The sequence below is a fragment of the Rhodoglobus galactosidasius genome, from assembly GCF_054957775.1.
Genome location: NZ_JBQIAV010000001.1, coordinates 452569 through 497754, shown reverse-complemented (window position 1 = coordinate 497754; position 45186 = coordinate 452569). Strand labels below are relative to the sequence as shown.

Genomic DNA, 45186 nt, shown 5'->3' with positions numbered 1-45186 from the left:
AGGAAGAAGCCGAGCCGAGCTACTACGACACCAACACAACAGCCGAAGAAGGCCTCTGGGCCAGATCAGGATGGACCGGCCGGGCATGACACGCCCAAAGCCATCCACACGTTTTGGCCTATAAGCCCGAAGCGCGGCCTAAAGTCAGAGCATGCATCATCCATCCACCCTCCTTGACGAAGCGGCGGATGCAGCAGATCGCCTCGACCAGCGCACTGCGGTGATTGTGTCCCTGTTGGCCCTCGCAGGCGTGACGATTATTGGCATCATGGTCATCCTGAGCGAAACTGTCCTCTAGCACTGCGCAGCACATGGGTATTCTGTAGGAGTGACCGACGCCAAGCAGCAGCTCATTGACTACATTTCCGCCGATGCCGTATTCCACGGCGACTTCACGCTGACCAGTGGCAAGCAGGCGAGCTACTACGTCGATTTGCGCCGGGTGAGTCTCGATCACCGCGTCGCCCCGCTGATCGGCCAGGTGATGCTTGATCTCATCGCCGACATTCCCGACATTGCCGCGGTCGGTGGGATGACGATGGGTGCTGATCCTGTTGCCGCCGCGATCCTGCACCAGGGTGCCGCACGCGGCGCAAGCTATGACGCTTTCGTTGTGCGCAAGGAGCCCAAGGATCACGGCCGCGGTCGTCAGGTCGAGGGCCCTGAGCTCGAAGGCAAGCGAGTGATTGTGCTCGAAGACACATCGACTACGGGTGGATCGCCGCTTGCTGCGATCGAAGCCTTGGAGAAGGTCGGCGCGATCATCGCCGGCGTTGCGGTGGTCGTCGACCGCGACACAGGAGCGAAAGAGCGCATCGAGGCGGCCGGGTACCCATACTTTTCTGCGATCGGGCTTGGTGATCTGGGGTTGAGTTCGTGACTCCTGGCGATAACTCCTCGGGTGCTGACGACGAGCAGCAGCCTCACGAGCCACCGTTCAATTGGGGGCTGACTCCGACCGAGCCTGAGCCGCCTGAACTGCCCGAGCTCGTGCTTCCCGACTCTGAGCCTCCCGGGCTAACCGAGCCGCCGCCCACCGAGGCACTGAATGCGGCCGATCTGCCGACCGAAGCAATTAACTCCGCCGATCTTCCAACGGCGGCGATCAACTCTGCCGACCTTCCGACCGCCGCAATGGATCTGCCGACGCGACGCCAGCTCCGGATGCCCGCAGCGGTGGATTCCGCGCTGGAGGGCGCAACAGAGGTTATTGGTGCGCATCCGGTTTCGGCTGCAGGGCCAGAGGACGAGTCCGTCGAGCATGATGCGGTAGGCGCGCTTTTCGGCGACGAACAATTTGTTGAGTACGAAGAGCTGCCGCGGGGTGCTCTGGTTCCCGCAATGATCAGCCGGCCGCGTGCACCTCAAGCACCTCGGCCGCCGATCCCGCGCGGGCAGCTATTTGCGATCTCGATTGCCGCCGGGCTTGTTGCCGCGCTTGCCCTAGCCACGCTGTTCTTGGCTGGGACTCGGATTGGCGACTCGATTGCGCCAGCCGCGGTCGCCACGCCAACACCGACCGACACTGCGAGCGTCGCGCCGACAGTGGGGCCGCTTCCGGTCGGAACGTACGCGTGGAATGAACTTCTTGGCGGCGAATGCCTCGAGCCGTTCGACACAGCGTGGCAAGACGAGTACACGGTTATCGAGTGTGCGCAGCCGCACGCGGCCCAACTCTTGACGGTAGGCCGCTTTGATGATGCCGTCTCCGCCCCGTACCCCGAGGTCGACGATCTCGTGGCGCGAACGAGCTCGTCGTGCTCGACCGACGCGGTCATCAATTTTGCTGCCGCAAAGTCTTTCACCGACCTTGAGCTGGTGGCGAGTTTCGCGCCAAACGCTAGCGACTGGGATGCCGGTCAGCGCGACTATTACTGCTTCGCGACCCGAAGCGGCGACGAAGCGCTCACCGAGTCAGTCGCGCAACCGGAGTGACGGCTCTACTTGTTGAGCAGGTCTGCCACGCTGTCGAGTACCTCATGCGGGCGAAACGGGTAGCGGTCAATCTCTTTCTGATCGCTAATTCCGGTCAGCACGAGCACTGTGTGGAGCCCGGCCTCGATACCGGCGACAATGTCGGTGTCCATACGGTCGCCGATCATTCCCGTTGTCTCGCTGTGCGCGCCGATCTTGTTGAGTGCTGAGCGGAACATCATCGGGTTTGGCTTGCCGACGATGTACGGTTCCCGGCCGGTGGCTTTCGTGATGAGAGCTGCTACCGCACCAGTTGCGGGCAGAGGGCCGTCTGCGCTGGGGCCGGTGGCATCCGGGTTAGTTGCAATAAACCGGCTGCCATTGCCGATCAGGCGAATCGCTTTAGTGATTGACTCGAAAGAGTAGTTGCGGGTCTCACCGATCACAACGTAGTCGGGGTCGGTCTCCGTCATGATGAAGCCGGCTTCGTGCAGCGCGGTTGTGATGCCGGCCTCGCCGATTACGAAGGCGCTACCGCCCGGGATCTGTTCCTTCAAGAAGTCTGCTGTTGCCAATGCGGAGGTCCAGATGGCGGATTCCGGAACGTCGAGTCCTGAGGACTTGAGTCGTGCGCTCAGGTCGCGGGGCGTGAAAATCGAGTTGTTGGTGAGCACTAAGTAGGGCTTATCTTCGTCTCGCCACTGCTGCAGGAGTTCTGCTGCGCCGGGCACCGGGTGGTTCTCATGAACGAGAACGCCATCCATATCGGTGAGCCAGCATTCGATTTCGCCGCGATTGATCATGCGCTCATATTAGCGAACACGGTCTCGCTTGAGAGACGACGGGTAATAATTTCGATCGCGGCGGGATTCTGCTCGACCAGCACCACGCGCCGTTTTAGCGCTTGAGCGACGGCGCCGGTTGTGCCGCTGCCGGCAAAGAAGTCGAGTACCCAATCGCCAGGTTGGCTGGATGCCTGAATAATTCGACGCAGGATGCCTTCCGGTTTCTGGGTGGCATAGCCGGTTTTCTCTTTGCCGGTCGGCGAGACGATGGTGTGCCACCAGACATCAGTAGGCAGCTTGCCGCGCGCCGCCTTCTCTGGTGTGACAAGCCCCGGAGCCATGTAGGGCTCACGGTCTACTTGCTCATTGTTGAAGTAGTAGTCCTTGGGGTTCTTGACGTAGACGAGGATCGTGTCGTGCTTCGAGGGCCATTTCCTGGTCGCGCGGGCACCGTAGTCATAGGCCCAAATGATTTCGTTGAGAAAGCTTTCTCGGCCAAATAGTGCATCGAGGGCGACCTTGGCGTAGTGCACCTCTCGAAAGTCGAGGTGCAGGTACAGGGTGCCGCGGTCGTCGAGCAGGCGCCACGCTTCCTGAAGTCGTGGTTCGAGAAACTCCCAATAGTCGGCGAACCTGTCGTCATAGGAGTAGAGGGCGCCTTTGACTGTCTCGTAGGTGTTGCCCCCGAACCCGACCCTGGCACCATCTGTCGATCGCTTGGTCGCTATGGCTTGCCGCGATTGGGTGCGGCCTGTGTTGAATGGCGGATCAATGTAGATCAACCGAAAGCTCTCATCGGGCAGGGCAGCGATCGCGGCGAGATTGTCGCCGTGCACTACAAGATCGGGGCCAGTGGGCTGCCAAGGCGGTTGCATTATCTGAGATTAACAGTCGTTTGCGTCCGCGGCGAGCTGAGTGCTGCATGATGCGCGTCGAGCGGTACGAAAGCCGGAGCCGCGACGACTATCGTGGAACGGTGACTGAACCGAACCCCAGCGTCGAGCTGTCGACCAACGGGGTGGGGCCGTGGCAGGGCGAATTGCCCACCGATCCCCACTTTGACCCTGCGCTGCTCGAACGTGGCGATAGCCGCAATGTGATCGACCGGTACCGCTACTGGACGATGGAAGCAATCGTTGCCGATCTTGACGTGACGCGGCATCCGTTCCATGTTGCTATCGAGAACTGGCAGCACGACATGAACATCGGCTCCATCGTGCGCAGCGCCAACGCGTTCGGTGCCGACACGGTGCACATCATCGGGCGTCGGCGTTGGAATAAACGCGGCGCCATGGTCACTGACCGCTACCAGCACGTGCTCCATCATCCGGATGTCGCAGCCTTCGTGGAGTGGACCGCAGCCAACGACCTGCCGATCATCGCGATCGATAATGTGCCCGGCAGCGTCATCATCGAGACCTTCGACCTGCCCAATCGTTGCGTGCTGCTGTTTGGACAGGAGGGCCCTGGGCTGTCGCCCGAAGCGATCGACGCGGCGACGGATGTTGTGGAGATCAGCCAGTTCGGTTCGACCCGTTCCATCAACGCTTCAGCCGCGGCCGCCGTAGCGATGCACAACTGGATCACTCAGCACGTCAGCTTCTCGGGCTAACCCCGAACCGGTTACTTGACGCTGCCCGCTGTCAGTCCGCCAATGAGGCGCTTCTCGATGAGCATGAAGAGAATCACTACCGGAACGATTGCGACGATGGAGACGCCGAAGACGTACTGCCACGAAGTTTCGTACTGCCCAACGAACTTGGTCAGTGCGACAGAGAGCGGTTGGTTGCCGGCTGTCGAGAGAATTACCAGTGATGCTGCGAACTCGTTCCAGCAGGCGACGAAGGTGAACACAATGGCCGTGACGATGCCCGGCCAGACCAGGGGCAGGTTAATCGTGAACAGAACGGTCAATCGTCCAGCTCCGTCGAGTTGAGCTGCCTCGTCGACTTCCTTCGGTATTCCCGCGAAGAAGGCGTGCATAATCCAGGTCGCGAAGGAGAGGTTGAAGGCAGCGTTGATCAAGATCATGGCGAGCCAAGTGTCGATCAAACCCAGCCCGACAAACTGCCGGAATAGACCAGACGTGAGCACAGCGGGCTGAAGCATCTGCGTCACGATGACGAGAAACAGGAAAACCATGCGACCCGGAAAAATCGTTCGTGCGGTGTAGTAGGCGGCCGGCATCGCAACTAACAACACGATCAGCGTCGCAAAGACGGAGATGATGATGGTCGAAATGAGGTTCTGACCCACCGGCGTTTCGGGGGTGGACCACATCGTGATGTAGTTTTCCCAATGCCATTCGGTGGGGAAGTAAGTGGGTTCTACCGACCTGATCTGCGACTTGGTTTTCACCGAACCAAAGAACATTATCGAATAAGGCAGGATGAACACGAGGAGCACGGCTAGTCCCGCAGACATCCGCAGTATGACCCGGCTGAGCGGGACCTGATCTTCGGTGTAGCGACGTTTGCGAAGACGTGGCGTCGTTGACGTTGCAGACATCCTTAGATTTCCTTCATTGGCTTGACGACTCTGATGTAGATCGCGACGATCATGATCACGATCAGGAACGCGACGACCGAGAGTGCGCTCGCGACATCAACTTTGTGCTGATTTTGGATGTATTTAAAGATCATTGTCATGATCGTGTCGGCGTCGTAGCCAGGAATTGACCCGGTCATCACCTTCAGAATCGGCAATGAGTTGAAAACATTGATGATGTTGATGAGCACTGCTACCGCGAGCGCGCCGCGAAGTTGCGGAAGTACGACTCCAAAGTAGGTGCGCGCCGGCCCCGCACCATCCATCTTGGCGGCCTCGAGAACGTCACGAGGAACGGTCTGCAAGCCCGCCAGGATTGTGTAGGTAGTAAAGGGGAGCGAGACGAAGATGGCAATGGCAATCGACCACGCAAAAGCGGTCTCTGGGTTTCTTGTCCAGCCAAACCCTTCCGCGCTGGTGACCAGCCCGACATCGACTAAGAATTTGTTGACGATGCCAAAGTATGGTTCGAGCCCGTAGTAGACAACCATCGTGGTCATGACGACGGATGCTGCCCACGGAATGATGACTGCGAGTCGAACGATTCGCCGACCAGGGAAAGCCTTGTTGAGTAGTTGTGCGAGTCCGAGCGAGATGAGCACGCTCGCTGCCACGACAGACACGACCCAGACGATCGTGCGGAAGAAGATGGGCCAAAAGTAGGTGAAGGTGAAGACTTCAACGTAGTTGTCGAAGCCGACCGAACCCTTGTCGAGGCCAGAGATCGAGATGTCTCGCGTCGAGTTGTAGAACATTACGATGGCGGGAAAGAGCACTACGCCGAAGATGAGGACGAGTGCTGGACCTATCCAGGGAAGCGCGGAGACGGTGTCTCTCCAGCCTGACCGGCTACTCCCCGAGCCTGTGGTTGAGTCGGTGGGGGTGCGGCTGTTGGTTGCCGCACCCTCACCAGTCGGTGGCCTATCAGTGGTTGTGCTCATGATTCGGTCACACCGATCTCTTAGTTGATTTGCTACGGAAGAGTGAGCCTAGCCAGCGTCTACTCGGGCCTGGATTTCGGCGAGTACATCTGCTGCGGGCTTGCTTTGTAGCTGGCCGAAGAGAGCCTTGAATGCGCCGTCAGCAGCAGACCACTTGGGGTTGTTGCTGGGGTAGAACTTCGCGTCCGGCAGCACCTCAAGGAACGGCTGGAGAGCTTCTTCGCTGTTGAGTACTTCTGCGCCTGATTTGGTCGTCGGCAGGAACCCTTCGGCCTGTACCCACGGTACGTAAACGTCGGCGGTGTAGAAGTAGTCAAAGAACGCAGTGATCGCTTCTTGCTTAGCTCCGTCATTCGTGAACGCCATCAGGCGGTCGGCGACACCCAGGGTCAGCCCGCTGCCGTCCTTGGTGGGAATCGGAACGATGGAGTAGTCAAGATCGGGGTTGCCCTCGGCAATTTGACCAACTGTCGGTGGAAGCCCGACCTGCATACCAATTTTTCCCTGAACAAAGATGTCCATGAGCGGCGAACGGTTCGTCGATCCGGCATCTGCTTGAGTCGCACCGGCATCGATCATTTTCTTGATCTGCTCGGCACCGACCAGGTTTGCCGCGGTATCGATCGTCAGTTCGGAGTCGTCACCAAACGTTCCACCGGCACCCCACATCCAAATTGCGGCTTCTGCTTGCGCTTCTTCGGAGCCGAGTGGCATACCGTAACCGGCAACTCCGCCTCCGAGCTCTGAGATTTTGGTTGCGGAGTCGAGGAGCTCGTCCCACGTTGTCGGTGCTGAGACGCCAGCTTCTGCGAGCAACGCATTGTTCACGAAGAGGGCGCGGGCGGAAGCGATGAAGGGCAACGCGAACGTTGTTCCGTCAATCTGTTCGTTCTTGATGAACGAGGTCTGGAAGTCGCCGAAAGTGTCGGGCGACGTTACTTCTTCTACGTCGTAGAGGAGGTCGTCTGCGGCAAAACCGGCGGAAGGCCCTCCGTTATAGATGTCCGGTGCTTCTCCGCCCTGGATCTTGGTAGCGATAACGCTCTCCAAGTTGTCCCACGACTGGACCTCCAGGTTGACCTTGATGTCAGGGTTCGCGGCTTCGAAGCCGTCAATGACGTCTTCCCACAATCCCTGGGTGCTATCGGAATAGCTGGGAACGAGAAGGTCGAGTGTTGTAGCCCCGGATGCGTCGCCGCCTCCGGTGCCGAAACCACACGCTGACAGCGCCAGTGTGGTAGTTGCCGCAACAGCGATTGCTGAAGCTAGGCGCGAAGACTTGTTCATTGGTGCTTCCTCACTTAGTGAATGGCGCATCGTCGCGTCAAACAGCCTCGCGCGACTTTGCGTGTACGGCAACAACACTCCGAGTGTTACCCGGTGGTGATTGCTGAGTGTTTCATCGATTAACCGATCAAAATAGTTCACTCGACGCAAGGAATCTATGCGGATAAGAGCGGTTCGTCAAGGGGTAAAGTGGGAATTCTGGACAAAATTTCCTGAAAACCCTTGATTTTGCGGGGATTCGCCGTGATTGCGAAGAATGATTGATAGACACCTATTGCAATCATCTGCAATCATTGAAATAGTCGCACTTGTCGACCGACGACAGCGTTTCTCGCTACTTGGAGCCAATTATGAGTGAACTTTCCGCGGGCCACACCAGTCATATGGGGGCCGAACTGGCGTCTCAGCCAGAAGCGTGGGCGCGCGCACAGGACCTGCGCGATGCACGGGCGTTGCTGCCCAGCGACGGTCAGCGGGTTGCGGTCGTCGGCTGCGGAACGTCCTGGTTCATGGCGCAGTCGTACGCAACACTGCGCGAAGCAGGAGGGCACGGCGAAACGGATGCCTTTACTGCGTCCGAGGCATTTGTCGACCGCGGCTATGATGCCGTCATTGCCTTGACGCGATCAGGTACGACCACCGAAGTTCTTGACCTCCTTGACGGTCTTTCGTCGAAGGTTCCCACCATCGGAGTCGTTGGAGACGACAGCTCACCACTCGTCGACGCTGTCGACTCAGTAATCTCGCTATCATTCGCGGACGAGAAGTCGGTGGTACAGACACGATTCGCTACTACGGCGCTGGCTCTCTTTCGTGCCTCGCTAGGTCACGACCTCACGTCAACGATCGCTGACGCAGAAAAAGCATTAGCCGAAGAGCTGGCACCGAGCCTGGTCGACGCAGACCAGTACAGTTTTCTTGGCACCGGTTGGTCCGTAGGGCTCGCACATGAAGCAGCGCTCAAGATGCGAGAAGCATCACAGTCCTGGACCGAGTCGTACGTGGCGATGGAATATCGCCACGGCCCGATCTCAATCGCCGCACCCGGTCGGGTTGTCTGGACGTTGGGAGAATCACCTGTTGGCCTCGATGAACAGGTTGCAGCCACCGGAGCTCACTTTGAACGAGGTACCCTCGACCCCATGGCAGAACTGGTGCGGGCACAGCGAGTGGCTTTGGCTCGAGCAGTAGCTCTCGGCCTTAACCCGGATGAGCCGAGAAACCTTACGAGGTCTGTCGTACTCGACCCCAAATGAGTGAGTCGCGTCGGGGTTCGCCGTTGCAGCTTGGCGTAGGGGCTCCAGTGCTTGCTTTTGACGTGGGGGGAACTGACACAAAGTCCGCGCTGATCGATCACGACGGTCGCGTTTTAGGGTTGAAAAGGACTCGCACGGCAATAGGCGACGATCCAGCCCAAGCCGTTGCGCACTCCCTCGGGGAACTTGCGAGAGGATTGCGCGCAGAGTTTCCGACGGTCCACCCCCAGAGCGCCGGAGTCGGCGTTCCCGGGCTCGTTAATGAAGCGGCCGGGATAGGGGTGTTTGCTTCGAATCTGCGCTGGCGAGATGCCCCCATCCGCGATCTCGCAGCTGACGCGATCGGGCTTCCCGTTGCTTTCTGCCATGATGTGCGCGCTGCAGGCCATGCCGAACTAATGCTTGGCGCTGCACGCGGCTTTCGCAGCGTAGTCGTGCTGACGATCGGCACAGGAATCGCCGGCGCCATAATCGTCGACGGCAAGCCTTACGCGGGTGACGGTTTTGCCGGGGAGTTCGGGCACTCGCTCAGCGATCCCAACGGCGAGCGGTGCTCCTGTGGGGCAATCGGTTGTCTCGAGACTGTTGCCTCTGCTGGCGCAATTGCTCGCCGCTACACGGCCGCAACCGGCGTCACCGTGGCTGGCGCAAAAGAGGTACTGGCTGCTGCCGAGAGCGGAGACCCTGCCGCGCGATCGGTGTGGGATAACGGTGTCGACGCGCTTGCCGATGAGTTGGCGCGCATCGCTGCGATGCTGGCACCCGAAGCGATCGTGATCGGGGGCGGGCTCTCTCGAGCAGGCTCAATCTACCTTTCCGCGCTCGCGGAACGAATGGACAGTCGATTGAGTTTTCACCGCAGACCGCAGTTGCTGCAAGCCACTCTTGGCGACGACGGTGGATTATTTGGAACAGCACTTGCCGCCCGCGAAATGACCGACGCAGCGTCGTCGCACCCACGCGATGGCGGTGCCGCATGATCATCACCGTCACCCCCAATCCGGCACTTGACCTCACCTGGACGGTCGATCGTCTTGTGCCGGGGAGCAGTCACCGCGTACCAGCAGGTTCCGTCCGGGCGGGAGGTAAAGGTCTCAACGTGGCCAGAGTCCTCCACAGTGTCGACATTCCAGTGCTTGCCTTCACCACGGCAGGGGGGCCCACGGGCGATGAGTTTCTGACAAAGCTGCGAGCAAGTGGTGTTCCGCACGAAGTCTTGCCTGTCTCCGCCGAAACACGTCGCAGCATCGCAATAGTTGATCACGCCACGGGGCACGCAACTTTGCTCAATGAGGTTGGCCGTCGCCTCAGCGATCGTGAGCAAGAACTCTTTGACGCTGCGGTAATACGGCTCAGTTCGTCAGGTGACGTCGTCGTGATCAGCGGCAGCTTGCCCGCTGGATTCGCACCCCAAGGTTTGTCACGATTGATCGCCAGCCGAATAGCAGCAGGATGCAGGGTCATCGTTGACACCGGCGGCGCAGGTCTCATTGCTGCCGCGCGAGCGGGAGCCCACGCGCTTAAACCCAACCGCGAAGAACTGGCAGACGCAACAGGCTTCCGAGACCCGTTAGACGGAGCTCGATCGCTGATCGCACTGGGCGCGCGACTTGTGCTGGTGTCGCTCGGCGAGGAGGGGCTCACCATCGTGACCTCGTCGTCAAGCGCTGACGACATCAGTGCACGGCTTCCGGAGCCGGTGCAAGGAAACGCGACAGGCGCCGGGGATGCTGTCGTTGCGGCACTCGCGCAGGCGTGGTCCGAGCATCCTGAGCTCGATCATCCGGAGCAGATTGATGCTCGAATCACCCTTGCTCGTCGAGCCACTGCCTGGTCGGCATCCGCAGTGCTCATGCCTCTCGCCGGTGAGCTCTCGCCACGGCACCACGAACTTGAAGATGTCGTTGCTGTATCGCCGCCGCACAAGGAGACCCGATGAGCCTGACCCCGACCCAAGCGCTTCTTGATGCAGCCGTTCGCCGGCAGCGAGGAGTGGGTGCCTTCAACGTCATTCACCTAGAAACTGCGGAGGCGATCGTCTCCGCCGCCGAAACAAGCGGGCTGCCCGTGATTCTCCAGCTCTCCCAAAATTGTGTGAAATATCACGGCAACTTCACGCCGATCGCTCGCGCGATGTTGGCGATCGCCGAAGAATCAACGGCAATGGTCGCAGTGCATCTCGACCACGCCGAAGACCCGGACCTTGCGTACCGTGCCATTGATAGTGGGTTTGGGTCGGTCATGTATGACGGTTCAGCGCTGTCCTACGCGCAGAACGTCGAGACAACGCGTCGTGTGGTCGAATACGCACGCGCCACAGAGACTCTCGTTGAAGCTGAACTCGGCGAAGTCGGCGGCAAGAACAAGCCGCACGACCCCGGAGTGAGAACAGACCCAATCGAGGCACGCGAATTTGTGGCCGAGACGGGGGTGGGGTCGCTCGCGGTAGCGGTCGGCTCGTCACATGCGATGACCGAGAGAGTTGCCGCGATCGACCTCGACCTCATCGCGAGCTTGAGCGCTTCGGTCCCGGTACCGCTTGTTTTGCACGGTTCATCCGGGGTGAGCGACGAACAGTTAGTATTGGGCATTCGTGCCGGGCTGACGAAGATCAACGTTTCGACTCACCTTAACGCGGTCTTCTCCGGAGAGGTGCGTCGGTACCTCGCCGAGAATCCCGAGGTAGTTGATTCGCGTCGCTACATCGCTGCGGGGAGAAGTTCTCTTTCCGCAGAGGCGCAGCGCCTACTTGAGTTGTTTGAGAGGACAGGCCAATAGATGGTTGCCGATCAGTCTCGTGCCGATCGCTTTGATGCGATTCTTTCGCTCCTCGCAGAAGACGGCAGAATCGACGTTGACCGTATCGTTCACACGCTTGAGGTGTCGCCGGCGACGGCGCGACGAGACTTGGATGCCCTAGCATCGCAACAACTACTGAGCCGCACTCGAGGTGGTGCGGTTGCACACTCGGTGGCCTACGACCTGCCCATCCGGTACCGGAACCTGCAGAACAAAGAAGCAAAGGCCGCTATTGCTCGGGTAGCCAGTGAGATGGTTCCGAAGGGCGCAGTCGTAGGGCTCTGTGGTGGCACGACCGCCACCGCGATTGCCGATGCATTAATGTCGCGCAGTGACATCATGGAGTCGTCAACGGCTCCCAACTTGACCGTGATCACCAACGCCGTCAACATCGCGGTTCAACTAGCCGTTCGCCCCCAGATCAAAACAGTGGTCACCGGCGGTGTCCTGAACACCCGAACCTATGAAATGGTCGGCAGCTATGCCGAAGCGGTCATGCGTGGCGTCACTCTGGACTTTGCTTTCGTTGGCGTCAACGGGCTCTCCGCTCTGTTCGGCCCCACCTCTCATGATGAGCGCGAAGCCGCGATCAATGCGCTCATGGCGAGCAGGGCCGAGCGTCCTGTAATCGTTGCGGATTCATCGAAACTCGACAAACGAACATTCGCCTCAATCGGGCCGCGAGACCTTTTCGCGACAGTGATCACAGACTCGGGTGCCAGCAGCGCCCAGCGACAAGGCCTCAGCGACTATGGTTACGACGTGGTGATCGCTCAGTGACGACTCAATCCCCTGCCCGAGTAGTAATCGTGGGTGCCGGAATGGTCGGGCTCTGCACGGCCTGGTTTCTGCAGGAACGTGGCGTTGAGGTCACTATTCTTGACCGCACGGGTGTTGCTGCCGGATCGTCATGGGGCAATGCAGGCTGGATCGCTCCGGCACTGACGCTTCCCCTTCCTGAGCCGTCGATTTTCCGCTTCGGAGTGAAAGCTATTGTCAGCCCTTCGTCGCCGGTCTATGTGCCGCTCGCCGCCAACGCGACTCTGCTGCGCTTTCTTGCCGGCTTCGCTCGCCACTCGCTGCCGGGTGCGTGGCGCAAGAACATGACGACGTTCGCCGAGATCAACAAGTGGGGTCTCGACTCCTTTGATCGCCTGGAGGATGGCGGAGTCGCATCCTCTCTCACCAAGGCGGACCCATTCCTCGCGGCGTTCGTCAACGAACGCGACCGGCAAACAATCGTGCACGAGTTTGATGAGGTTGCCGCGCGCGGCGGTCACGTCAGCTTCACGAAAATCACGGGCGACGAGCTGCGCGAGATTGAGCCGAGCGTCTCGGGCATGGTGACCCACGGGCTGCGCATAGAAGGCCAACGCTTCATCAACCCTCCCGCGTTTATGGAAGTGCTTGCGGCATCCGTTCGCGCACGGGGTGCCCGCATCATTGACGGCGCAAACGTCACCGGTGTGCGCGATCTCGGTACCGATGGCATCGCTGTTGATGTTGACGGTCAGGATGCTGTGCACAGTGACCAGGTTGTCATTGCCACCGGAACGTGGCTTTCTGGGCTCGCTCGCCAGTTTGGTGTGCGGCAGGTTGTGCAGGCCGGTCGCGGCTACAGCTTCAGTGTGAAGCCGCCCGTGATTCCCACGCACCCGATCTACTTGGCTGCCCAACGCGTAGCCTGCACGCCCCTCGGCGATCGGCTGCGAGTGGGAGGCATGATGGAGTTCCGTCGGGCTGATGCACCCGCCGACCCCCGCCGCATCCAGACCATCGTCAATGCTGCGAGCCCCATGTTCGACGGCGTCGACTGGGAAGCGCGCGAAGAAGAATGGGTCGGGTCACGCCCCTGCACCGCCGACGGACTGCCGTTGGTTGGCCGCACACGCTCACCGCGAGTGCACGTTGCCGGCGGTCACGGCATGTGGGGAATCGCCCTCGGTCCATTGACGGGGCGGATGCTCGCAGACTCCATCACCGGTGGCGACAAGCACCCCCTGCTCGACGCCTTCGACCCGCTGCGCTAGTAACTTCCCCGTGTTGGGTTAGCGCTCGCCGTCTAGTTCGTCTGTTGCCTCTTCGGAGACTGGCTCGGTGGTGTCTGGGCTCTCAGCGCCACCGGGGCGTTTCTGGGCATCGCGCACTCGGTCGACGAGTTCACGCCACGGTCCGACGAGCTCTTGTTCGGGGATGACCGCTTCGTGTGGTTCGCAGTGGATTTCGTAGATGTAGCGATCGGGCATCGTGATTGTTGCCGGGCGCTCGTCCCAGGGTAGTTCGGCAATGAGTATGTACCACTGTTCGGGGTCGGGTTGTTCATCGACGACAACATCCCACTCGACGCGTCGACCGAGTAGCCCGCCACTGCGCCACACCTGTACCTTCACACGTGCATGCTATCCGGTCGCCTTGGTTATCCCTTGGTAGTGACTATCCGGCGGTGGTGATGCCGACTAGGGACCAACCTTTGACGACGGCCTCGTGCTCGGAGGAGCCGGAGCCGAATCGCGCCACGGCGGACTCGACTGTTGCGGCGGCGAATCTGGAGAAGTCGCTGCGGGGCGGCAGCAAGCTCCCGGTGAGGGTGTCGTACCAGATCATCCCGGCGCGTTCCCAGGCGTAGCCGCCGAGGGTATCGGCGACGCTCCAGAATGCGCGGTTGGGGATGCCCGAGTTCAGGTGCACGCCGCCGTTATCGTCTAGGGTCTCAACGTACCCGTCCAGATGGTCGGGCTGTGGGTCTTTTCCGAGTACGTCGTCGTCATACGCGGTTCCCGGTGCCTTCAGCGAACGCAACGCGTTGCCTTCCACCTCATCGGTGAAGATGCCCTCGCCGATGAGCCACGACGCATCCGCCGCGCTCTGCCCCAGAGTGTATTGCTCCACGAGGGCCCCGAACACGTCGGAGACGTGTTCATTGAGTGCGCCGCTCTGACCGTGATAAATCAGACCAGCGGTGTACTCGGTCACCCCGTGGGCGAGTTCGTGGCCGATCACACTGAGCGAGCGGGTAAACCCGTCGAAAATTTCGCCGTCTCCGTCGCCAAACACCATCCGCTGTCCGTCCCAGAACGCGTTGTCGTACAGCGTGCCGTAGTGCACCGTGGCGTCAAGCGGGGCGGAGCGGTCGTTGATCGAGTCGCGCCCGAACACCTGCCAAAACAGCGCAAAGGTACTGCCCAAGCCGTCGTAGGCTTCGGACACCGAAACATCGCCTGTGTCCGGTGCTCCCTCGGCTCGCACTAGAGTGCCGGGCAGGGCCTCAGTGCCTTGGGCGTCGTAGATTGACCGGCTGATCGTTCCGCGAACCGCCGGCCGATCATGGCGCAGTGATCTCGGCGGCAGCACGCGTTCGCTGCGACCATGGTCAAGGTGGTCGTGGCCGACGTCGAATAACGACCGTCGGGCGGCTTGCGCAGCCCGCTCGAAACGTGGATCCTCCAGCGTCGCGATTCGCGCTAACAAAAATGGGGGCACGATCGAGCAGAACGGTCGAGGAGGTGCGGTGGGCGAGACCTGTCGATGAGGTATCTGAGACATGCTTCATGCTGACACGCACCACCGACGCTGGCGGTAGTGGGTCGCGATTCCCACGGAGTCTTCAGGAACGCTCGCCACGCAAGAAATCGCCAGCGACAAGCGAAACACCGCTCTCGGGTAGACTGAGGTGTAATCCCCCCACTTCTTCGAAGGGATCCACTATGCCAGCAATCGTGATCATCGGCGCCCAATGGGGCGACGAGGGCAAGGGAAAAGCAACCGACCTCCTCGGTAGCCGCATCGACTACGTCGTGAAGTTCAATGGCGGTAATAACGCCGGACACACCGTCGTTATCGGCAGCGAGAAGTATGCGCTGCACCTTCTGCCGTCGGGCATCCTCACCGAAGGCGTTACCCCGATCATCTCCAACGGCGTCGTCGTTGATGTCGAGGTTCTCTTTGACGAGCTCGACGCTCTCATCGCCCGTGGCGTTGACGTCTCGAAGCTGCTGGTAAGCGCCAACGCGCACGTCATCACCAACTACCACCGCACCCTCGACAAGGTGACCGAACGCTTCCTTGGCAAGCGTCAGATCGGCACCACCGGTCGCGGAATTGGTCCGGCCTATGCCGACAAGATCAACCGTGTTGGCATCCGCATTCAAGACATTTTTGACGAGAACATTCTTCGCCAAAAGGTTGAGGGTGCTCTCGACCAGAAGAACCACCTGCTCGTCAAGGTCTACAACCGCCGCGCGATCGAAATCGAAGAGATCGTCACCGAACTGCTGAGCTATGCCGACCGTCTGCGCCCCATGGTCGCTGACACCGGACTGCTGCTCAACCAGGCTCTCGACAAGGGTGAAGTTGTGCTCTTTGAGGGCGGCCAGGCCACGATGTTGGATGTCGACCACGGCACATACCCGTTTGTCACGTCATCCAACTCCACCTCTGGTGGCGCGGCTACCGGATCTGGCGTTGCCCCCAATCGCATCGAGCGCGTCATTGGAATCGTCAAGGCATACACGACGCGTGTTGGTGCCGGACCGTTCCCGACGGAGCTCGAAGACGAGTCGGGCGACTTCCTGCGCGAGAACGGCTTTGAGTTCGGAACCACTACCGGGCGCCCGCGTCGCTGTGGTTGGTACGACGCCCCCATCGCTCGCTACTCGGCGCGCGTCAACGGTGTCACCGACTTCGTTCTCACGAAGCTCGATGTGCTCACGGGCCTCAAGACGGTTCCCGTCTGTGTCGCCTACGACGTTGACGGCACTCGCCACGATGAGATGCCTGTCTCGCAGTCAGACTTCCACCACGCGGTGCCGATCTACGAAGAGTTCCCCGGCTGGGACGAAGACATCACCGGCGCACGCAACTTCGACGATCTGCCGAAGAACGCGCAAGACTACGTGCTCGCCATCGAAAAGATGAGTGGCGCACGCATGTCAGCAATCGGTGTTGGCCCGGGCCGCGACGAAATCATCGTTCGTCACGACCTCATCGACTAAAAATTTCTAGAGGCCAATCGGCAAGTGCTGGACTGGATGTCTGATTTCCGCGTGTGCGTTGTCTGCGTGGGGTGCGAAGATTTGTGAGTGACCGTAACGCGCCCACAGCCCCGCACCCTTCGGGGAACCCACGTCTCCGTTGAGCCGATGACAGTACAGCATCTGGCCGCACTGTGGCCTGCCCTCGCTGTGCCCGATTCCGCACGAGCCGCCGCGGTGCGCATTGCGGAACCCGTCACCGCACCGCCCGAACAGGAGCCACGCGCGTGAGCGCCCCCGTCGCCTCGCCGACAGGAATCGAGAAGCACGACCACGCATCCACTCTCGGCACCAGCTTGCGGTTTGCGGGCGCTGGGCTGGTGTGGGGCTCCAGCTTCCTGTTCATGAAAATCGCTCTGGATGGCGTGAGCTTTGGGCAGGTCGCCTGGAGTCGGGCCGTGCTTGGCGCTCTCGCGCTCGTAGTGGTCTTCGCGGTCAGTCGCCGCAAGCTGCCGCGCAACCCCATCGTGTGGGCGCATTTCACGGTGCTGGCATTCCTCTTTGCTGTGTTTCCTTACCTACTGTTTGCGTGGGCGGAACAGTATGTGAGCTCAGGGCTCGCGAGCATCTACAACGCGACGACCCCGATCATGACAGCAATCTTCGCGACTCTCGTGTTTCGGGTAGAGAAGCTGACGCGCTCGCAGATTGGCGGCATCACTCTCGGAATCTTTGGCGTTCTTGTCATCATCGCGCCTTGGCAGGCAGGCGATCTCGGTGGCAGTCTGCTCGGCCAACTCGCTTGTTTAGGTGCGGCGTTCTGCTACGGCGCGGCTATGAGCTATCAGCGGCGTTTCGTCGCCCCCTACCGAATCCCCGGTGTCACCTCGGCAACCATGACCATCGGAATCGCGGCCGTCATTTACCTGCTGCTGACCCCCGTGGTCGCGTTAGGTCCGGTAACTCTCACCCTGCCGGTCGTCGCCAGTCTTCTCGCCGTCGGCGTGCTCGGCACCGGAATGGCCTACGTGTGGAACTACCGAGTTCTTGCCGAATGGGGCCCCACCCGCACCTCAACCGTCACCTATATCACGCCCGTGATCGGCGTCATCCTCGGAATCGTTGTTCTCAAAGAAACCCTGTCATGGCACGAACCTGTGGGGGCCCTCTTGGTGATCCTGGGTGTGCTGCTCACGCAGGGCAGGTTGCGGTGGCCAACAGGTAAGGATCGCACGCTCTAAAGTCGTTGTTTGGCAGGAGGAGATCAGGCTCACAACGATCAAAATGGTCGGTCACAACCTAGATCCGAGGCCCACCTCAGCCGTTGAGGGCCGTATCCACGATCGACTTCGCCTCGGCCTGCACCTGGAGCAGATGCTCGGCGCCCTTGAACGATTCGCCATAAATCTTGTAGACATCCTCGGTGCCGCTCGGACGGGCGGCGAACCACGCGAACTCGGTGGTCACCTTCACCCCGCCAATGGAGGCCCCATTGCCCGGTGCCTCCGACAGCTTGGCGGTGATCGGGTCACCCGCGAGCTCGGTAGCCGTGATCGCGGCGCCGCTCAGGTTGCCGAGTCTGGCTTTCTGCTCCTTGGAGGCCGCGGTATCCACTCGCTCATAGGTGGGGTCACCGAACTCTGCGACAAGCTCGGCGTAGAGCACAGACGGTGTTTTGCCCGTGACCGCGAGAATCTCGCTCGCCAGGAGGGCGAGCAGGATGCCGTCTTTGTCCGTCGTCCACGCCGTGCCGTCTTTGCGCAGGAAGCTCGCGCCGGCGCTCTCCTCACCACCGAAGCCCACGGAACCGTCGACGAGGCCGGGAACGAACCACTTGAAGCCGACCGGCACCTCCCAGAGGTCGCGGCCCAATGAGGCGGCCACCCTGTCGATCATCGAGCTGGAGACGAGGGTCTTGCCGATCGCGGCGTCCTGGCGCCATCCATCGCGGTGGGTGTACAGGTACCGGATGGCGACGGCCAGGTAGTGGTTGGGGTTCATGAGGCCGCCGTCGGGGGTGACGATCCCGTGACGGTCAGCGTCTGCGTCGTTGCCAGTGAGGATGTCGTATTCGTCGCGTCGAGCGACGACCGAGGCCATCGCGGATTTCGACGACGGATCCATGCGGATCTTGCCGTCCCAGTCGAGAGTCATAAACGACCACGTCGGGTCCACGAGGGGGTTCACTACGGTCAGGTCGAGGTCGTACTTCTCAGCGATCAGCTTCCAGTAGTTGACGCTGGCGCCGCCAAGTGGATCGGCGCCGATGTGAATCCCGGCCGCACGGATCGCGTCGATGTCGATGATGTTCTCGAGGTCGTCGACGTAGTTTCCTCGGAAGTCGTACGTTCCGGCGGGCGTGGTCCCTGCTGACGACGACTCGGCCCGCTTCACGTCGTGGCTGCCCGCGGCGATGATGGCGTTCGCTCGATCGGCAATCCAGCCGGTGGCGTCGCTGTCTGCGGGCCCACCGTGCGGCGGGTTGTACTTGAAGCCGCCATCACGTGGAGGGTTATGGCTCGGCGTGATGATGATTCCGTCGGCCAAGTCATCACGGCCAGCCGCGTTGTACTTAATGATCGCGTGGCTAAGGGCCGGGGTGGGCACGAAGTCGTCGAACTCGTCGGCCAGCGCCTGCACACCGTTGGCCGCAAGCACATCCAGCGCAGTCGTCTCTGCCGGGCGCGACAGCCCGTGAGTATCGCGACCGATGAACAACGGTCCGGTAATTGACTGCGACGCACGATACTCGACGATCGCCTGCGTGATGGCAGCGATGTGCACCTCGTTGAACGCAGTGTCGAGCGACGAACCTCGGTGGCCGCTGGTACCGAACACGACGCGCTGCTCGGGGATGGAAACATCCGGAACTAGCGCGTAATACGCCTGCACCAGCTCGGGCACGTCGATGAGGTCGGATGCTTGGGCTGTCGTGCCTGCGCGATCGTTCATGCGCCCCATTCTGACATCCTCGGTTGAAGTGGCCAACAGGTTAGGCTCGCACGCTCTAAAGTCGTTGTATGGCAGCAGGAGATCAGGGCGCGAGCGACACCGGCGCCGACAGCAACGACAACACCGGCACCGAGATCGACCCGGAGGTTCGGGAACAGCTCGTTGGCGCACGACGCAGCATCGACAACATTGATGCCGCGCTCATCCACCTGCTTGCCGAACGCTTCAAGTACACGCAGCAGGTCGGTCGACTCAAAGCCACCAAGGGTCTGCCCGCGTCAGATCCCAATCGTGAACGCACCCAGATTGCTCGCTTGCGGTCGCTAGCCGAAGAGTCACACCTCGACCCGGCCTTTGCCGAGAAGTGGTTCAACTTTGTGGTCGCCGAAGTGATTCACCACCACGAGCAGCTCGCGTCAGGCTCAGAGCCTGAGTCGAGCACCGACGCGAGCTAGACCCGTCGGTCTTAGCGCCACCAATTTTGCGGCATGTCGCGGCTAGTTGATCTGTCAGTTGGGGGCGTTGTTCCGACGGGCTCACTAAGTGAGAGTCCTGATGCGAGTGAGCGAGGCGAAGGATGATCCCGGCTCGCCCCACCCGGTATATGTATGAGCTCCGGGCCGAGGCCCAGCGGCTCAACAACCTCGGTCATGATGGCGGATCGGTAGCTTTCGACGAGGGCGACTTCTCCCATGAGATACTCCTTGAAAATGGCAATCAGTACCGTTATTGGGCCCAACTCAACGGGTACGCCGCAGCCGGTCCTGATATAATCACCCCGCGGGCCAGCCGGTTCGTGCTCCAGTGCTCACTGGCGAGGTAGACCTCGCCATCTGGAAGGCCACCAATGAGCAGAAACATTTTCGTCCTTGGGCTCGACGAGCTCAACCTCTCATCGCTGCGCCGGCTGGCGGATGCCGACCAGTACGATTTTCATCAGCTGCTCACGCGCCCAGAGCTCCAGATCGGAACTGTTTCTGTTCCGGATCTGCTGGACAAGGCCCAGCGCCAACTGGATTCCTTCGATGGTTCCATCGACGCCATCGTGGGCTACTGGGACTTCCCGGTGAGCATGCTGGTCCCTGTGTTGTGTGATCGGTACGGATTGTGTTCGGCAGGCCTCGAAGCCGTCCTCAAATGTGAGCACAAATACTGGAGTCGGCTGGAACAACAGAAGGTGATCGACGAATATGTGCCGTTCGGCCTCCTCGACCTGACTAACGAGAACCCCACCCTTCCGGCGCCTCTCTCCTACCCCGTTTGGATCAAGCCGATCAAGTCGACCGCATCCCAGGGTGCCCTCTATGTCGAGAACGATGAGCAGCTCCGGCAATCCCTGGTTGAGGAGCGCCGGGTGGTTGATCGGATTGGAGGCCCCTTCGCCGATGTCCTTGCCATGGTCGACCTGCCCGCGGAGATCGCCGCGGTCGGCGTCCAGACCTGCTTGGTCGAGGAGGTTGCTAGCGGCCAACAGGTTACCGTCGAGGGCTTCAGTCGCGGCGGCCGAGTCGAAATCTATGGGGTGGTCGACTCAGTCAGCTACAGCGGTGAGTCCAGCTTCCTGCGCTATCAGTACCCCTCCCAACTTATCCCGGAGCGCGTCAAGGATTACATGGGCGAGGTCTCCCGGCGCGTGATCATCGCCCTCGGGCTGAGCAACAGCACCTTCAACATCGAGTACTTCTGGGACGAGACAACCTCACGGCTGAGGCTGCTCGAGGTCAACGCCCGGCACTCCCAGTCGCACGCCCTGCTGTTCGAACTTGTCGACGGTGCGCCCAATCACGCCTACATGCTCGACCTGGCCCTAGATCGTGACCCCCGCCACATTGAGCCGGGGAAGGGGGCGTTCCCCACGGCGGCGAAATGGTTTCTACGGCGCTTCTCCGACGGTCTGGTGCGCCGCGTACCGACGCGCGAGGAGGTAGCCGAGATCGAGCGCAGGATTGTGGGCACTACGGTTTGCGTGATCGCTACGGAGGGGACGAGGCTCTCGGAGATCGATGGCGAAGACAGCTACAGCTACGTCCTGGCGGAAATCTACACCGGCGGAAGCGACGAGCAGGAACTGCGCAAAAAATACACCAGGTGCGTCGAGGCGCTCAACTTCACGATTGACGACTAACCAGGAGGAGCCGGATGCGTACCGTCACCACCTTGCCCTACGAGGTCGAGGAAATCGAACACCTGTGGATTCTCATGTCCGACGGCATTCGGCTTGCCGCTAGGCTGTGGCGACCAGTTCTCGCGGTGCGCGAGCCCGTGCCCGGGGTGCTGGAGATGATCCCGTACCGCAAACGCGACCTCACGGCGCAGCGGGATTCCATCAACCATCCGTACATGGCCGGCTATGGCTACGCCTGCCTCCGAGTCGACCTGCGCGGCAGCGGCGACTCCGAAGGGGTGCTCACCGACGAATACCTTGAGCAGGAGCTCTGCGACGCCGAGGAAGTGTTGGCGTGGATGGCGGCGCAACCCTGGTGCACGGGGCGTACCGGGATGATGGGGATTTCCTGGGGAGGGTTCAACGCCCTGCAGCTGGCCGCGCGTCGACCGCCGGGGCTGGGCGCCATCATCACGGTCTGTTCCTCCGACGACCGTTACGCCGATGATGTGCATTACATGGGCGGCTGTCTGCTCAGCGACAACCTGTCCTGGGCCTCGACGATGTTCGCCTACACCTCCTGCCCGCCCGATCCAGCAATCGTCGGCGATGGCTGGCGCGAAATCTGGTTGGATCGGCTCCAGCACAGCGGGCTGTGGCTCGAGCCGTGGTTGCGACACCAACGCCGCGACGCGTACTGGCAGCGTGGTTCTGTCAAAGAGGACTACTCTGCGATCGAATGCCCGGTGCTCGCGGTGAGCGGCTGGGCGGACGGGTACTCCAATGCGGTGTTCCGACTGCTGTCGGGGCTCCGGGGTCCGGTGCGGGGTTTGATCGGACCGTGGAGCCACAAATACCCGCACTTGGGTCAACCCGGCCCGCCGATCGGGTTCCTGCAAGAGGCCGTCACCTGGTGGGACCACTGGCTGAAGGACAAGCGGGACAACGGCGCGATGGACGGTCCGGCGCTGACCATCTGGATGCAGGACACCGTACGCCCCGCGACCAGCTACAAACACCGCCCGGGGCGCTGGGTGGGCGAGCCGAGCTGGCCCAGCCCGCGCATCGTTGAGACGTCCTACCCGCTGGGACTCAACCGGATCGGCGGGCCGGGGGACTCCCCTGAACCCAGCCCGGAACTGACGGTGCAGTCACCGCTGACAGTGGGGCAGTTCGCAGGAAAATGGTGTTCCTACAACGCCCCTCCAGACATGCCGTACGACCAACGTGAGGAGGACGGCGGCTCGATGGTCTTCGACAGTGACCCGCTGCCCGAACGCCTGGAGGTGCTCGGAGCGCCCCTCGTGGAGCTCGTGCTCTCCGCCGATCGCCCGGTCGCCATGGTGGCCGTGCGGCTGTCCGACGTCGCACCAGACGGCGAGGCGACCAGGGTCAGCTATGGCATATGCAACCTGAACCACTACGGGGGTTCGGATGCCCCACAACGGCTGGAACCGGGTGAACGCCACAGGGTCACAGTGCAACTCAACGGAATGGCGCAGGCGTTCCCCGCGGGGCATCGGCTGCGGATCGCTCTCTCGACGTCGTACTGGCCGATGGTCTGGCCGTCGCCGGAACCGGTGCTGCTGACGGTTGACCCCGGCCAGAGCTCCCTAGTCTTGCCCGTGCGTCCGGTCGGCGTCGACGCCAGGGAACCGGCGCCGCGCTTCGAAGCGGCGGAAGGGGCCGCTCCAATTGTCGTGACCCAGGAGCAACCTGGAGAGCACGTCTGGAACGTTTCCCGCAACCTGGTCGACCTTTCGGGGGCCCTGACGGTGGTCAAAGATCTCGGCGTGGTGCGCTTCAACGACATCGACCTGCTCGTCACGCGCCGGGTGGACGAACGGTATAGCTTCGTCGGGGCAGATTTCTCGTCAGTTCGCGGCGAGACCAACTGGACAATGGGGTTCGAGCGTGGCAAGTGGAGCGTGTATACGACAACGAGAACGGTGCTCAGCTCGACACCCACCGATTTTAACCTCTACGCCGAACTTGACGCCTACGAGGGCGGTCAGCGGGTGATGTCCAAGACGTGGAATATCACGATCCCGCGCGATTGCATCTGAAACCGGACCGACGGCACGCCTCGGCTCAGCAGCGACTAGCGCGCGCGGATGCCGTGCTGATCAAGCACGTCGAGGAACGTGGTCGGTTCGGGGCGCACGCGATGGTTGTCTGTGTGCTCCGCCCAGAGCACCGTTCCGGTGCGGTCGGTGATAATCACGGTCGGCACAACGGTGTCTAGGTCGGTGCCTGCGCTGAACATGACGGGAGTGCCGCCGGACTGCACGATGTCGAGCACGGCAGCGGCCGCGCCATCCGCATCGATGTAGTAGGTCAGCGGGATGTCGAAGCGTTTGGCGAGTTGCACGGTGTCTTCTGGCTTTTGCGGGCTGATGATCGCGACGGCGACCCCACGTTTATCGAGTTCGCGGTACTGCGCGGCGATCTGGCTGACCTGGGCCATGCAGAACGGGCACCAGTTGCCGCGAATGAACATGATCACGTGCGGTTGGTGGGTGAGCACGCTGCTGTCGACAACGTCGCCATCCATGGTGGTGAGTGGGAAGAGGGGCAACGGCTCGTCAACGCGCACCGGTCGTGCGGTGAGGTGCTGCACCGAGTACCAGTAGTTATAGCCGAGAATCACCGCGAGCCCCAGCACGGCAACGAGAACGGCGAACGGCCCCGCAACGATCGCTGCGACAACACCGACGAGCGCAACCGAAAGCTGCACCCATGGATGCCGACGCCGCACGACAACGAGGCGTGTCATCAGGAGCGCCAAATAGAGCGCATACGCGACCCACGGCAGGGCGGCAGCGAACCACCACGGCTGCGACTCTGCGATCGCACGAACGACCACTAACGCGATCATCAAGAGGGCAAGCGTCGCCGTAGCTTCGCCATAGACCGCCTTGAGGAATCGCATGTTAGGCGCCGAATGCCTCCGCGAGCGTTCCGCGGTGTGCTGTGAGCAGCTCCTCGAGGGTGAGGGTGAACTGGTCTTGGATTTCGAGGGCAGGAGCCGCAGCATCCGTGACCCCGATGCGGATCGCGGGGTAGTCGCGACCTTCGCAGAGTCCGCGGAATTTCACGTCGTCTTCGCGCGGGATCGAGACGACCATGCGACCGGTCGATTCGCTGAAGAGTGCGGTTGTGGCGTCGATTCCGTCGCGTTCGAGCAGTTCGCCGAGCCACACGCGTGCGCCAACGCCGAAGCGCATGACGGATTCGGCGAGTGTCTGAGCCAGACCGCCATCGGCGAGGTCATGGGCACTGGCAATGATGTTCTGCTCGTTGCCAGCCTTGATGAGGTCTGCGAGGCGTCGCTCGGCAGCCAGATCAACTTTGGGCGGCAGGCCACCGAGGTGATCGTGAATCGTGCCGGCCCACGCTGAACCGTCTAGCTCGAGCGCGGTGGTGCCGAGCAGGTAGATGTTGTTGCCTTCGTCTTGCCAGCCGCTCGGGATGCGCTCAGCAACGTCGCGGATCAGTCCGAGCACGGCGACCACGGGGGTCGGGTGGATGGGCACATCGCCGGTCTGGTTGTAGAACGAGACGTTTCCGCCGGTGACGGGGATTTCCATCTCGAGGCAACCGTCGGCGAGTCCTTCGACGGCGCGGCTGAACTGCCACATCACTTCGGGGTTCTCGGGGCTACCGAAGTTGAGGCAGTCGCTGACGGCAACCGGGTTGGCGCCGGTGGCGGCAACGTTGCGGAAGGCTTCGGCGAGAGCAATTTGCGCTCCGGCGTAGGGGTCGAGTTGGCAGAAGCGACCATTGGCGTCGGTGGCGACAGAGAAGCCGAGGCCGCTCTCTTCGTCAATGCGCACCATGCCAGCGTCATCCGGGAAGCTCAATGCGGTGTTGCCGAGAACGTAGCGGTCGTACTGGTTGGTGATCCAGCTCTTGTCGGCCAGGTTGGGGCTCGCGAGCAGCTGCAGCATTTGCTCACGCAGCTCTAGGCCATCCTTCGGACGGGCGAGGCCGGATGCGCTGTCGGCCTGAAGCTTGTCGATCCACTTCGGGTACTCGACAGGGCGGTCATAGACGGGGCCATCGATGGCGACGGTGCGCGGCTCAACGTTGACGATTTCTTCGTCGTGCCAGTTGATGATCAGGCGACCGGTGTCGGTGACTTCACCGAGCACACTGGTTTCGACATCCCACTTCTCGACAACTTTGAGGAAGCCTTCGAGCTTTTCGGGCTTCACGATCGCCATCATGCGTTCTTGGCTCTCGGACATCAGAATTTCTTCTGCCGTGAGGGTGGGGTCGCGCAGCAGTACCTTTTCGAGTTCGATGAACATGCCACCGTCACCATTGGAGGCAAGCTCGCTCGTGGCGCAGCTGATGCCGGCAGCGCCGAGGTCTTGGATGCCCTCAACGAGGTCGCCCTGGAAGAGTTCGAGGCAGCACTCAATGAGCACTTTCTCGGCAAAGGGGTCGCCGACCTGAACGGCGGGGCGCTTGGTTGGGCCGCCCTCGCTGAACGAATCGGAGGCGAGGATGGATGCTCCACCGATGCCATCGCCACCGGTGCGGGCACCGAACAGCACAACTTTGTTGCCCACGCCGCGAGCGTTAGCCAGGTGCAGGTCTTCGTGGCGCAGCACTCCAACGGCGAGCGCGTTGACGAGGGGGTTGGCCTGGTACACGGAGTCGAAGTAGGTTTCGCCACCGATGTTGGGTAGGCCCAAGCAGTTGCCGTAGAAGCTGATGCCCGAAACGACACCCTGCGCTACGCGGGCGGTGTCGGGGTTGTCGATGGCGCCGAAGCGGAGCGCATCCATGACGGCTACGGGGCGGGCGCCCATGGAGATGATGTCGCGGACGATTCCGCCGACACCGGTTGCGGCACCCTGGAAGGGTTCGATGTAGCTGGGGTGGTTGTGGCTTTCGATCTTGAAGGTGACAGCCCAACCTTCACCAACGTCGATGACGCCAGCGTTTTCGCCCATGCCGACCATGAGGTTTTTGGTCATGTTCTCGCTGACCTTCTTGCCAAACTGGCGAAGGTAGTTCTTGGAGGACTTGTAGGAGCAGTGCTCACTCCACATGACGGAGTACATCGCGAGTTCGCCGCTCGTGGGGCGGCGGCCCAGAATTTCGCGAATCTTCGCGTACTCGTCGTCTTTCAACCCGAGGGCGCCAAAGGGCTGCTCCTTCTCGGGTGTGGCCGCGGCATTCGACACCGTATCGGCAACATGCTGGCGGGGATTTGTTGACACGTTAGTCACGAGGGGCTTCTCCCGGAAGATTATGGATGCCGGGGCGCTCTCTCCGGCTGCCCCCAGTCTACCTAGCCGCAGGTGGGTGTCGCGCTTGGCCGAATGTCGCGGTATGACACTATGATCTGGCCGGAGGAGGCCCGATGTCTGAGTTCATTTCCGCCACTGCAGACATTCGTGGTGAGTACCGCTACTCGTTGACCCGCGTCTGGGACCCGGCGCTTCCGATGATCACGTTCGTGCTACTCAACCCGAGCACCGCCGACGCGGCGCAGCTCGATCCGACACTGCCTCGGTGCGTCGGTTTCGCGAAGCGCGAGGGATATGGCGGCATCGTGATCCTCAACCTGTACGCGTTCCGCTCCAAGCACCCGAAAGTGATGATGGCCGCGACTTCGCGCGTTGGGCGCCACAAAGGATGGGCGCCCCGGGCACCTGCTCTACGTGCCTGCCAATGTGCCGCTGATTGAGTGGATACCGTAACTGCACCGCGACGGGGAGGCGATCTTCACCGACGGCCCGTTCGTCGAGTCGAAAGAGCACCTTGCTGGCTTCTGGGTCATCACGGCACCCGACCTCGATGTGGCACTCAAAGTCGCTTCGGTGGGGGGCGAAGGTCTGTAACCGGAAGGTCGAGGTGCGCCCGTTCCTATGCAACGGATCTGACTCGTGGGTGGCAATCATCCGATCCCACCAGATGGAATGGGCGCGGGTGGTCGCCAGCCTGAGAACAACGGTCTGTGGGAGCTGGAATCGGGACAGCCTCACAATGCTGACCCGGCCCGCTTGAGGAGACAACCGAACCGACGACAGCCCAACTCTTGCAAAATCTGCAATAGTTGCTCCTAACTGGCCGCGGTCATGCACCATGACCAGTAGAGAATCGCGACCGTATGCGGTGGATGGAGATCCTGTGGCCAAGGTTGAGCTGTACGTGTCCGCGGACGGCTCGGTGAATTTGAACGTTCGCACCGATGGCGAGGCGGTCTGGTTGTCCCAGCTGCAGATGACGACGCTCTTCGGCCGAGACCTCTCGACTATCAGCAGGCACGTCGCGAACGCCAGGCGCGAGGAGCTTTCCGGCCTCCCAACTATTGCAAAATTTGCAATGGTTCAACAAGAGGGTGACCGAACGGTCGAGCGTCAGGTCGATCACTACAACTTGGACGTCGTGCTTTCGGTCGGCTACCGCGTGAAGTCGGCGGAAGGCATCCGATTCCGTCGCTGGGCGAACGATGTACTCACGCGTTACGTGATCGCAGGTATTGCGACCAATGATGCACGGCTCGAACAGATTAACGCGATGGCGCGCGTGCTTGAGCGTTCCAAGAATCCGGAGCTGGTGGGTATCGCAGAGATTCTGGGCCGCTACTCGCCGGCACTCGAATTGCTGGACGAGTACGACCACGGCACGTTGAAGAAACCGCGTGGCACCGAGCCCGCGGAACAGCTCGATTACGTGATCGCGCGGGCCGTCGTCGACGAGCTCGCGCGCCAATTTCCGAAGGACGAGATGTTCGGCTCTGAGCGCGGCGGTTCGTTCCGCGGGATTCTCGGAGCAATTGAACAAACCTACGCAGGCCAGGACTTGTACCCGACAGTGCAGGAGAAAGCGGCCCACCTACTGTACTTCGTGGTCAAGGATCACCCATTCTCGGATGGAAACAAGCGCAGCGCCGCTGGACTGTTCACTTACTACCTCAGCCTGAATGGCGCGCTGCGAGACGGTAACGGTGAGGACATCGTGTCGAGCAATGCCCTTGCTGCTATCACGCTGATGACCGCGATGAGCAGGCCGGATGAAAAAGAGACCATCACCCAACTCGTGACTAACATGCTCGGCGGCGCCCTTTAAGCACGCCATGGGCGCGCTTGAGACGGAGTTTTGATGCCGGTGGCTGCCCGCAAGCCGATCTACTATCGGACACCCTGGACGGCATTGGGCGGTGCCGAAGCCAGAAGACAGTCGAGTGTTCTGCGCGACTAGGAGTCGTACCGTTTAAGGATCCTTGGGTTCAAGCGGTGATTGCAACATCGGTTTGATTTGTTGGGTTCGAGACCCTGAGGTTATGAGACGACTCGGTGATCCCTAAACGCCCGAAGTGCTCTGACGCAGTGGCTCCAATCCAGTTTTGAAGTACTACGCAGCCGCAAATCGGCTCAGCGCAGCGTTTCTGCCCAGACGGGGACGGCGAGCGAGTCTGGGGCAGGGGGGCGGCTGAATTTGGGCCGCGTGTAGCCCAGGTTGCCCCGGGTTTCCTCGCTGGTCCCAGCAGCCGACTACCTGCGTGATTATGACTTCGCGTCGTCATCGAAGCTGAGCATGCAGGCGGTGATGTCGATGGACTGGGATGGCGGCAGCGCGATTGCAGCCGGGTCGATGCGTTGCGTGTTCATGGCGTTTCTGATTCCTTTTGCCAGATGACGCGCAGCACGTCGATGACGTCAGTGGCGTGGGCGCCCGCCGCGTCGGCTTCAGTTACGAGGTCGCGTATGCGCCGGACGACGGCTGCCGGAAGCACGGCGGCCGACTCCGCGACGCGGGTGCCAGCGGCCGTACGGGTGACGACTAGCCCGTCTCGTTCTAGGAGTTTGTATGCTTTTGCGGCGGTGCCGGGAGCCACGCCAAGGTCGCTTGCAGTTTGTCGCACGGTAGGTAGTCGTTCACCGGCGCCGAGCTGGCCTGAGGCGATAATGCCTCGGAACTGCCGGTAGATGTCGAGTGCGGGGCTCGTCTCGTCGGTCGGCACCACGGCAGGCTGTGCGCTCATAGCACGGTCTCGGCCGTCGAGCTGCGCTCGATGCTTTCGCTCGGCTGTGGGAGCGGCCGGGCAGGAAGCAACCGCCGTGCAACGACTAGCAGGAGCACAAATGCAGTGATCTCCATAGCGGGGGCTAGCCAACCAGCGGCGACTGCGACGTTTGCGTAACGCCACGTCAATTCATACACGTCACTTCGACCGTCGCCGTCGATCGTGAGTTGAGAAAACGAGCCGCTCCGGCTAACGAACCGGAACGCACCGCCTAGTGCTAGCAGCATGCCGGCGGTCGCGATGTTTACGACACCCGATGCAATCTCAACGCGAGCACGCTGCTCTGCGCCGACCGTTTCCGGCCGTAGGAACGGCCGTAGCGCGTTGCTTCGAAGCGTTACCCAAGTAACAACGACGAGTGCTGCAACGCAGATGATGACAGGCACCCCGTATGCCCACCCATAGAACCAGGGGCGGACCGGGTCGATCGACGTATTCGGCGCGGGGATTTCGAGGTAAATATACCGACCTCGATCGTCAGGCGACGAGGCTATCCCGGCAGCAATGGTCGTTGCGAGGAAAACGACCGCCAGCGCGCAAGCGCTGATGATGCCAGCCCGGGGACCAAAACTGCTCCAAGTGCGTCGAGTTGTCGACACGACGGGACGCTCGGGTGCGATGGTCCCTTTGAACGCGATGAGGCTCAGCACCACGGCGAGAATAAGGAACGCGGACAACACTGGGGTGGCGTAGCGCCACCAGTCTACCGTGTCCGAAATATTCAACAGATAGCCGCGCACCACGTATTCGATCGCGAAAACGACGATCACTCCAACCGCACCCACACCGAGGGTGCGGCGCTCGAGCACATACTGAGCAGCCGCCGAAGAAACACCGAAGCGAGCACGCCGCACGGAACTAACTCCCTGGCTGCGCACCCGATGCACGAGCGTGACACCCACAAGAAGGAGAGCGGCCAGAACGAGAGAGAATAGCGGAATCCAGAGCGCCGCGGCCAGAAGCTCGAGAAAGCTAAGTGACGAAATTTTGTTCCAGAACACAGTGCCCACTTTCGATTGTTGTGTCATAGTTCTAACACAATTTGTAGCAGTACACCAGTACAAGTTGTTTGGATGGAATCATCCCACGTTTGATGTCGCGCCTTTTTGGTGAGGCTTATCTGCTGTGCCCTCGTGTCGACTCGACCTCAGTCGCTCGTTAGCGATCCATTTCAAAAGCCGAACAGGCCTGTTCGTCCGACTCTTGCGGCAGTGCTCGGAGTGTGCCGTTAGCCGATCCCTAAAAGACGCAATGTTCCGAGCACCCAGAATCAAGACGAACCTTGGCTCACCGAACTGATCGGCAATACCTTGCGAGGCTGGGGGAGGATAGAGAGATGAGTTCGTACCAGAGACCGTCGATCGAAGTGCCAGTGTTCCGCGACGGCGAAGGGCAGGCCATAAAATACGGGAACCGGTGGGCCGCGGGGCCACCGGAAGACACATACTCGGTAGAGACACATCCGGAGCGGTTCGCACCGCTCCACACAGTTGCCGACGCCCTCATCAACCACCTACGTGACACGTACGACGTCGAAGTCGAGGAAAGCGAGGAGGTGGAGGCGGGTCTAATCCGTCCGCCGTTTCACGACGTGGTCCGGGCCGTGCGAATCCGACCGAACGACCCATCGTGCGCAGCTCTGACCGTCGTGCTCACGGCCTATCCTGGGATTTACATGCAGGCTGGACTGCTCAACGACTTTCTGTACCCGGTTTGCGGTTGTGACGCGTGCGACTCCACGTGGGAGGCAGAGGCCGACGAGCTAGAAAGGCAGGTGCACGCTGTCGTCACCGGACACTATCGCGAGAGCATTGAACGCAGGCTAGGCGGCCCCTGGGTCGGGTACAACTTCACCTACCCTGACGGGGACGAGGGGAGTGGGGGGACCCTCGCGAATGGCATCCCTGCAGAGCGGATCAAAGCGGCGAAGCCCATCCTCCGCAAGCTCTCCGATGGATGGTCCGAGTGGCCCCGTGCAGCTTCGTCCTCTTAATCAACACGGCCTCGCTCGCGCGGAGAGATAGAGAGTTTCCAGTGGACTTGCTTACCGCTTGGCACCTGAACTTCGGTCTCCTAGCCGTGCTTCTCATAGCCCTGGTCGAGGCCGTTGTTGTTGCGATTCGCTGGTTCGCATCAAGGTATGCAAGCGACGAGGAACGAGAGCCCGAGAACGCTGTCTCGAATCTCATCGTCTTTGGCAACCGGCCTGCAAGTGTTCAAAACACGGCCTTCCTGCTAGTCGTTGAGGAGAGATGAAACCGCACGCCGTAAGCCGATCCGTAAATGGCACGACGCCTGGTCGCGCAGAACACTAGACTCCTCTCTGTCCTCGGCGCTTCCGGAATCCCGTAAAGGGTGTCCGTGGTGGAATCCCGAAAGGGTTCCCTAACCGGTGTTGCAAAGTGGCGACAGCGGTTGACGATTTGGACGCATGCAGCGGTGCGTTCTATCGCGACCTCGGCTGTATGCTCATCGCATGTTGTCTTGAGTTATTCAAAACAACTGTTAGCCTTGTAGTCATGCAAACAGTGACGGATGAGGCGCTCGCCGACACCCTGCGCGGTGCCGGTCTCAAAGTCACCGAGTCTCGCGTCGCGGTGCTCACGGCTCTCGCTGAGAACCCGCACTCGGACGCTGACACCGTCTTCACATCGGTGCTGCCGAGTCTGCCCGGCACCTCCCTCCAAGCCGTTTACGGAGTGCTCTCCGCGCTCACCACAGCGGGCCTGCTGCGCAAAATCGAACCGGCAGGGTCATCCGCGCTCTATGAACGGCGCACTGGCGACAACCACCACCACCTTGTGTGCACCGAATGCAGTGCCGTGCGCGATGTGGACTGCGTTGTCGGTGCAGCGCCGTGCCTCACGCCATCCGAAGCTGGCGGTTATACCGTGCACACCGCCGAAGTGAACTTCTGGGGCGTCTGCCCCGACTGCCAAGCGCAAACCCTCACATCCACCCAAGCCCTCTCATCCACACAAACAAAGGAGACATCGTGACGAAACCCACGACAACCCAGGCCGGCGCACCCATTGCGAGCGATGAACATTCGCTCACCACGGGTCCCGACGGCGTAACCGCACTTCACGACCGTTTCTTGGTCGAGAAGCTTGCATCCTTCAACCGTGAGCGTGTGCCGGAGCGCAACCCCCACGCCAAGGGTGGTGGAGCATTTGGAGAGTTCGTCGTCACTGAAGACGTGTCGAAGTACACCAAGGCTGCGGTCTTCCAGAAGGGCGCAACGAGCGAAACCATTCTGCGTTTCTCGTCGGTAGCCGGCGAGCAGGGTTCGCCCGACACGTGGCGTGACGTCCGCGGCTTCGCCCTGCGTTTCTACACCACTGAGGGAAACCTCGATATCGTCGGAAACAACACCCCCGTCTTCTTCATTCGTGACGGCATGAAGTTCCCCGACTTCATTCACTCGCAGAAGCGCTTGGGCGACTCAGGCCTGCGCAACGCTGACATGCAGTGGGACTTCTGGACCCTCTCGCCCGAAAGCGCCCACCAAGTCACCTACCTCATGGGCGACCGCGGGTTGTCCAAGTCTTGGCGCCACGTCAACGGCTACAGCTCACACACCTACCAGTGGATCAACGCTGAAGGCGAACGCTTCTGGGTGCAGTACCACTTCCACTCCCGCCAGGGTGTTGAACTAATGGAAGCCGCGGATGCCGAACGCATCGCCGGTGAAGACGCCGACTACTACCGTCGCGACCTCTTCGACTCCATCGCCGCCGGCGACTACCCCACCTGGGACGTTTCGGTGCAAATCATGCCCTACGAGGAAGCAAAGACCTACCGCTTCAACCCCTTCGACCTGACCAAGACCTGGTCGCACGATGACTATCCGTTGATTCCGGTTGGCCACTTCACGCTCAACCGCAACCCGGAAAGCTTCTTCGCACAGATCGAGCAGGCTGCGTTCTCGCCGTCGAACATGGTTCCCGGCACCGATATCAGCCCAGACAAAATGCTGATGGCGCGTGTGTTCTCCTACCCGGATGCCCAGCGCAACCGCATCGGAAGCAACTACAATCAGCTCCCTGTGAACCAGCCGCACGCCTCCGAAGCGCGCAACTACCAGCACGAGGGTGCCATGAACTACAAGATCGGTGATGCTGCAGCACGCACGTATGCACCGAACTCTTACGGCGGACCCGCAGCTCAGCCCGAGCTTGCTGGCGAAGGTGGGTGGGCCAGCGATGGCGAACTCCTCCGTGCCGCAGCAACCCTGCACTCCGAAGACGACGACTTCGGCCAGGCCGGAACGCTCTACCGCGACGTCTTCAGCGCAGAGTCGAAGGCTCGCTTCATCGAAACCCTCACGGGCCAGGGCCGCGGCATCACCGTGCCCGAAATCCTCGAGCGTTTCTACTGGTACTGGGGCAGTGTGGATGCCGAACTCGGCGCCGCCCTTCGCCAGACAGTTCCCGGCAATGGCGAGACCCCCAACGAAGAAGCCGACCCCGTCGGTGTTGGCCCCGCTGAGTAGAGCTGCCACTCTCAGCAGAGCGGTCTGCGCGCAGTAGTGCTGCCGCGGCGAACGAAAACTAGCTAGTGCCGGATGCCCGGCTCCGAGTATTGGGGCCGGGCATCCGTTCGTTAGCGCTTAGCCAGCAAGGCCGAGCGCACCATCCACCACGGCTGCCGTGCCACCAATGTAGGCGAGGATGACGACAGCGATTCGCGCAACGCGGTGACTGATGTGGCGATTGAGTACCTCACCCAGCGCCAGCCCGGCGAGCAGCGAGCCAAGGATGATGATCCAGCTCGCGGCATCCAGCTGGGGTAGTTGCCCGCCAGAGAAGATGGTCTTCGTGATGAGCGAGACAATTCCGACCACGACGAAATACGGCTGCAGTGTTGCGGCAAAATGTGCCTGCGACCACCGAGTGAGCACCGCATAAACGCTGAGGGCTGGCCCTCCAACACCAGCAGCCGTGTTCATGAATCCGGATGCTGCTCCCGCAATGATTGCTGCTGGTCGTGCCGCCACGATGTGGTCTGCTCGTCTGATGAGCAGAGTCACAGTGAGCGCGACAAGAACCAGCACCCCAATGCCGAGCTGCATGACGGGGCCGGGAAGCCGAGTCGCCAGCAACGAACCCGGCACAATGGCGATAACGGCGGGAATCACGAGCCACGCAAAGGTTCGCCATTCAATGAGCCGCCACACTCGCGGAATGATCAGCAGTGCCGAAACGACACCGCAGAGGTTGACCACAAGCACGCCGTCGAATGGACCGAGCAGGATAACGATAAGCGGTGAAGCTACGAGGGCGAAGCCCATACCCGTTATTCGTTGCGACAGCGCACCGATCAGGATGGATATCGCAACGAGAGCAAGCACTGGCCAAGCCTAGAGCGTGCCCGATCCTAGAGCGTGCCCGATCCTAGAGCGTGCTGGGCGGGGCTAGAGCGCCTTGGAGTAGCAGACGCTCAATTCTTCGCCAGCGTAGGCACCGAAGTTGTCTATCCGGCTGTAGCCTTCGCGCTCATAGAACCGCATCGCGTCGGGCTGCGCGGTTCCTGCTTCGAGCACAAGCTCGGTCGCGGACTGCGCTCGGCCCCACTCTTCGAGCCCCTTGAGCACAGCGATGGCGATGCCGGAGCCGCGCTGTGCGGGAGTGACGTACATGCGCTTGATTTCGAAGCCACCATTGTCGAGCTCGCGGAGCCCACCGCAACCCGCTGGAACCCCATCGACGTATGCGATAAGAAACACCATGACTGAGTCGGCGTTTGGCTTGACGCCGGGCTCGTTGTTCGCGGTTTTATAGCGTGCCGTCAGCTCAGCCTGCTGGGCTGACCGCAACATCACCGAGTCGGCGTGCTCGAAGGGAACGCTTCGCAATTCAAGTTCGTCGGTGTCTTCCACGACAGAAGCCTAGTTGCTCTTCCCACGGACGTGCTCGTGTCTTACTCAATCCCCACCAGTCTCACAAACTGTTGAATGATGGAAGTATGCGATGGGGACTTTTCTTAACAGCGGTTGTGGTCGCGTCTGTCGTGCTTGCCGGATGCAGCGCTGCGCCGCAGCCGAGGCCCAGCGGCCAGCCGCCCCTGCCCAGCGCAACTGCGGAACCCGACGACGGACCTGTCACACCGGTCGGCGACCCGACGGTGCTCGTCACCGGACTCACCTCACCCTGGTCCGTCGTGCGCCTGACGAGCGGTTCCAGCCTGATCAGCGAGCGCGACACCGGCACAGTGCTCGAGTACACCACCTCCGGCACGGTGCGCGAGGTGGGCGTTGTCGCTGGGGTTGCGCACGGCGGTGAAGGAGGCTTGCTCGGCCTTGCTGTCGCCGGTGACTCCGGGACCGCCCTGTTCGCCTACCTGACCACAGAAACCGACAACCGCATTGTGCGGATGCTGCTGATCGGCGCACCGGGAAGCTACACCCTTGGGCCGGCAGAGCCGATCCTGACCGGCATCGCCAAAGCCGGAAACCACAACGGCGGACGGATCGCCTTCGGTCCCAACGGAATGCTCTACGCGACGGTCGGCGACGCAGGCACGCCGTCGCGGGCGCAAGACCCGAATTCCCTGAACGGCAAGATCCTACGCATGAAACCGGACGGCACGGTACCACCAGACAACCCGTTCGCCGGCTCCCTCGTCTACTCACTCGGCCACCGCAACCCGCAAGGGTTGGCTTGGGATGACAGCGGGCTGCTGTGGGCGTCCGAGTTCGGCCAGAACACCTGGGACGAGTTCAACCGGATCGAGCCGGGCAAGAACTACGGCTGGCCGGACGTGGAGGGCATCGGCAACACACCCGGTTATGTCGACCCAGTGTACCAGTGGACGACGTCCGAGGCCAGCCCCAGTGGTCTCGCCTACGTTCGCGACACATTCTTTATGGCAGCGCTGCGTGGCCAGCGACTGTGGGCTATCTATCCCGGCCCGCCCGTGAACGCTGGGGACTGGTTCCCACAGCAGTTTGGTCGACTCCGCGACGCAGTTCCCGGCCCCGACGGGTCACTATGGGTGCTCACAAACAACACTGACGGTCGTGGGAGCCCGCGCGAAGGCGACGACACACTGCTGCAGATCCAGCTCGCACCGCTTCGCGAAGGCTAGTTTGTGCGCACACGGAACAGGGCCACTCTCAGCCTTGATTCCTGAGCCCAAATTCGCCGCAATTAGACCCACCGTTGATCCAGCGTGGCCGCGCGTGCTGCATCGGCAAACTCCGTGAAGCGTTGTCGCTCAACATAGTCGTAGCTTTCGCCAGCGACGGATGCCTCTAACCGCTCGATCTGTTGGAGCACAGCGGCGGTCTGTTCGGGTCGTCGCGCGCGATAGCCAACCTCTTGCAAAATTTGGAACAGGCGCTCAACCACCCCGGGGTCGCTCGAGCCGTACCGGCGCGGTTGCGTCATCGCAATTTCGAGCAGACTTACGAAATCGTGGGTTTTGATGATGACCCGCACGAGGTCATCATCGTCGGTGAGTCCCGTCGATTGAATCGGCAGGTCGGCAATCGAGCAGAGAGTTGCCGAGATGTGCCCGAGGGTGTGCACGGCAGTTGTGGGGTCGTTGACTCCCGGTGAGAGCGCCCGTGCGGTGATATCGACGAGCTGTAGGATTCCAAACCCAATGTCTTGGCTGGCGGTGCGCTCGTGCGCAAGATCGACCGCGCCCGCTATTGCGTGATTGATTTCATCGCGCTCGTCATCGTTCAGATGCTGAAGGGCGTCCCTGGGCCACCAGCGGGCCAAGGGAGTGCCGCCGACGACGTGATGACCAACCGCATGTTCTTCGCGGACAACAAGATTGTGCTTGATCGCAACGGCCAAGAGTCGCGAGCGGTCGGTCAAACGAATGAAGCCCGACCGCGTTGCCAGACTGAGTTCAATGCGTTCGGTTGGCGGCCATTCCGGAAGCTCCGTGCGCCCGGTTGCCATCGTGGATGCCACGAGCTCGATGGTCTTGCTGGTTTCGACATATACCTGCCGCATTGTGGTCTCAATGCGGAGCTGCCTCGCGAGGTGTGCCAAGAACAGGACGAGCATTGCAACGCTCGCGAGAGTCAACAACGAAGCAAGAGTTACCGCGAGTCGCGGCACGATCGGGTCAATGCTGTCTGAGCCATCCTGAACAGTGCGCAGCACCGTCAGCGAGTAGGCGAAAGTGCCGACGAAGACGGCGAGCGTCCACTGCACGGTTGGATTTTTAAGGAAGGTGCGCAGCACCCGTGGTGAGGCCTGACTGCTGGCCAACTGCAGTGCAACAATCGTCAGCGAGAACGTCAGCGAGGTCGCAGTGATGAGAGATCCTGCGACGGCGGAGAGTACCGCTCGGGCGCTCTCTGGCCCTCCAGCGAACAGCAGATCCTTAAAGCCAGGAGCAAGCGAAGAGTCGATGGCGCGATCAACGAGGGGCAGAATTATCCCCAGAGCAACTGCGACGATGATGAACAGAGTCGGCAGCGGCCACAACTCTGTGGCGATCGATGCGCGAAGGGTTGCGATCCACCGGCGAAAGGAACTGCGTCGTGCACTCTGTGTTGCTGCTTCGCCCATTGCGCCCCTCTCAGATTGCCCTAGTTAATCACGTCAGGCGCCACCATGGTGAGTGCCCGTAGGCTAGTGCAACGCGAATGAAAGGAAATCTCTCGAGTGTTCGAATGGAAATCGTGGCTGGGGCTCATCGTTGCCGTCGTGATCGCACTTATTGCCGTCGTGATCGTTGTGGGATCGATCGCGCTCATTGTGCGGATGATCGCCCACCTTAGGCCGGGAGTGTACGCGACCCTGGCGCCGGTTCGTCAGCGCCTCAGAGTGCTGATCGCGCTCTTAGCGGTGTGGATCGCGGTCACCGCAACAATCCCGATTGTCGACGAGAAAACCCTCGACATCATCGACAACGTGTTCCTTGTCGCCGCCATCGCGATCGGCGGTTGGCTGATGGTGTCTGTCATGAACCTGTTGCTCGGCCGCGCGCTCACTCGCTACCCCATTGATGTGCCCGATAACCGGGTTGCGCGCCGAGTGCGCACGCAGGTGCAAGTGCTACGCCGCGTGCTCACCGCCGTCATCGTGATCGTCACTATTGGCGCCATCCTCTTGACGCTCCCCGGAGCTCAAACCCTCGGCGCAAGCGTTCTTGCCTCGGCTGGACTCATCAGCGTTGTCGCCGGTATCGCGGCACAGTCCGCTCTTGCCAACGTGTTTGCGGGCATGCAGCTCGCTTTTAGCGACGCCATCCGAGTCGACGATGTTGTCGTCGCCGACGGCGAATGGGGCCGCATCGAAGAAATCACCCTCACTTACATTGTGGTGAGCATCTGGGATCAGCGCCGTCTCGTGCTGCCATCCACCTACTTCACCACCACGCCATTCCAGAACTGGACGCGCAACGCCACCGAGCTGCTCGGAGAGGTCAACTTTGACCTCGACTGGCGGGTCAGTATCGACCAGATGCGAACGCAACTGAAGAAGATTGTTGCTGAAACCGACCTGTGGGATGGGCGCACCGCCAACATCCAAGTCGTCGACACCACCGGTGGCTATGTTCGCGTTCGCGTGCTCGTCAGTGCTGCAGACTCCGGCGCCCAGTGGGACCTCCGCACTCATGTGCGCGAAGAGATGGTCGATTGGCTGCAAGCCAAGAACCCCGCCGCCCTGCCTCGCACTCGAGTGCTCATGGTCGAAAATGAAGCCCGTGCTCGCAGCAAGGCCTCCTCAGAGACTCAAGATCGCGGACTGTTCAGTGGCAGCGCCGAAGCTGATGCGCGTCGTCAAGAGTTCACCGGTGCGATCCCCGTGCAAGAAAATGTTCCCGAAAACGCGCCAGACGCTGCGCCTTACAGCGTTCCGGAGAAAGACTAAAACACTATGCCATCGCTCGACAGTGCTGCAGCGACCGTCCCCCTCAGCTCACGCAGCTGGGGGCTCCTTCCCGCAGCACTGCTGAGCGGATCGGCGGTGCTGCTCTTCTCGTTGCGGCTGCCGTTGCTCGGCTACGTGGTCGTGGCGATCGCGCTCGCCGCAGCCTGGCTCACCGACCGCCGCAAGCACACCGAAGGCTTGGCGAAAGATCTCCTGCTGATCGCCTCGGGCATGGTCATCGTCTCCACGATCTCGGTCGCCGCCGACATCAGCTGGGGCAACTTCTTTTTGATGGGATTCGTGCTGGCTGCGGCTGTAGCCGTGCCGTATGCGCTGTCACGGTTCGTGTTCAAGGACCGCACCATCCGCTTTTCGTGGCGGGGCGGATGGCCGTGGAACCGTGTTCAGTGGGGCTACCTGTTCTTGGTGCTCTTCCTCGGCTGGCTCATCCTGCCGTTCTACTTCATCACGAGCGGTGTCTACCTCAATTGGCCCGCCGTCACGACCCCCGATGAGATCGGTCGACTTTTCGTTGGCGTGAACGCTGTCGGCACCTGGGATGAGTTGTTCTTCATCATCACCGTCTTCGTGCTGTTCCGTCGACACTTCCCGGTGTGGCAGGCGAACCTGCTGCAGATGGTGATCTTCGTGTCATTCCTGTGGGAACTCGGCTACCAGTCATGGGGCCCACTGTTGACGATCCCGTTCGCCCTGCTGCAGGGCTGGATCTACTCCACCACCAAATCGCTCGTCTACGTACTGAGCGTGCACCTGCTCTTCGACGCCGTGGTGTTCTTAGTGATAGTGCACGCGAGAAACCCGGGAGTTATTCCGTTCTTCCTGTTGTAGCGTTCGCTAGCTACTCGCCGCCGCCGGGAGGACCCGCGGTGATCAGCACAACGTAGAGCAGCACAACGGCCGCGGCAATGAGCAGCACAAGAATGTACGGGTGCTTCAGGAACCACCGCATCGTGCGGTCAACCCAACCGGCATCGCGGGGGTGATCGCTGGCTTCAGTGCGCCACAGGCCATCTAGGCGCCCGGTGCGGGCAAGCCACAACTCAACCGGGATGGTGGCGTAAGGAATAACTGCGCTGCCGATGGTGAGAATGGCGGTGCCGACGCTCCAACGCTGGTTCACCGTCAATAACACGGCGGTGGCACCGTAGGCGAGGAAGACGAAACCGTGGATTGCCCCACCGATCGACACCGCGACATCCAACCCCACCGTGGCGCGCACGATGAGGCCAGTGATGAGCAGCGTCCAGGTGACCGCTTCAGCGAAAGCGAGAACGCGGAAAAGTGCCTTGGGGGTAGCAAACATCATGCGTTTGCCATCAATGAACTGATCGCGCTCGTGAAGAATGTGAGACCGTCGGTGCCGGAACGCATTGCAACACGGGTGTCTGGGCCAAAGCCAGCCTCGGTGGCGTGCTCGGGATGCGGCATCAAACCAACAACGTTGCCGCGCGCATTCGAGATGCCGGCAATGTCATTCGCTGACCCGTTGGGGTTGACCTCGAGGTAGCGGAACACAACCTGGCCTTCGCCCTCAAGACGGTCGAGCGTCTCTTGATCAGCGATGTAGCCGCCCTCGCCGTTCTTCAACGGGATGATGATCTCTTCGTCTTCTTTGAAGCCATTGCTCCACGCCGTGGACGTGTTCTCGACGCGCAGCTTCTGATCGCGGCAGACAAAGTCACCGTGATCGTTGCGCACGAGACCGCCGGGAAGAAGGTGTGACTCCACCAAAATCTGGAAACCGTTGCAGATGCCCAGAACCGGCATCCCGCCGTTGGCTGCAGCAATAACCTCGCTCATGATGGGAGAGTGGGCCGCGATAGCGCCCGCACGCAGGTAGTCACCGTAGCTGAAACCACCGGGCAACACGATCGCGTCAACGTTCTTGAGGTCGTGGTCGCCGTGCCACAGAGCTACCGGCTCACCGCCACCCAACTTGACCGCACGCTGAGCGTCGCGATCATCAAGCGAACCCGGAAAAGTGATGACTCCGACGCGCACTATGCGCCCTGAGTATCGTCAGCGGGGCGTGCCTCACCGACGTAAATGACATCTTCGATCACCGTGTTGGCGAGAAGATCGTTCGCGATCTCACGCACCTCAGCCAGCAGCTCATCAGTGATCGAGCCCTCAACGGTGAGCTCAAAACGCTTACCGATGCGCACCGAAGTGAACTCGCTCTTGCCGAGACGGACGAGGGCGCCAGCTACAGCTTTGCCCTGAGGATCGAGGATTTCAGCCTTAGGCATTACCTCGACAACGATTATTGGCACCGAATCACTCCAGGATTTCGCGCGGGTGGATGGCACAAGTCTAGCGGAGCGTGCACCAGACTGTAGCCATGGACATTGACCGCGCAGTGCAATCCCGTATCGTCAAAACACTCGTTGCGGGCCAAGTGCTTGCGGGGCTCGGACTGGGAGCAACGGTTGCGGTCGGAGCGATTCTGGCTGCCGATCTGGGCGGTGAAGCGCTCTCGGGCGCGGCAGCGACATCCAGCACGCTCGGTGCAGCTTTGGTGTCGATTCCTCTTGCTCGGCTTGCGCAGCGGTGGGGACGACGCCCGGCACTCGCGCTCGGCGCCGGTGTTGCGGCCGGTGGCTCGCTCATCACCGTGCTGGCTATTGGGGTCGCGTTCTTCCCCTTGCTGATTCTTGGCTTTGCGATGCTCGGCGTTGGTACAGCGGTCGGCCTTCAGGCGCGATTTGCGGCGACGGATGTTGCGGCTCCCGAACACCGGGGGCGTGACTTGTCGCTCGTGGTCTGGTCAACAACGATCGGCGCCGTTGCGGGCCCCAACCTTATTGGCCCTGGCGAAACGGTCGCACAGTGGCTATCGCTGCCCACCAACACGGGTTCGTTTGTCTTTGCGATTGCGGCCCAGCTAGCCGCGATGGTGCTCTACCTTGTTGCGCTACGACCCGACCCGCTCGTGCTTGCAGGCAATAAGCCTGTCGAGCCTGCGGCTGCAGCGGATGCTGGAATAGTCCGCGGTCGCGGGCCGCTGATCTTTGCGATCGCTGCAATCGCGATCAGCCATGCGGTGATGGTGTCGATCATGGCAATGACGCCCGTGCATCTGGTCCAGCAGGGAGCCAGTCTCACGATCGTTGGCTTTACTATTAGCCTGCATATCGCCGGAATGTACGCGCTCTCCCCGGTCTTCGGTTGGGCGAGTGACCGCTATGGCCGCATCCCGACCATTTTGCTTGGCCAAGTGTTCTTCGTGGCGGCAGTGCTAGTGGTGGCGCTTGGTCAACTGAGCAACGTCGCCGTGACGGTGGGGCTCGTATTGCTTGGGTTGGGCTGGAGCGCCTCGACTGTTGCTGGCTCTGCGCTCGTCGCCGACCTCTCCACTGGAGCAATGCGACTGCGCATTCAGGGTCGAAGTGACACGATCATGAGCCTCGCCGGCGCGGTCGGCGGAGGCTTCGCCGGGCCCATCTTGACGTTCGTCGGCTACGCCGGACTCGCGTGGGGTGCAGGCGTGCTGGTGCTCATCGTTGCTGCCGCGGCACTGGTGGTGTGGCGCATCAAACCCGCCACACCACCGGTGCCGGTGGAGGCTACTTCTGGAGCACAGCCTGAAGGTCGAACGTGAGGGTGATGTCTTCTCCGAGGAGAATGCCACCGGTCTCGAGTGCGGCGTTGTAGTTGATGCCGAAGTCGGTGCGGTTGATGACGGTGCTGGCGCTCACCGCAGCCACGGTCTGGCCGTAGGGGTTGGTGGCGATGCCCCCAAATTCACCCTTGAGGGTGGCGGGCTTGGTGACGCCGCGGAGCGTGAGCTCGCCGTCAATGGTCAGGTCGTCGCCATCGATGTCGACGGAGGTCGACGTGAACGTTGCGGTGGGGAACTCCTCCACGTTGAAGAAGTCGTTGGTGCGCAGGTGGCCGTCGCGGTCAGGCTGGTTGGTGTTGATGGTGGACATGTCGACGGTGGCGGTGACCGAATTCTCGGCGGGCACATCAGAGGTAACGATGGCGCCGGAGAAACCGTCGAACGTTCCGCGTACCTTGCTGATCATGAGGTGCTTGACCGTGAACGCAACTGTTGAGTGCGTGGGGTCGAGCTGCCAGGTTCCGGCGGCGAAGTTGGTGTGGGTTTCAAGAGAAGTAGTCATGTCTCCGTGAAACGGCGGAGAGCCAGTGGTTATTCCGAGAATGTGAGATCGTTTTGTTTGGCCCACCGTGGCGGATCAAATGGGCTGCAGCATTCGACCCGCTGTTGGTCAGAGACAGTAGGTAGGCTCGCACCATGGACACCTCCGAGCTCGATGAATTTCTTGAGCAAAACGACTTCTCTGGCACCGTCTTGATCAAGCGCGGCAACGCCACGATCTTTGAGGCAGTGATGGGCAAGGCAAGCCACCGGTGGGATGTGCCGAACACGACAGACACCCGCTTCGATTCAAACTCCATCACCAAGCTGTTCACGAGTGTTGCTGTGCTGCAGCAGGTGTCGAAGGGTGAACTCGACCTCGAGACATCCATCCATCACTATGTTGATCTTGGGGAGTCTGAGATCGACCCGGCCGTGACCCTGCTTCACGTGCTCACTCACACGAGCGGCATTGCTGACGATGTGGATGAAGAAGAGGGTGAAAGTTACGCCGAACTGTGGGCCGAGTTCCCGACCTACACGATCCTGGAACCCGCCGACCAACTGCAGACCTTCATCAACAAGGAATCCCTCGCCGCGCCCGGTGTCGAGTGCGTGTACAGCAACGCTGGTTATGTTCTCGCGGGCCTCGCGCTCGAGAAAGTCACCGAAGAGAAGTACCGCCAGTACATTTTCGACGAAGTGTTTGAACCCGCAGGCATGATCGATTCCGGTTTTTATGACCGTCGGGATGCCGCACCGCGGGTTGCTGAAGGCTGGGACTTCATTGATGGTCGCTGGATTTCCAATATCTACAGCGCTCCGCCCATTGGGCTGCCCGACGGTGGAGCCCACGTCACCGCAGCCGATCTGGTGCGCTTTATCCAGGCACTTCGCAACGGTGAACTACTCAACGCCGAGTACACGGAAGAGTTCCTCACCCCACAGGTGCAGTACGACGAAGAGACCTGGTACGGCTTCGGTCTCGAGTTCGACATGAACGAAGACGGCAGCGTGCGCAGCTACTTCGCCGATGGTGTTGGGCCCGGAGCATCCGGCATCGTACGTCACTACCTCGAGGCAGATCTCGACGTTGTGGTGCTCGCCAACTCAGAAGAGTGCGCGTGGCCGATCATTCGCGAGATCGACGAACTGCTCGGCGGTTAACACTCCGTCGCTATTTCGTGGCTGTCGTTACCCGAATTTGGTTGGCCCACGGGTCACCGAAACTGAGGGTGTCACCATCGTGACGCAGTGGGATGCCGTGATGCGTCATCCGTTCGCCAAGCGCTCCAAGGTCGTCGGCTGTGGGCACCGCAATATCGACTTGGGCGAGGCCGAGCGCTGGCAGCCGTGGACCTGCTCCGCTCGAGTTCCAGGTGTTCATCGCCATGTGGTGGTGGTAGCCGCCGGCGCTCACGAACACGGCGCTGCCGGGGATTTCGGTGGTCGCTTCGAAGCCGAGTTGGTTCACGTAGAAGTCGCGGGCGGTCGCAACATCGCCGACTTGTAGATGAACGTGACCGACGCGGGCGCCACCGATGAGAGGTTGATCGACGGCACTCTCGGTGAGGTTCTCTTGCAGGAACTTATTGGGGTCGAGGTAGAGGGTGCTCATT

At 61.1% G+C, this 45186-nt stretch carries 49 protein-coding genes (1 of these 49 only partly in view); 29 read left to right on the top strand and 20 right to left on the bottom strand.

The genetic code is table 11. The features are described 5' to 3' along the window. Window positions 1-151: 151 nt before the first annotated feature. The 3 genes from ACTJJW_RS02555 to ACTJJW_RS02545 are packed head-to-tail and all read left to right on the top strand — an operon-like array spanning window position 152 to window position 1935. Entirely contained in the window at window positions 152-298 is a 147-nt protein-coding gene (locus ACTJJW_RS02555; protein ID WP_462642466.1) for a hypothetical protein, read from the top strand. A 30-nt stretch (window positions 299-328) separates the two neighbouring features. Then, window positions 329-880: an orotate phosphoribosyltransferase gene (gene pyrE, locus ACTJJW_RS02550; RefSeq protein ID WP_462642465.1), complete on the top strand. Its 552-nt coding sequence runs from the start codon at window positions 329-331 to the stop codon at window positions 878-880. Next, a complete protein-coding gene (locus ACTJJW_RS02545) occupies window positions 877-1935 on the top strand; it encodes a septum formation family protein (RefSeq protein WP_462642463.1) in 1059 nt (352 codons plus the stop codon). The genes pyrE and ACTJJW_RS02545 overlap by 4 nt, the downstream gene beginning before the upstream one ends. A 5-nt stretch (window positions 1936-1940) precedes the next feature. On the opposite strand, the gene ACTJJW_RS02540 is transcribed toward ACTJJW_RS02545, so the two are convergent. After that, entirely contained in the window at window positions 1941-2717 is a 777-nt protein-coding gene (locus tag ACTJJW_RS02540; RefSeq protein ID WP_462642462.1) for an HAD-IIA family hydrolase, read from the bottom strand. Continuing rightward, window positions 2714-3574 carry a DNA-methyltransferase gene (locus ACTJJW_RS02535; RefSeq protein WP_462642461.1) on the bottom strand — a complete coding sequence of 287 codons (861 nt, stop codon included), beginning with the start codon at window positions 3572-3574 and terminating at the stop codon, window positions 2714-2716. Before ACTJJW_RS02535 ends, ACTJJW_RS02540 begins: the two co-directional genes overlap by 4 nt. A 50-nt stretch (window positions 3575-3624) precedes the next feature. Between ACTJJW_RS02535 and ACTJJW_RS02530 the strand changes: the two genes are divergently transcribed. Continuing rightward, the gene (locus ACTJJW_RS02530; RefSeq protein ID WP_462642483.1) at window positions 3625-4311 is read left to right on the top strand and encodes a TrmH family RNA methyltransferase; all 687 of its coding nucleotides are present in this window, start codon (window positions 3625-3627) and stop codon (window positions 4309-4311) included. Between the two features lie 11 nt (window positions 4312-4322). Here ACTJJW_RS02530 and ACTJJW_RS02525 read toward each other — a convergent pair whose 3' ends face one another. Genes ACTJJW_RS02525 through ACTJJW_RS02515 form a run of 3 tightly spaced genes read right to left on the bottom strand, consistent with a single transcriptional unit; the run spans window position 4323 to window position 7474 of the window. Next, complete coding sequence (locus tag ACTJJW_RS02525; protein ID WP_462642459.1) at window positions 4323-5207, bottom strand: carbohydrate ABC transporter permease; 885 nt, start codon at window positions 5205-5207, stop codon at window positions 4323-4325. A 2-nt stretch (window positions 5208-5209) separates the two neighbouring features. Further along, the gene (locus tag ACTJJW_RS02520) at window positions 5210-6187 is read right to left on the bottom strand and encodes a carbohydrate ABC transporter permease (protein ID WP_462642458.1); all 978 of its coding nucleotides are present in this window, start codon (window positions 6185-6187) and stop codon (window positions 5210-5212) included. A gap of 48 nt (window positions 6188-6235) precedes the next feature. Beyond that, a complete protein-coding gene (locus ACTJJW_RS02515) occupies window positions 6236-7474 on the bottom strand; it encodes an extracellular solute-binding protein (RefSeq protein WP_462642457.1) in 1239 nt (412 codons plus the stop codon). 350 nt (window positions 7475-7824) lie between these two features. Here ACTJJW_RS02515 and ACTJJW_RS02510 point away from each other — a divergent pair, with 350 nt between their 5' ends. From ACTJJW_RS02510 to ACTJJW_RS02485, 6 genes are read left to right on the top strand one after another with little or no spacing between them, the layout of a single operon-like run. After that, the gene (locus ACTJJW_RS02510; protein ID WP_462642455.1) at window positions 7825-8730 is read left to right on the top strand and encodes an SIS domain-containing protein; all 906 of its coding nucleotides are present in this window, start codon (window positions 7825-7827) and stop codon (window positions 8728-8730) included. Further along, on the top strand, window positions 8727-9710 hold the full coding sequence (locus ACTJJW_RS02505; RefSeq protein WP_462642454.1) for an ROK family protein: 984 nt from the start codon (window positions 8727-8729) through the stop codon (window positions 9708-9710). Before ACTJJW_RS02510 ends, ACTJJW_RS02505 begins: the two co-directional genes overlap by 4 nt. Then, complete coding sequence (locus tag ACTJJW_RS02500) at window positions 9707-10669, top strand: 1-phosphofructokinase family hexose kinase (RefSeq protein WP_462642453.1); 963 nt, start codon at window positions 9707-9709, stop codon at window positions 10667-10669. The genes ACTJJW_RS02505 and ACTJJW_RS02500 overlap by 4 nt, the downstream gene beginning before the upstream one ends. After that, window positions 10666-11508: a class II fructose-bisphosphate aldolase gene (locus ACTJJW_RS02495; protein WP_462642452.1), complete on the top strand. Its 843-nt coding sequence runs from the start codon at window positions 10666-10668 to the stop codon at window positions 11506-11508. Before ACTJJW_RS02500 ends, ACTJJW_RS02495 begins: the two co-directional genes overlap by 4 nt. Next, on the top strand, window positions 11509-12309 hold the full coding sequence (locus tag ACTJJW_RS02490) for a DeoR/GlpR family DNA-binding transcription regulator (RefSeq protein WP_462642451.1): 801 nt from the start codon (window positions 11509-11511) through the stop codon (window positions 12307-12309). It begins immediately after the preceding gene. Then, window positions 12306-13559, top strand: a complete 1254-nt coding sequence (locus ACTJJW_RS02485) for an NAD(P)/FAD-dependent oxidoreductase (RefSeq protein ID WP_462642450.1) — start codon at window positions 12306-12308, stop codon at window positions 13557-13559. The genes ACTJJW_RS02490 and ACTJJW_RS02485 overlap by 4 nt, the downstream gene beginning before the upstream one ends. An 18-nt stretch (window positions 13560-13577) precedes the next feature. Here the strand turns inward: ACTJJW_RS02485 and ACTJJW_RS02480 are convergent, their stop codons facing one another. Beyond that, a complete protein-coding gene (locus ACTJJW_RS02480) occupies window positions 13578-13919 on the bottom strand; it encodes a protealysin inhibitor emfourin (protein WP_462642448.1) in 342 nt (113 codons plus the stop codon). 43 nt (window positions 13920-13962) lie between these two features. Further along, window positions 13963-15072, bottom strand: coding sequence for a M4 family metallopeptidase (locus tag ACTJJW_RS02475; RefSeq protein WP_462642447.1), 1110 nt, complete (start codon window positions 15070-15072; stop codon window positions 13963-13965). 161 nt (window positions 15073-15233) lie between these two features. Between ACTJJW_RS02475 and ACTJJW_RS02470 the strand changes: the two genes are divergently transcribed. From ACTJJW_RS02470 to ACTJJW_RS02460, 3 genes are all read left to right on the top strand, one after another. Further along, a complete protein-coding gene (locus ACTJJW_RS02470; RefSeq protein WP_462642446.1) occupies window positions 15234-16520 on the top strand; it encodes an adenylosuccinate synthase in 1287 nt (428 codons plus the stop codon). A gap of 87 nt (window positions 16521-16607) precedes the next feature. After that, the gene (locus tag ACTJJW_RS02465; protein ID WP_462642445.1) at window positions 16608-16790 is read left to right on the top strand and encodes a hypothetical protein; all 183 of its coding nucleotides are present in this window, start codon (window positions 16608-16610) and stop codon (window positions 16788-16790) included. Next, on the top strand, window positions 16787-17740 hold the full coding sequence (locus ACTJJW_RS02460) for a DMT family transporter (RefSeq protein ID WP_462642443.1): 954 nt from the start codon (window positions 16787-16789) through the stop codon (window positions 17738-17740). Before ACTJJW_RS02465 ends, ACTJJW_RS02460 begins: the two co-directional genes overlap by 4 nt. Window positions 17741-17816: 76 nt before the next feature. On the opposite strand, the gene pgm is transcribed toward ACTJJW_RS02460, so the two are convergent. Next, complete coding sequence (pgm, locus tag ACTJJW_RS02455; RefSeq protein ID WP_462642441.1) at window positions 17817-19451, bottom strand: phosphoglucomutase (alpha-D-glucose-1,6-bisphosphate-dependent); 1635 nt, start codon at window positions 19449-19451, stop codon at window positions 17817-17819. Between the two features lie 68 nt (window positions 19452-19519). Here pgm and ACTJJW_RS02450 point away from each other — a divergent pair, with 68 nt between their 5' ends. The 4 genes from ACTJJW_RS02450 (at window position 19520) to ACTJJW_RS02435 (ending at window position 23621) form a co-directional block, all read left to right on the top strand. Continuing rightward, complete coding sequence (locus tag ACTJJW_RS02450) at window positions 19520-19906, top strand: chorismate mutase (protein WP_462642440.1); 387 nt, start codon at window positions 19520-19522, stop codon at window positions 19904-19906. Between the two features lie 122 nt (window positions 19907-20028). After that, window positions 20029-20274: a hypothetical protein gene (locus ACTJJW_RS02445; RefSeq protein WP_462642439.1), complete on the top strand. Its 246-nt coding sequence runs from the start codon at window positions 20029-20031 to the stop codon at window positions 20272-20274. A 24-nt stretch (window positions 20275-20298) separates the two neighbouring features. Further along, on the top strand, window positions 20299-21576 hold the full coding sequence (locus ACTJJW_RS02440) for an ATP-grasp domain-containing protein (protein ID WP_462642438.1): 1278 nt from the start codon (window positions 20299-20301) through the stop codon (window positions 21574-21576). A gap of 14 nt (window positions 21577-21590) precedes the next feature. Then, window positions 21591-23621, top strand: coding sequence for a CocE/NonD family hydrolase (locus ACTJJW_RS02435; protein WP_462642436.1), 2031 nt, complete (start codon window positions 21591-21593; stop codon window positions 23619-23621). Between the two features lie 35 nt (window positions 23622-23656). Here the strand turns inward: ACTJJW_RS02435 and ACTJJW_RS02430 are convergent, their stop codons facing one another. Next, window positions 23657-24487, bottom strand: coding sequence for a peroxiredoxin family protein (locus ACTJJW_RS02430; protein WP_462642435.1), 831 nt, complete (start codon window positions 24485-24487; stop codon window positions 23657-23659). 1 nt (window position 24488) lies between these two features. Further along, on the bottom strand, window positions 24489-26798 hold the full coding sequence (gene purL, locus ACTJJW_RS02425; protein WP_462642433.1) for a phosphoribosylformylglycinamidine synthase subunit PurL: 2310 nt from the start codon (window positions 26796-26798) through the stop codon (window positions 24489-24491). 134 nt (window positions 26799-26932) lie between these two features. Here purL and ACTJJW_RS02420 point away from each other — a divergent pair, with 134 nt between their 5' ends. The 3 genes from ACTJJW_RS02420 (at window position 26933) to rhuM (ending at window position 28644) form a co-directional block, all read left to right on the top strand. Further along, window positions 26933-27259, top strand: coding sequence for a DUF1643 domain-containing protein (locus ACTJJW_RS02420; RefSeq protein WP_462642432.1), 327 nt, complete (start codon window positions 26933-26935; stop codon window positions 27257-27259). Between the two features lie 13 nt (window positions 27260-27272). Next, the gene (locus ACTJJW_RS02415) at window positions 27273-27413 is read left to right on the top strand and encodes a YciI family protein (protein ID WP_462642482.1); all 141 of its coding nucleotides are present in this window, start codon (window positions 27273-27275) and stop codon (window positions 27411-27413) included. 289 nt (window positions 27414-27702) lie between these two features. After that, window positions 27703-28644, top strand: coding sequence for a RhuM family protein (gene rhuM / locus ACTJJW_RS02410; RefSeq protein WP_462642431.1), 942 nt, complete (start codon window positions 27703-27705; stop codon window positions 28642-28644). A gap of 538 nt (window positions 28645-29182) precedes the next feature. Here rhuM and ACTJJW_RS02405 read toward each other — a convergent pair. After that, complete coding sequence (locus tag ACTJJW_RS02405) at window positions 29183-29560, bottom strand: GntR family transcriptional regulator (RefSeq protein ID WP_462642430.1); 378 nt, start codon at window positions 29558-29560, stop codon at window positions 29183-29185. After that, entirely contained in the window at window positions 29557-30603 is a 1047-nt protein-coding gene (locus tag ACTJJW_RS02400; RefSeq protein WP_462642429.1) for a hypothetical protein, read from the bottom strand. Before ACTJJW_RS02400 ends, ACTJJW_RS02405 begins: the two co-directional genes overlap by 4 nt. A gap of 335 nt (window positions 30604-30938) precedes the next feature. Here ACTJJW_RS02400 and ACTJJW_RS02395 point away from each other — a divergent pair, with 335 nt between their 5' ends. From ACTJJW_RS02395 to ACTJJW_RS02380, 4 genes are all read left to right on the top strand, one after another. Further along, entirely contained in the window at window positions 30939-31595 is a 657-nt protein-coding gene (locus ACTJJW_RS02395) for a DUF6226 family protein (RefSeq protein WP_462642427.1), read from the top strand. Window positions 31596-31636: 41 nt separating this feature from the next. Beyond that, on the top strand, window positions 31637-31858 hold the full coding sequence (locus ACTJJW_RS02390; protein WP_462642426.1) for a hypothetical protein: 222 nt from the start codon (window positions 31637-31639) through the stop codon (window positions 31856-31858). A 263-nt stretch (window positions 31859-32121) separates the two neighbouring features. Beyond that, window positions 32122-32601, top strand: a complete 480-nt coding sequence (locus ACTJJW_RS02385) for a Fur family transcriptional regulator (RefSeq protein WP_462642425.1) — start codon at window positions 32122-32124, stop codon at window positions 32599-32601. After that, window positions 32598-34097, top strand: a complete 1500-nt coding sequence (locus ACTJJW_RS02380; RefSeq protein WP_462642424.1) for a catalase — start codon at window positions 32598-32600, stop codon at window positions 34095-34097. Before ACTJJW_RS02385 ends, ACTJJW_RS02380 begins: the two co-directional genes overlap by 4 nt. Window positions 34098-34214: 117 nt before the next feature. On the opposite strand, the gene ACTJJW_RS02375 is transcribed toward ACTJJW_RS02380, so the two are convergent. Together ACTJJW_RS02375 and ACTJJW_RS02370 are read right to left on the bottom strand one after the other, a co-directional pair. Continuing rightward, window positions 34215-34955, bottom strand: coding sequence for a TSUP family transporter (locus ACTJJW_RS02375; RefSeq protein WP_462642423.1), 741 nt, complete (start codon window positions 34953-34955; stop codon window positions 34215-34217). A 63-nt stretch (window positions 34956-35018) separates the two neighbouring features. Continuing rightward, complete coding sequence (locus tag ACTJJW_RS02370) at window positions 35019-35483, bottom strand: GNAT family N-acetyltransferase (RefSeq protein WP_462642422.1); 465 nt, start codon at window positions 35481-35483, stop codon at window positions 35019-35021. A gap of 86 nt (window positions 35484-35569) precedes the next feature. On the opposite strand from ACTJJW_RS02370, the gene ACTJJW_RS02365 reads away from it, so the two are divergent. Further along, entirely contained in the window at window positions 35570-36691 is a 1122-nt protein-coding gene (locus ACTJJW_RS02365) for a PQQ-dependent sugar dehydrogenase (protein ID WP_462642421.1), read from the top strand. A 62-nt stretch (window positions 36692-36753) separates the two neighbouring features. On the opposite strand, the gene ACTJJW_RS02360 is transcribed toward ACTJJW_RS02365, so the two are convergent. Then, window positions 36754-38136 (bottom strand): DUF2254 domain-containing protein, encoded by a 1383-nt coding sequence (locus tag ACTJJW_RS02360; RefSeq protein WP_462642419.1) that lies wholly within the window; start codon window positions 38134-38136, stop codon window positions 36754-36756. Window positions 38137-38232: 96 nt separating this feature from the next. Between ACTJJW_RS02360 and ACTJJW_RS02355 the strand changes: the two genes are divergently transcribed. Together ACTJJW_RS02355 and ACTJJW_RS02350 are read left to right on the top strand one after the other, a co-directional pair. After that, window positions 38233-39444 (top strand): mechanosensitive ion channel family protein, encoded by a 1212-nt coding sequence (locus tag ACTJJW_RS02355; protein ID WP_462642417.1) that lies wholly within the window; start codon window positions 38233-38235, stop codon window positions 39442-39444. Between the two features lie 6 nt (window positions 39445-39450). Then, window positions 39451-40293: a CPBP family glutamic-type intramembrane protease gene (locus ACTJJW_RS02350; protein WP_462642416.1), complete on the top strand. Its 843-nt coding sequence runs from the start codon at window positions 39451-39453 to the stop codon at window positions 40291-40293. Window positions 40294-40303: 10 nt separating this feature from the next. On the opposite strand, the gene ACTJJW_RS02345 is transcribed toward ACTJJW_RS02350, so the two are convergent. From ACTJJW_RS02345 to purS, 3 genes are read right to left on the bottom strand one after another with little or no spacing between them, the layout of a single operon-like run. Then, window positions 40304-40768: a DUF3817 domain-containing protein gene (locus ACTJJW_RS02345; RefSeq protein ID WP_462642481.1), complete on the bottom strand. Its 465-nt coding sequence runs from the start codon at window positions 40766-40768 to the stop codon at window positions 40304-40306. Beyond that, entirely contained in the window at window positions 40768-41466 is a 699-nt protein-coding gene (gene purQ / locus ACTJJW_RS02340) for a phosphoribosylformylglycinamidine synthase subunit PurQ (RefSeq protein WP_462642414.1), read from the bottom strand. Before purQ ends, ACTJJW_RS02345 begins: the two co-directional genes overlap by 1 nt. Then, on the bottom strand, window positions 41466-41738 hold the full coding sequence (gene purS, locus ACTJJW_RS02335; protein WP_462642413.1) for a phosphoribosylformylglycinamidine synthase subunit PurS: 273 nt from the start codon (window positions 41736-41738) through the stop codon (window positions 41466-41468). Before purS ends, purQ begins: the two co-directional genes overlap by 1 nt. Before the next feature lie 68 nt (window positions 41739-41806). Here purS and ACTJJW_RS02330 point away from each other — a divergent pair, with 68 nt between their 5' ends. Then, window positions 41807-43066 carry an MFS transporter gene (locus ACTJJW_RS02330; protein ID WP_462642411.1) on the top strand — a complete coding sequence of 420 codons (1260 nt, stop codon included), beginning with the start codon at window positions 41807-41809 and terminating at the stop codon, window positions 43064-43066. On the opposite strand, the gene ACTJJW_RS02325 is transcribed toward ACTJJW_RS02330, so the two are convergent. After that, window positions 43032-43589, bottom strand: a complete 558-nt coding sequence (locus ACTJJW_RS02325; RefSeq protein WP_462642409.1) for a YceI family protein — start codon at window positions 43587-43589, stop codon at window positions 43032-43034. The genes ACTJJW_RS02330 and ACTJJW_RS02325 overlap by 35 nt on opposite strands. 134 nt (window positions 43590-43723) lie before the next feature. On the opposite strand from ACTJJW_RS02325, the gene ACTJJW_RS02320 reads away from it, so the two are divergent. Next, window positions 43724-44734, top strand: a complete 1011-nt coding sequence (locus tag ACTJJW_RS02320) for a serine hydrolase domain-containing protein (RefSeq protein ID WP_462642408.1) — start codon at window positions 43724-43726, stop codon at window positions 44732-44734. Window positions 44735-44744: 10 nt separating this feature from the next. On the opposite strand, the gene ACTJJW_RS02315 is transcribed toward ACTJJW_RS02320, so the two are convergent. Next, on the bottom strand, window positions 44745-45186 hold the 3' portion of the coding sequence (locus tag ACTJJW_RS02315; RefSeq protein ID WP_462642407.1) for a VOC family protein. 422 nt of this gene lie beyond the right edge of the window; the window shows 442 of its 864 coding nt (coding positions 423-864); the start codon falls outside the window, past its right edge — the gene reads right to left on this strand; its stop codon occupies window positions 44745-44747.

What these genes read in the sequence shown, in the direction of transcription:
- ACTJJW_RS02555 (WP_462642466.1), top strand. Translation starts at nt 152, where the DNA reads ATGCATCATCCATCCACCCTCCTTGACGAAGCGGCGGATGCAGCAGAT.
- ACTJJW_RS02540 (WP_462642462.1), bottom strand. Translation starts at nt 2,717, where the DNA reads ATGATCAATCGCGGCGAAATCGAATGCTGGCTCACCGATATGGATGGC.
- ACTJJW_RS02535 (WP_462642461.1), bottom strand. Translation starts at nt 3,574, where the DNA reads ATGCAACCGCCTTGGCAGCCCACTGGCCCCGATCTTGTAGTGCACGGC.
- ACTJJW_RS02530 (WP_462642483.1), top strand. Translation starts at nt 3,625, where the DNA reads ATGCGCGTCGAGCGGTACGAAAGCCGGAGCCGCGACGACTATCGTGGA.
- ACTJJW_RS02525 (WP_462642459.1), bottom strand. Translation starts at nt 5,207, where the DNA reads ATGTCTGCAACGTCAACGACGCCACGTCTTCGCAAACGTCGCTACACC.
- ACTJJW_RS02520 (WP_462642458.1), bottom strand. Translation starts at nt 6,187, where the DNA reads ATGAGCACAACCACTGATAGGCCACCGACTGGTGAGGGTGCGGCAACC.
- ACTJJW_RS02515 (WP_462642457.1), bottom strand. Translation starts at nt 7,474, where the DNA reads ATGAACAAGTCTTCGCGCCTAGCTTCAGCAATCGCTGTTGCGGCAACT.
- ACTJJW_RS02510 (WP_462642455.1), top strand. Translation starts at nt 7,825, where the DNA reads ATGAGTGAACTTTCCGCGGGCCACACCAGTCATATGGGGGCCGAACTG.
- ACTJJW_RS02505 (WP_462642454.1), top strand. Translation starts at nt 8,727, where the DNA reads ATGAGTGAGTCGCGTCGGGGTTCGCCGTTGCAGCTTGGCGTAGGGGCT.
- ACTJJW_RS02500 (WP_462642453.1), top strand. Translation starts at nt 9,707, where the DNA reads ATGATCATCACCGTCACCCCCAATCCGGCACTTGACCTCACCTGGACG.
- ACTJJW_RS02495 (WP_462642452.1), top strand. Translation starts at nt 10,666, where the DNA reads ATGAGCCTGACCCCGACCCAAGCGCTTCTTGATGCAGCCGTTCGCCGG.
- ACTJJW_RS02490 (WP_462642451.1), top strand. Translation starts at nt 11,509, where the DNA reads ATGGTTGCCGATCAGTCTCGTGCCGATCGCTTTGATGCGATTCTTTCG.
- ACTJJW_RS02475 (WP_462642447.1), bottom strand. Translation starts at nt 15,072, where the DNA reads ATGTCTCAGATACCTCATCGACAGGTCTCGCCCACCGCACCTCCTCGA.
- ACTJJW_RS02470 (WP_462642446.1), top strand. Translation starts at nt 15,234, where the DNA reads ATGCCAGCAATCGTGATCATCGGCGCCCAATGGGGCGACGAGGGCAAG.
- pgm (WP_462642441.1), bottom strand. Translation starts at nt 19,451, where the DNA reads ATGAACGATCGCGCAGGCACGACAGCCCAAGCATCCGACCTCATCGAC.
- ACTJJW_RS02450 (WP_462642440.1), top strand. Translation starts at nt 19,520, where the DNA reads ATGGCAGCAGGAGATCAGGGCGCGAGCGACACCGGCGCCGACAGCAAC.
- ACTJJW_RS02445 (WP_462642439.1), top strand. Translation starts at nt 20,029, where the DNA reads ATGATCCCGGCTCGCCCCACCCGGTATATGTATGAGCTCCGGGCCGAG.
- ACTJJW_RS02440 (WP_462642438.1), top strand. Translation starts at nt 20,299, where the DNA reads ATGAGCAGAAACATTTTCGTCCTTGGGCTCGACGAGCTCAACCTCTCA.
- ACTJJW_RS02435 (WP_462642436.1), top strand. Translation starts at nt 21,591, where the DNA reads ATGCGTACCGTCACCACCTTGCCCTACGAGGTCGAGGAAATCGAACAC.
- ACTJJW_RS02430 (WP_462642435.1), bottom strand. Translation starts at nt 24,487, where the DNA reads ATGCGATTCCTCAAGGCGGTCTATGGCGAAGCTACGGCGACGCTTGCC.
- ACTJJW_RS02420 (WP_462642432.1), top strand. Translation starts at nt 26,933, where the DNA reads ATGTCTGAGTTCATTTCCGCCACTGCAGACATTCGTGGTGAGTACCGC.
- ACTJJW_RS02405 (WP_462642430.1), bottom strand. Translation starts at nt 29,560, where the DNA reads ATGAGCGCACAGCCTGCCGTGGTGCCGACCGACGAGACGAGCCCCGCA.
- ACTJJW_RS02395 (WP_462642427.1), top strand. Translation starts at nt 30,939, where the DNA reads ATGAGTTCGTACCAGAGACCGTCGATCGAAGTGCCAGTGTTCCGCGAC.
- ACTJJW_RS02385 (WP_462642425.1), top strand. Translation starts at nt 32,122, where the DNA reads ATGCAAACAGTGACGGATGAGGCGCTCGCCGACACCCTGCGCGGTGCC.
- ACTJJW_RS02365 (WP_462642421.1), top strand. Translation starts at nt 35,570, where the DNA reads ATGCGATGGGGACTTTTCTTAACAGCGGTTGTGGTCGCGTCTGTCGTG.
- ACTJJW_RS02360 (WP_462642419.1), bottom strand. Translation starts at nt 38,136, where the DNA reads ATGGGCGAAGCAGCAACACAGAGTGCACGACGCAGTTCCTTTCGCCGG.
- ACTJJW_RS02350 (WP_462642416.1), top strand. Translation starts at nt 39,451, where the DNA reads ATGCCATCGCTCGACAGTGCTGCAGCGACCGTCCCCCTCAGCTCACGC.
- ACTJJW_RS02345 (WP_462642481.1), bottom strand. Translation starts at nt 40,768, where the DNA reads ATGTTTGCTACCCCCAAGGCACTTTTCCGCGTTCTCGCTTTCGCTGAA.
- ACTJJW_RS02330 (WP_462642411.1), top strand. Translation starts at nt 41,807, where the DNA reads ATGGACATTGACCGCGCAGTGCAATCCCGTATCGTCAAAACACTCGTT.
- ACTJJW_RS02325 (WP_462642409.1), bottom strand. Translation starts at nt 43,589, where the DNA reads ATGACTACTTCTCTTGAAACCCACACCAACTTCGCCGCCGGAACCTGG.
- ACTJJW_RS02320 (WP_462642408.1), top strand. Translation starts at nt 43,724, where the DNA reads ATGGACACCTCCGAGCTCGATGAATTTCTTGAGCAAAACGACTTCTCT.